Here is a 56,779-nt window from a genome sequence, read left to right on the forward strand (position 1 = left end):
GTCGACCGGTTCGTCGCACACCCAGCACCGCCAGCCGTCGCGCTCGGCCACATCATCGAGGAGACTCACCCGAGCAAACTAGCCTGCCCGGCCGCCGCCCCGCGCACCGCACCCAGGCGAGCGCCACCAGCCTCCGTGGTCACCAGGCGACGACATCCTCGTCGTCGAAACCTGCCCGCGGGCCGTCGTCGGACAGTGGACCGCGGGCATCCGGCGCTCAGGTAGGCAGCGCTTGGGGACGCGCTCGCCTCCTGGTACGACAATGATGGGTGCAGGTATGCCGGTGACATGCCCGGCTTGGCCGTGCAACTGGTCCAAGCCCACATCGCACCTCGGCGCTGCCGCGAGCTGTTGTTCATCGACTTCGTCACCCAGTACGACGCATCGGTGGGCGTAGGCGAGTACTACAACTATCCCAACCTCACGACACAAAGAAAAAATCACCGTCGCCGAATTCGCCACGGTGATATCGGCGCCGTCCGTCCACGTTGACGAAATAAATCGTGAAATCGCGGATCGAGCGGCGCCCTGCCCCCAGTGCGCATTATCTGTCGATATCCTGCTGTTTCTCTCCGCCCGCTGCCATCCGGGTCTGAACCGGATGGCAGCGGCGCCGGATCGGTGTCCTGCGATCAAGCTTTCCAGGCTCCCGAGGCTGCGGCGGTCTTCACGAATTCCCGGAAGTCACGGGCCGGGCGGCCGAGTGCGCGTTGCACGCCGTCCGAGAGGTGACTGTCCATGTCCCGGCGGATCGGGCCGACGGCGTCGGCGTAGTCCTCGGCGTCGGCCGCCGTCCAGCCTTGGGCGACGAGTTCGGCGACGAACTCGTCGTTGGGTACCGAGACGTAGCGGACCGGGCGGCCGATCGCTTCGGAGATCTCCGCGACGGCTTCGCCGATCGTCACGGCGGTGGGACCGGACAGTTCATAGGTCTGTCCGGTGTGCCCGTCCTCGGTGAGGGCCGCGACCGCCACCGCGGCGATGTCCTCGGCATCGACGAAGCTGGCCGCGCCGTCGCCCGCGGGGAGTCGGAGTTCGCCTCCCAGGACCGCCTCCAGGAAGAAGCCTTCGCTGAAGTTCTGCGCGAACCACGCGGGACGGATGATCGTCCATTCGAGGCGGCAGTTGTGTACCGCGTCTTCGCCGTCGATGTGGGTCTTGCCGGCGATGCTGTTTTCGCCTGCGTACCCGGGTGTGTCCACCCCGCGTCCTGACAGGAGGACGATCCGTTCCACGCCGAGGTCCTCGGCGCGGTGAATGAACGGTCGGGTGAGCTGTTCGCCGTCGCAGGGCACGATGTAGACGGTCTTGACCCCGTCGAAAACGACGTCCCAGGTGTCGCGGTCCGTCCAGTCGAAGCGTGGCTCGCTGGAGCGTGAGCCCACTCGGACCGGGACACCTTTCTTCTCGAGCAGGGACACGACCCGTGCACCGGATTTGCCCGTACCACCAGTAATCAGAATGGGATGCTGAGTCATACGGCCAGTCAAGCTGCCCGGCGCGAGACGATCCATGGTTAGGGCGCTCGGTTCGATGTCTGTGCGTCTATATTGACGGGGTGGACACACTCGCGGATCTGCTGGACGGAGTTCGGGCCAAGGGAGCCTTGATCACGCAGTCGATCCTGAGTTCGCCGTGGTCGCTGCGGTTCGCGAGCGGGGCGCAGTTGACGCTCGTGACGATGTTGCGGGGCCGGGCGTGGATCGTTCCCGCCGCCGGGGAAGCGGTGCTGCTGGGGGCCGGGGACATCGCGATCGTCCGCGGTCCCGCGCCCTACACTGTCTCCAACGACCCGACCATCGCGCCGCAGCGCGTCATCACCAGCGCGGACTACTGCACTCGGACGGTCCGCGCGGTGCAAGACGACGGGCCGGCGCTGTCGGCACGGACCTGCGGCGTGGCCGAGGACGGGTCCGCTTTGCTGCTCAGCGGCGCCTACGACGGCAAAGCGGGGATCAGCGGCAGACTGCTCGACGTGCTGCCCGAGGCGCTGGTCGTCCGGGACGGCGACAACCATTTCCCGATGCTGGACCTGGTGGCGGCGGAAATCGCCCGCGATCGCCCAGGCCAGCAAGCGGTCCTCGACAGGCTGCTCGACCTGATCCTCATCTCCACCTTGCGGGCGTGGTTCGACCGTCCCCAGTCACGCGCGCCGGTCTGGTACCGCGAACTGGATGACGCTGTCGTCGGCCACGCCTTACGGCTGGTCCACGACAATCCGGCGCACCCCTGGACGGTTGCGACGTTGGCGGCCGAGGTCGGGGTGTCCCGCGCCGCGTTCGCTCGCCGGTTCGTCGCCCAGGTGGGAGAGCCGCCGATGTCGTACCTCGCGGGCTGGCGGATCGCCTTGGCTTCCGATCTCCTTCGCGAGACGAACACCACCGTCGGTTCGATCGCCCGCAAAGTCGGCTACGCCAACACTTTCGCCTTGAGTGTCGCGTTCAAACGCCGCCGCGGCATCACCCCTACAGAGCACCGGTCGGAGGTCGCTCCGCGAGTTCGCGCCGGATGAAGGGTGTTCGGGCGCAGACGTGTGTGAGGGGCGGTTCCTGGGTGGCCGCCCGCCGTTTGGGTATCGGCTGATTGACGGTGGTGCGCATCCGAATCGCACGCATGCCCACTGGGGCCGACGGGTGCACCGGCTGGATCCTGATCCGGTCACCGCGGTGTGGGTTCGTTGGATGTTCGAGCAACGGGCGACCGGCCGAAGTGCCGCGGGTATCGCGCGGGAGCTCAACGATCGTGCGGTGTCCGTCAGGTGTGGATCGGGAGCGTAACGCGCATCGGTCGGGGTGGGCCTGGGTGGTGATGTGCGGTACGGGATCTCTTGCCGATCCGTGTAACCACGGGTTACTCTCGGCTGGTCCTGTTGCACGGGTGTTCGATCGGACACCCGCGAGAGAGGCCGTTCGGGATACGCCCGCACGGCGTATTCGGGGACGGAACAGCTTTTCCCGCCTTGCCGGCCCGGCTTCGCGAGGGGAGTCAGTTATCCACGTCATCCGCGTTGATCGCGGCTGCCCACATTCTCGACTCGGAGGGTTTCCGATGCGATTCCTGCTCATGCACGGCGGTTGGCAGGGTGGTTGGTGCTGGGACGGTGTGAAGGCCGTGCTCGAGGAACAGGGCCACGACGTGTACGCCCCCACCCTGCCGGGATTCGTGGACGACGACGTCGACCGAGCCGCGGTCACGCTGGCCGAGATGACCGCACCGGTGATCGCCGAGCTGGCCCGGCGGGACCTGCGCGACATCGTCGCGGTCGGACACAGCGGCGGCGGGCCGATCATCCAACTGCTGCGGGAGGCCGAGCCCACCCGGTTCGCCCGGCTGGTGTTCGTCGACGCCTGGGTGCTCAACGACGGTGAGCGGATCTACGACGTGCTGCCCGAGGAACTGTCGACGGCGCTGCGGGCCGCGGCCGAGTCCACACCGGACCGCAGCGTCCCGCTGGCACCGGAGATGTGGTGCGCGGGGCTGATGAACGACGTCCCGGCGGAAGAGGCGCTGCGGTGGTACCAGCGGGTTACGCCCAGCCCCGAGATCTCGATGTCCGAACCCCTGCGGCTGCCCACATTCGCGACGTCCGGCGTGCCGACCTCGTATGTCTACCTGGACGCCGACGTGACCGTGCCGAGGGAGAAGTACGAGGCGAACGCCGCGCGACTCACCGATCCCAAGGTGACGAGCAGCCCCGGCGCGCACGAAGCGATGCTGTCCCGCCCCCGCGAACTCGCCGAGGCGATCCTTCGAGTGTCCTGACACTCGACGAGAGGAGAGCGAACGATGTCCGATCCCGCCACCAAGACCGTACACATCCCGCTGCCCAGCCGTCCGCCGCGCTGCCCCGACTACCGTGACGTGACGAGCGCCGAGGAGCTGTTGCCGTTCTTCGAGTCGGTCGCGCGCCGGCCGTTCAGCAACGGGCTGTGGGCGGCCTGGGACCTACAGCCCGGCGAGCGCGTGCTGCTGCGGGTGGACTCCTGGCACGACCCGATCTGCGTCGAGGCCGCCGTGCGGACGCTGGAGAAGTTCGGCTGCCAATACGAGGTGGTCAACGTCCAGCGGCCCGGCCCGCCGGTGTGGTTCGAGGGCCACGACGAGATCGAGGTGATGAAGGACATCACCAAGGAGCTCGCGGAGTCGTTCGCGGAGTGGGAGCGCCTCGACGACGAGGGCACCTACGACAAGGTGATCTGGGGCTACGGCGGCCCGATCCTGTCCGAGCGGCGGATCAAGGTGCAGCGGTTCCCGTTCATCACGCCGGAGATGACGGCGTCGGCCGCGCACACTTTCCCGGCCGAGCTGCTGACCGCCATCGACCGCTGGACATGGGACCGCATGCGTGAGGGCCGCGCGGTCCACATCACCGACCCGGAGGGCACCGATCTCCGCTACACCAGCCGGTCGGAGTACTGGGACAAGGATCGGCAGTACTTCAACGCCGAGCACATCGCCCGGTTCTATCCGCAGAACACGGCGTACGGCCGTACCTACCTCCCCGGGCACATCTGGGGAAAGCCCAACTTCCTGCTGCCGGAAGGGCTTGAGGACGGGCACGGCGTCGTCGCCGGCACGATGAACCACATCGGACCGTTCCCGTGGATGAAGCTCACCATCGAGAACAGTTCGGTCACCGACATCGAGGGCGGCGGTCTGTTCGGCGAGAAGCTGCGCAGGATCGCCGAGGAGACCGCCCATGTCCAGTATCCCGGCATGCCCGGCAAGGGTTTGCTGAAATGGTGGGAGGCGTCGATCGGGACCAACCCGAAGATCCATCGGCCCCGCAAGGACTATCTGCTGGGCTGGAACTGTGCCCTCTACGAACGCATGCGCTCGGGCATCGTGCACATCGGGTACGGCTCGGTCATCTCCAGCGCACCCGAGACCGAGGCCACCCTGGCCGGGCTGCCCAACATCGGGCACTGGCATGTCCACCTCAACTATCCGACGGTGACCCTGGAAGGCGCGGGTGGTGCCAAGGAGAACCTGATCGAGGACGGGCGGCTGAAGGCGCTCGACGATCCGGACATCCGCCGCCTGGCCGAGAAGTACGGCGACCCCGACCTGCTGCTGGCGGAGGACTGGATTCCGGCTGTGCCCGGGATCAACATCGACGGCGACTACTGGCGGGACTACGCCCAAGACCCGGCCGCCTGGACCAGGGCCGAACTCGAGGTGTGTCGCCGCTGGCACCACCTCTACATGAAGATGATCAACCCTGCCGGCGCTGCCGACACCGACTGCCGCCACTGATCCACCCACACCGCGGCGAGTAGATCCAGAAAGGTTTGGGCGCACACCTACGTCGTGCAGCGGGACACCCAGAAAGAGGCGGACGCGTACCTGCACCGGTTCGCGTCGAGTACGAGGACGTCGAGAGTGTCGACGTGTGGATGAAGCTCCAGGCCGAGCAGGCACAACTCCTGCCGCCCGAGGCACTCGCCACCTTCCGCCTCCGGTTCACCGCGGGCGCGGGCGGATTCTCGCTCGTCGGCACCGCCGAACACATCACGGACCGGCTGGCGTTGCTCGCCGAGGAAGGCATCGACGGCGTGCTGCTCACCTGGGTCGACTACTACGACGGGATCGAGCGCTTCAACGCCGACGTGCTGCCGGCCCTGGAGAAACTCGGACTCCGGGACCCGTTCACTCCGGCGAACGGTTTGCTCGGCTGAGCATCGCGGGCCTGCGGGCGGCCGGTATGCTGGCGGGATCGTGCGGCCTCAGGCTGGCTGTCCACTCCCCAAGGACGTGCGACGTCGATCGAGCGTCGAGAGGCCACGGATTGAACGAGCCGCCGGATGCGCACGGCACGCCGGATTCGTCCGACAAGCAGGCGTCAACTCAGAAGCAGGGGCGGGCCGAGGCGACGCAGCGCATCCTGGCGGCCGCGCGGGCATTGTTTGTCGAGCAGGACCCGGAATCCGTGCCGATTCGACGCATCGCCGAAATGGCGAACGTCAACCACGCCCTTGTGCACCGCTACTTCGGAACCAAGGACAAACTGCTGGCCGCCGTCCTGGAACAGGAGGCGGAGTTCTTCGCGGGGGTGGTGGACCAGTGCAAGGATGCGGACCCTGCCGCCCGCGCGTTGTTCGACGCGCTCCTCGACCGGGGCGACTTCGTGACAATGCTGACCCGCGCCACACTCAGCGGGCGTTCCGCTACCCGCCGCAGCTTCGAGTCGGGTGCGCTGCACCGACTGGTCGCGAAGGTCGGTGACGCGGAGCCAGTCGGCCCGGTGGGTGCGGGTGATCCCCGGCATGCGGTGGCCGCCTACGCGGCCCTCATACTGGGCTGGTCGGTGTTCCGGGAATTCCTCGCCGCCGCGGTGTTCCTCGACGAGGAGGAGATGGACGGCGTCACCGAGCACGTCCGCGCCGCGGCCACTTCGCTCCTGAAACAGTTCCCCGCCGCGACCTAGGGAGTGGAGCCATTAGTTGCTGTGGCGCAATTCGGCTGTTGTCGTAGCAGATTGCGGTACGCCCGACGGATTGCCGGATTGTGAGTGATGTCAGCGTCTCCCCGAACCGCGCTGATGTGTAATTGGCGGATTCAACTGGTCGTCGCAACACCTCCGTCATGGAGGATGTTGTGGCGCAAGGAAAGGCACGTGCGGCGATTGCGGCTGGTCGCCCACCGCTTCAGTCTCCGGGACGACCGCCGGTCAATCGCCGGCAGGACGGCAGCGCTTCTGGCGGAAGATCGCCGAAGGGCTGCGGGACCGGTCGAAACGGCCGCGGACCAGCCTGAACGCCACCCGCGGCGAGGTTGTCGAGAAGATCGTCCACCTGTGCAGCTGGTGAGAAGTTTCGACAAACTCCGTGTCGAGGGCGACAGCCCGTTCCCCCAGCCGCCGCGAAATTGGTTGCGAACACCCCGGGCAGGTGCTGTTCGAGGAGCACCTGTGGCCTACGGATTAAAAGTCAGAGGTTTCATTTTCATCTACTGTCGCGCAGTATCGTTCCGTGCACTATTAGTGCGGGGCGGAATGCGGCTGGCCGGTATTTGTGTGTCGGCAACGGAGCCCGGATGGAGCCCCGGGTGGGCCCTATGTGGACGGTTGTCAGGGTTGCTTCTGGGGCGTGACCGTGTCGGTCAAAACGTGGCCGTCCGGGACCCGGGTTTGCCGACTGGTGGGTCACTATGGCAGAGGCGGTCACACTGTGACGATCGGAGTGCCTGACGGTTCCTTGTTCGGACCAGACGCCTTGGTTTGCGCGGTTCAGGATCGGTGCGGGCCGGGGAGGTGGATAGTGATGTCCAGCCCGCCGGTCGGGCGGGTGGCGGTGGAGATTCTCCGTGGTGGGCGAGGACGATGGCGCGCACGATGGACAGGCCGAGGCCGGCGCCGTCGTCGGTGCGGGTGCCCTCGCCGCGGACGAACGGTTCCAGCAGCCTGTCGGCCTCGCCGGGCACGATCGGCGGGCCGGTGTTCGCGATGCGCAGGAAGGCCTGTGCGGCCGTCGTTCCCGTGGTGACCGTGACGTGACCGCGGCGTGGTTGTACCGGATGGTGTTGTCGATCAGGTGTGCCCGGCACCAACGGCAGGGCGTCGTCCCGGCCGATCACGACCGGGTACTCGTGCGGCGTCATTCCGGCCAGCACGCCGGCAGCGATGCCGTTGTCGATGGGGTTAGGCCGGCGGCCTTGACCTTGATGAGGATGGTGCCGTCGGTGACCTCGGGGGTGGGCAACTCGGAGATCTCGGGCTGCTGCCCGGCGGGGGAGGCCCTATTTGTCCGTGATGAACGGGGTGAGTCAGCCGGATATGCTCGCGTGGCGCGGCTTTGCTCTGCTCCGCCCGGCGGGCACCGTCGGGTCGTGGAGGTATAGTGGTGTTCGAAGACCCCAGTACCGTCACGGTAGCCCTTGAGGTAGGCCACGCGGCTGGGGTTTCGTCTTTCTCGCATTCGGGGGCCGGGAGACACACGGGTCCAGTCGTTACTCCGAAAGGCAGCCAGTGCCGGATCAAAGCCCAGTCGATGGCGCTAGTTCGACCCGCTCGGCCTCCGGCGTGCATTCCATCAAACGCACTTTCGAGCTGCTCGAGGCCATGGCCGACGCCGGTGGCCGGGTCGGGTTGTCGGAGCTGGCCGACAGGGTCGCCCTGCCGAAACCGACGGTCCACCGGCTGGTGCGCACGCTGGTCACCCTGGGATATGTCCGGCAGGAACCATCCCGCGACTACGCACTCGGCCCGCGGCTGGTGCGCCTCGTCGACGCCTCCAGCCGGCTGCTCGGACTCTGGGCCACCCCGCATCTGCAGCAGGTCGTCGATGAGCTGGGAGAAAGCGCCAACCTGTCGATGCTCGATGGTGACCACGTCGTCGACGTTTCCCAGGTGGCCGGGCGCCACGCGATGCGCATGGTCAGCGAGGTCGGCGGGCGCAATCTGCCGCACTGCACCGCCGCGGGAAAGGCGATGCTGGCCGAGCTCCCGCCGGACCACGCGGAGGCGATCGTCCGGCGAGCGGGGATGCCCCGGTACACGCCGGCCACCATCACCGACCCGATGGCCTTCTCCGCCGAGTTGGACCTGGTCCGTGAACAAGGCTATGCGACCGACAACGAAGAGCAGGAGCTCGGAGTACGGTGCGTGGCCGTCGCGGTGCCGGGTAAGCCGATGCGCGCCGCCGTGTCGATCTCGGCGCCACTGACCCGCATGACCGACGACCTGATCCAGCGCGCGGTGCCCATCCTGTCGCTGGCGGCAGGCAAGCTGGCCGGAGAGCTCCACCTGGTCCGGTCGGCCGTCGTCGACTGACCTGGTCCACGGCTGCGGGCCGGGTCCAAACGCGACAAAGCGTCCGAGTACATGACGCTCATGTTTCCCTGCGTGGCAACGAAGTTGGCAGCCGGGCAGCCGGACAGTCGCGTCTCCGGTCCTGGTTTAAAGACTCGTTACTTCGAGGTAAATCCGGCCATGAAGCCTTGACTGGTCGACGCGCGCTTTCTTAGCCTGTTCCGCATCGAGAACCGAGCGTTCCGCTATGCGGACCGAGAGGCATGGTGGCCACGTCACGGGTAGCGGGACGTTCGAAGTTGATTCAGCCGGGTTTGTGGATCGGGGTCTTCGATTCATTTCTGATCCGCATGACCGAATAGTGGAGAAATTGATGTCCACAGTCGCATTTGTCGGGCTCGGAATCATGGGTGCGCCCATGGCCGAAAACCTGGTTGCCGCCGGGTATGACGTGGTCGGTTTCAATCGAAGCCGTCCGCCCGTCGACCGATTGATCAAGCGCGGCGGACGCGGTGCCGACAGCGTCGCCGACGCCGCGGCCAACGCTGACGTCGTCGTCACCATGCTTCCGGACAGCGCGGACGTGGTAGGTGTCGCACTCGGTGAGGAGGGCATCTACGCGACCGCCAAGGCCGGGACGCTGCACATCGACTGCTCCACCATCGCGCCGGAGACCAGTCGCAGGCTCGCCGAGGCGGGTGCCGAACGGGGCGTGCGCGTCCTGGACGCCCCGGTCAGCGGAGGCGAGTCGGGAGCCATCGAAGGAATCCTGTCGATCATGGTCGGCGGTGTCGCCGACGACGTCGAGGAAGCCAGGCCGATTCTGGCGGCGATGGGCACAACGGTGGTCCACGTCGGGCCGGCCGGTGCCGGTCAGACGGTCAAGGCCGCGAACCAGCTGATCGTCGCCGGGACGGTCCAACTGGTCGCGGAAGCGCTGGTGTTCCTGCAGGCGCACGGCGTTGACCAGGAAGCGGCGGTCCGGGTGCTCGCCGGTGGTCTCGCCGGGAGCACAGTCCTGGACCGCAAGGCACCAGGCATGATCGCCCGGAACTTCACCCCGGGATTCCGGGTCGATCTGCACCACAAAGACCTCGGCATCGTCACCGCCGCGGCTCGTCAGATGGGCGTCGCCATCCCCCTCGGCGCACATGCCGCCCAGCTGATGGGTGCGGTGCGCGCACAGGGGCACGGCGATCTCGACCACACCGCGTTGCTGCTGCTCGTCGAAGAGCTGGCCGGCCGGTCGCCCGCTCGAATCAAGGCCTGACCCCGAAATTCCCCATCGCCCGAAACAGCGCGGGCCGAATCCGCCGCCGGTACGCCCGAAAGTCGGTCAGCCGGGTCACGCATAGGAGTGAGTAGAAATGCCAGGTAAAGCCACCAGCGGCCCGAGAGACCCCCAGCGAGCCCTCGGCGGGCTGTCGCGGCGCCGATTCATCCAGGTGCTCGGCGGCGGTGCCGCGGCCGTCGCGGGGGGCTCGTTGCTGGCCGCGTGCGGCGCCTCCTCCGGCAGTGCGGGCGCGGACACGAGCAGCGGAAAGGTCGCGCTGCAGTTGGTCTTCATCAAGAACGTGCAGTTCGCGGGTAGCTATTTCGCGGACTCGAAGGGGTACTGGAAACAGCGCGGGCTAGAGGTCGACCTGCTGCCCGGTGGCCCGAACCTGACCGTCGAGCCGGTCGTGGTGTCCGGTCGCGCGCTGGTCGGCATCACGCACACCGCGCAGGCGGTCAAGGCCATCCTCAGCGGGGCCGCCCTGAAGATCATCGGCGCGGGCTTCCAGAAGAACCCGTTCGTGCTGATCTCGCGGGCGGTCAAGCCGATCAAGACGCCGCAGGAGCTCGCGGGCAAGAAGATCGGTGTGCAGGCCCTCGACCTTCCGGTCTTCACCGCCTTTTTGAAGGCGGTCAACGTGGACAAGTCGACCTTCACCATTGTGCCGCTGCAATCCGATCCGACACCGCTGGCCACCGGCGAGCTCGACGGGATCATGGGTTTCTACAGCAACGAGCCGAACTTCCTGCGTATCAAGAATGTCGAGCCCTACACGATGTTGCTCGACGACTTCGGGTACCCGCTCATGGAGGAGTGCTACATCGTCAAGCAGTCGAGCCTCGATGACCAGGCCAAGCGCAAGCAGGTCGTCGCGCTGATGCAGGGCGAGTCGCTCGGCTGGAGCGACGCGCTGGCAAACCCGCAGGCCGCCGCGGACCTCGCGGTGAACACCTACGGCAAGGACCTCAAGCTCGACCTGGCCCAGCAGAACATGGCGATGAAGTCCGAAATCGACGTCGCACAGACCGCGGACACCAAGGCGCACGGGCTGTTCTGGATGAGTGACGAGCTGATCGCGGGCACCGTGAACTCGCTCAAGCTCGGCGGAGTCGAGGCTACCCCGGCCATGTTCACCCGGGACATTCTCAACGAGGTCTACCAGGGCAAGGCGACGGTGTAACGGATGTCCGCGGACACGATGAGTTCAGTGCCCTACACCGACCAAGCCCCCGACGCGGGCCTGCTGGTCCGTGACGTGACCAAGGAGTTCGTGCTCGCCCGGGAGAAGGTCGTCGCCCTGTCCGAGGTGAATCTGCGGATGCCTCAAGGCGGTTTCCTGTCCCTGCTCGGGCCGAGCGGCTGCGGGAAGTCGACGATGCTGCGCATCCTGGCCGACCTGGAGCAGCCGTCGAGCGGGACAGTGCTGGTGCACGGCGAAAAGCCTTCGGTGGCACGGCGAAACCACCACCTCGGGATCGCCTTCCAGGACTCCGCGTTGCTGCCCTGGCGCAGCGTCGTCGACAACCTCAAGCTCCCCTTGCAAGCCGCCGGCCGCCAGCTGCCGGACAGTGCGCTACGGGATCTGGTCGCGCTGGTCGGGCTGACCGGATTCGAGAAAGCCAAACCCGCGCAGCTCTCCGGTGGCATGCGGCAGCGGGTGGCGATCGCCCGCTCGCTCGTGCACTCACCGCAGTTCCTGCTGCTCGACGAACCGTTCGGCGCGCTGGACGAGATGACCCGGCGGCGGCTGAACCTCGAGCTGCTGCGGGTGTGGGCGGAGCGGCAGACGACCACGCTGATGGTCACCCACTCGGTGGCCGAAGCGGTCTTCCTCTCCGACGAGGTCGCGGTGATGGCACCCCGGCCCGGTCACGTCGTGGAGACCGTCCGGATCGACCTGCCGCGACCGCGGACACCGGAAATGCTGCGCTCGCCGGAGTTCCACGGCTACACCGACCGGCTCAGCGCGGTGCTCTTCGAGGGCCGGACGGCGCAGGCACCGGCCGAACCGGACGGCATCTCGTGAGTGCCGTGGAGGTCGCGCGCCCGGTAGGCCGGCCGGGCGTGGTGCAGCTCGCCGGGTTGTCGCGGAAATGGCTCTCCCCGGTCGCCGGCATCGTGATCCTCCTCGCGGTCTGGCAGCTGATCGCGGTGACGGTCGCCGCGGGCCGGCACGTCGTGCCCACCATCCCCGACGTCGTCGATGCCTTGGTCTCCGACGGGTTCTACGTGGTGCACGTCCAGACCACGCTGTGGGAGGCGACGCAGGGATTCTTCTGGGGCAACCTCGTCGCCTTCGCGGTCGCGGGTGTCTGCCTCGTCGCGCCGCCGCTGCGGATCATCCTGACCAGGGTGGCGATGGCGACCTACTCGACGCCGACGATCGCGGTCGCACCGCTGCTCATCGTGCTCTTCGACCCGGACCAGACCAAGGTGGTGATGGCCGGGCTGTCGGTCTTCTTCCCGACCTTGCTGGGCACGCTGCTGGGATTGGAGAGCGCACCGAAGGGTGCGATGGAGATCGCCCACGTCAGCGGAGCGTCGCGTCGCTTCACCGTGCTGCGGGTCCAGCTGCGCGCCGCGGTGGTGCCGATCGCGGGCGCGCTCAGCCTCGCCGCTCCGGCGGCCATGGTGGGCGCGATGATCGGCGAGTATCTCGGCGGTGACACGGGTCTGGGCGCGCAGCTGGTGCAAGCCCAACAGGCGCTCAACGTCGAGCGGGCGTGGGCGGTGGCGATCGAGGCCACCGCACTGTCCACATTGGCGTATCTGGCCATCGGCGCCGTCGCCCGGCGACTGTCCTATACGGACACTTCCACCGAGTTCAACGGCGCGGCTCCGGTGCGTGCCCGCGGCGCCGGCGGGTGGTGGTGGAGCCCGGTGCGGGCGGTCGTTTCGCTCACCGTCGTCATCCTGCTGTGGTTCGGACTGGTCAAAGGAATGGGCCTGAACCCCTACCTGGCGAAAACGCCGGACCAGGTCTGGACCTATCTCGTCTCCGGCACGGACGGCAGCGGCGGTCAACTCGGCGAGATCGTCGGCCAGCTCCTCGGGACACTGCGCGACGCCGGGATCGGCTACCTCGCGGGAACCGCCGCCGCGGTGATCACGGCGGCACTGTTCCTGAGCTCGCCGGTGCTCGAAGGAATGTTCCTGCCACTGGTGATGACACTGCGCGCGGTCCCACTGGTGGCGATGACCCCGATCATCGCGCTGATCTTCGGCCGGGGGCTGCTCACCGTCGCGGTACTGGCCGGTGCGGTGACCTTCGTGCCGACGTTGGTCATCGTGCTCGCCGCGCTGAGGGCGGTGCCCAAGCCGGCGATCGAGCTCGCGCACGTGTATGGCCTCGGCTGGTTCCGGTCGATGTTCGGAGTTCGGATGATCTACGCCGTTCCAGCGCTCGCCGCGAGTGCCAGGGTGGCGCTGCCGGGCTCGATCCTCGGTGCGGTGCTGGTGGAGATCCTGGCCACCGGATCCGGGATCGGCAACGTCGTCGCGGTGAGCATCGGCAGTTCGGAGTACCTGACGCTCTGGTCGGCGCTGGCCGTGCTGACCATGGTCACCGCGTTGTTCTATGCACTGCTGTCGACATTGGAGTCGGCAGCGCTGGCACGGCTCGCACAATGAGCGGCGCCGTCGAAAACACAGAAAACACAGGAGAAGCATGGTGATGAACGAGTGGGGCGGCAGCCGGATCAGCGAAGAGCAGGCCAACGCGTGGGTGGCGAAGGCACAGCGGCACACCGCCCCCCTGCTCGAGCTGGCAGGCCCGGTCGCCGACCAGGCCACCGTGCTGCCCGGCCGGGTGGATTCCACTGAGGACTGGCTCTACGGCAACTTCATGCTCGCGTGGCTGGATCCCGCCGCCGAACCGCGCCGCGTGCGGCACCTGCCGTCCGGGTCCTTCTTCCTGGAGTTGCTGCGGGCGGCGTACGCGCCGGTCCTGAGCCGCCGGCCGGAACTGGCCGCGCTGCTGGAGGACGAGAGCCGGCTGGAGATGTCGCTCACGAACGACGTACTGCAGATCCAGCTCCGCGGCCGGGAGCTGGGATACAGCATGATCCGCCATCACGCACTCATGCTGTTCGTCGCCGCGCTCTGGCTCGACGAACCGCGACGCTCCCAATGGCTGGACCTCTACGACGAGCTCGTGACCTACGTCGACGAGCGCCCAGCAGGCCGGCCGTCCCTCGACGAGATAGCCGAAGTGGAGACCGCCGCCTTCGCCGACTTCACGGCCCTGGCGGCGCGCACCCTTGTCCACACCGAGGCACGAACCCTGCTGGAGAGCCAGGAGCTTTCTCACATCCTCGACTACCAGTTGTACGCGGGAGTCGCGATCGGCCTGCTGTGGCGGGAGTACCGCGCGGTGCCCGAGGCGGAACGTGAGGCGTGGCAACGTGAACAGCTGTCCGATCGATACCTCCGATCGGACTACCTCGAACAGAATTGGACGGATCACTCGTGACATCGACAGTGCGCAGCCAACTCCCCGGTACCGACGGGGGAGACCCGGCCGGCCTGCAACTGGTCATCAAGAACGCGCGGCTTTCGACCGATGACAACGAACTGCACAACATCGCCGTCCGCGCCGGCACCATTGTGGCGCTGGCCAACCGGAACGAGGACCTCGGTCCGGCCGAGACGACAGTGGACGCCGAGGGCAGGTGGGTCATCCCCGGCGCCATCGACACGCATTCGCACATCAACCAGCGGGCCCCGGAGTTCAACCACGTCCCAGGACTGGGGCCGGACGACAACTTCGCGGTGGAGAGCCGGGGCGCGCTGGCCGGCGGCTGCACCACCGCGCTGAACTACGTGCAATTCGGTCCGCCGTCGCTGCTGGACTCCTACCGTTCCAGCCTGGCCACCGCCACCGGCCAGTCGATGATGAACGTGTGCTTCCACGGCTGCCTGATGGACATGGACCAGGTCGCCGAGATCCCGCAGGCGGTCGTCGAGGGCCTGCGGACCTTCAAGATCTTCATGCCCTACCGGGGTGAAGAGGCCCGCAACCTCGGCGGCATCGGGAGCCTCAACCACGCTCAGATGCGGATCGCGTTCAGCGAGATCGCCGCACACGGCGCCCAGGCACTGGTACATGCCGAGGACGGCGACATCGTCGACCACTGCATGCGGCACGAGTCCTCCGCCGGCCTTGACTCACTAGCCGGATGGGAACGGTCGCGCCCGACCATCGCCGAAGGGGACGCGGCGTGGACGGCGATGTACCTCGCCGAGGAAGCCGGCTGCCCGGTCTCCATCGTGCACGTGTCCAGCCTCGAGGCGATCAGGGCGCGGCGGGCGCTCGGCTACTCCGGCGCCGGGCTGGAGTCGTGTGTGCACTACATGTTGCTGACCACGGCGTCGGACATCGGGCCGGAGGGCAAGGTCGCGCCGCCGCTGCGGGACCCGGACCTCGCCGAGGCGATCACGGAGGCGGTACTGGCCGGGGAGATCGACTTCTTCGGCTCCGATCACAACGTCTGGCCGAGCGCGGCCAAGCAGGAGTGGGAGAGCGCGAAGCCCGGCCTGCCCGGCATCGGCCTGATGCTGCCGCTGCTGCTCACCCACCTGGTGTACGAGCGCGGGATGACCATGGAGCGGGCGATCGCCCTCACCTCGCGCAACGCCGCCGTCCGGTTCGGCCTGCCCGGCAAGGGCCGCGTCGCCCTGGGCGCGGATGCCGACCTGGTGATCCTCGAGGAGGGGCGGCGCGAGATCCGCGCGGATGAGCTGCACTCAGCGGTCGACTATTCGCCGTACGAGGGCATGACGCTGCGGGCTTGGCCGCATACCACCGTGTGCGGCGGAACCGTGGTGTACCAGGACGGCAAGTTCCCCAACCCCGACTTCCGGGGCGAGATGCTGAACAACCGGTTCCGTGGCGCCGCGGTGGGTGTGTTCTGACGTGGGCGACGGAATCTTCGTCGGCCCCCGGCCGGCGGCAGAACTGGTCGGGGCCGTACGCGAGGCCGGCGGGCGGATAACCTCGGTGGCGGATGCGGCGGCGGTGATCTGGTATGGGGGATCGCCGAAGGAGTTCGCCGCGATGGCCCACCCCGGGATCCGCTGGGTGCAACTGCCCAACGCCGGTGTCGAGCCGTGGCTGGATGCCGGGATCGTCAACGGCGACAGGGTGTTCAGCTCGGCGGCGGGCTGTTACGCGCCTTCGGTCGCCGAGCACACCCTGGCCTTGATGCTGACCGGGGCGCGGCGGCTGCACGAGCAGGCCAGGGCACGGACCTGGACCCACTCGTCACCGGCGACCCTGCGCGGGGCGACGGTGGCGATCATCGGCTCCGGTGGCATCGGCCAGGCGCTCATCGGCATGCTGGCGCCCCTCGGGACGACGGTGCTGGCGGTGACCCGCTCCGGCCGCCAGGTCCCCGGTGCGCACGCTTCGGTCGACCCCAGCGGCGTGCCCGACGCACTGCGCTACGCGGATTACGTCGTGCTCGCGGCCCCTGCCACGGACAAGACCCGGTCGATGATCGGCGCTGCCGAACTGGCGCTGATGAAGCCCACCAGCTGGCTGATCAACGTCGGCCGGGGCACCCTGGTCGACACCGACGCGCTGGTCGCAGCCCTGCAAGCAGGCCGGATCGGCGGCGCCGCGCTGGACGTCACCGACCCCGAACCGCTGCCGGACGGCCATCCACTGTGGACGGAGCCGCAGGTCGTCATCACCTCGCACACCGCCAACAGCGAGAGCCTGCTGTTGCCCGAACTGGCCAAGCGGGTTCGTGAGAACACCGAGCGTTTCCTGGCTGGCAGGCCCTTGGAAGGAGTGATCGACACCGGCATCGGTTACTAGGGCGTGCGCCCGTTGGTCCGGCGGCGACGCGGCAGAGGTCGCGCTGCCGCCGAACCGGCGCTTCGGCTGCGGCCTTTGACAGGCTGGCGGCGATTGTGCGCAGATGCCGGTGCATTCCGCCGCAGGCTCGCACTGCGGCAACAGATCCTCGACCAAAGACGAGGTGCGACAGCGGTATCGGGCCCGATGCGGAGCCGGACGCCGATACCGCTCAGGTCAGGCCGGTGACGTGTCGACCCGGCCGAGATGGCGGGCTAGGAATCCGTTGTCGAGTCCGTACCAGCGTATGTTGCGGTGATCGCCCGGGTTGGCGTGCAACGTCTTCTCCTTCGAGGAGAAGGCGTCGAACAACGCGAGAGCGGATTGGCGGTCGACGTGCTCGTCGTCCCACGGGAGCAGGAACTGGACCGGAACGGTGATTCGCCTCGCCGCCTCGATCAGGGCCTCGTGCACGACGAACCCACCGCCGAAGATCGCGGCGGTGATCCGGGGTTCGATCGCCGTCAGCGGTATCCCGATCCCAGTACCCAACGTGATGCCACCGCCGTAGCCGATCGGCGCTTCGGTGCCGATTTCCGGCAGTTGCTGGAGGGCATCCAGGGTCGCTTGCCATTCCGGCACGGCACGCTGCGCCAGTGCGGTGCCGTACCGGACGGTGATCGACTCGACGCGCTGGGTTTCGCCCGCCGCCATGGCCTGCTTGAGGTCGGCGCGGACCTGCTCGTCCTCCACCGTGCGCGGGCGGTCGCCGTGTCCGGGCGCGTCGATGGCGGCCACGGTGAAACCGTGGGTGGTCACGTAGTGGCGTGCGCGGGCCAGGAGCTCCGGTGTCTTCTTGTGCAGGCCGCCGCCGTGACCCATCAGCACCAGGGGCGCGTGCTCGGAGCCGGATGTGGGCGACCAGAGCACGCCGGTGACTTCACCCAGGGTGAAGTCACACTCGACGACACCATGCGACGATGTCTCCAGAGTGAAACGTAACGAATGCACAGGTTATTGCCTTTCGGGAGTGTCAATGGTCAGTTTTTCCTCCCCGTAGGCGGCCAGATGTTCTCCCCGCTGGCGGCCACGTGGTTCTCCCCAACGGCGGCCAGTTAATTCCCCGCCTTGGTTGGGTTTGATCAGTGCAACGGCCTCACCCCTTGTCCTGAGGTGGCTTGAGCGAGCCGGAAGCTGTCACCTTGAGTGACAACGACGTGCGCGTGGTGCAGCAGCCGATCGACCGTCGCGGTCGCCAAGGTCTTCGGCATGATCTCGTCGAACCCTGACGGATGAAGGTTCGAGCTCACGGCCAGCGCCCGCCGTTCGTAGGCCGCGTCGACCAGCCGGTAGAACCCTTCAGCCGCGTCCGGGCTGACCGGCAGCAGCCCGATATCGTCGATGATGATCAGGTCGGTGCGGATCAGCCGCGCGAGCGCGCGGGTGATGGAGTCGTCGACCCGATGTCGGCGGACCAGCGCGCCGAGGTCTTCGATGGTGAACCAGGCGACGGTCAACCCCGCCTCGATCGCGGCCTGCCCCAGCGCCTCACAGAAGTGCGATTTCCCGGTGCCGGATGGGCCGCAGATGCAGAGGTTTTCCTTGTTCCGAACCCATTCCAGAGTCTTCAACGAGTCTTGCGTCGGCCGCGCGATCGAGGACGCCTGCTCGTCCCAGTCGCCGAATGTTTTGCCCGCGGGGAACGCGGCCCGCTTGCGGCGGGTCCGCAGGTTCGCCGCGTCCCGCCCGGCGGCTTCCTCCGCGAGCAGCACCCGCACGACCTCGGCCGGGTCCCAGCGTTGCGCCTTCGCGGTCGGGATCAGGTCGGTCAGCGCGCGTCGCAGGTGCGGCAGTTTCAGCCGTTTCGTCAGCGCGACGGCTTCGGCGAGAGGGTCGCCGGCGGAGCCGGCGATGCGCAGTCCAGAGGTCATGACAGGTCGCTTTCAGAGTCGTTGTCGCTGGTGGAGACGTCGCGGGCGGGGAGGCCGAAGTTCGACCAGGCCGAGGTGCCCGGCTGCAGGCTGTGGTTCTCACTGGCCCGTGACGGCTCGCCTGCGTCACGGCCGGTGTTGTGGGTCAGGATGCGGAGCAGGTCGTTCTCGGCGAACCGGCCGGCGATCGCGGCGATCCCGAGCGCCTGGTCGACCTCGGCGGCCGGGTGCAGTTTGGCGAGGGTGACTGCCTCGGCCATCTTCGGGCGGATCCGGCGGGCGCCGGTGGCCGCGGCCTCGGTCAACCACGCCGCGGCGCCGCTGCCCAGCGCCAGGAACGCGGCCTCCTCCGGTGAGGTGGCCCGCGGAGTGCGGTCACCGTGGTGATCCGGGCGGGGTGGGTAGTGCTCGTCCTGGATCGACGGGTTGCCGGGAGTTGAGCGGGCGTGCCGGGCGACCTCGGCCGGGCCGTTCTCGTCGATCGCGGTGACGATGAGGTCGTCGCCGTGGAACCGGACCCAGACCCGGGTGTCGACCAGCGGATGCGGCACCGAATACCGCACTCCCTCAACGGAAACGGTGCCGTCCCAGTTGACTCGCCGGGTGGTGCCGAACGCGACCGTAAAAGGCTTACGGGTCAACGGATGCAGCCGCTGGCGTTCCTCCGCGAGTGCCTCGATCGGGCGGCGGTGGGTCTCGCGGTGAGGGCGTTCGTTGACCTGCTCACAGAACTCGCGGCAGGCTGTTTCCAGGTCACCGAAGCTGCGGTAGTCGTCGAGCAGGTTGGTGTCGGTGGGTACCAGGTCTGCCTTCGCGATCCGCACCGTCGCCTCTGACCCACCCTTGGATTGCGGGTCCGCCGGCACGCAGGTGCGGATCGTCATGCCGTAGTGGCGGCCGACTTCGACGATGTCGGGGTTGCGGACCGCGATCGACGCGACATGGTCCACCGACACCGTCTTCTCGTTGTCGGTCAACGCATACGTCGGAACACCACCGATCCGCCGCAGCGTGGTGTCCAGGCACGCGACGATCGTCGGCAAGGTCTTGTCCATCACCGGGATCACCACCCGAAACCGCGACCACGCCAGCCACGCGCACCACAATTGCGTCTGCCGTCCGGCGATCTTCGGGCCGTGGCCCCAATCCCACTGCAACCACAGACCCGGTTCCACGATCCACGGCCGAAACACCCGCCGCTGCCCAGCCCGCAGGCGTTGCTTGACCTGCGCGACCACACGGCGGGTGGTGCGTTCGCCGCCGGTGAAACCCATCGCGGTGATCCGCCGATGCACCACATCCGCACGCACCTTGCCGTTGGAGCGCACCACCAGCTCCTCGATCTTCGGCAAGTACTCGTCGACCGGGCGAACCCGATGTTCCCGCGCGACCGGCGCTTCGCCGGCCTCCCGCAAGGCCACGTACCGCGCGACGGTGTGGTGGTCACACCCGGCCAGCTCGGCCGCGGCGCGGTAACTCCCCGTGAGGTCATACGCCTCGAGGATCTCCATGATCTCCCTGCTGCTCTTCACGTCACGCAGCCTTGCCGCACGACATCCCGGATGATCTACCGGGGAGATATCTGGCCGTCCCCGGGGAACCCGGTGGCCATCAGCGGGGCCTTATCTGGCCGCCTATGGGGAGTATTCACTGGCCACGGACACGGGAGGGCCATGTTGTCGAAGCGCTCCCGGCGACACCTAGGTCAATCGCCGAACCGTGACAAAAGGGGGAGCACCCACATCGATACAGCGTTCATGGGGCTCACCTCCTCTCGCGGTCTCACGGTCTCCGGCACGTTATCAGCTCGAACGTCGCCCCACCCAACCATTTATCCTGCCAACCAACTTGGCAGGCCGTGCACGACCGGTCGGCGAGGAGGCTTGGGCGGCGTGGGGACAGCGGTCTTCGGCGCGTGATCTGCGGAGTCCGGTGGTTGTCCAGAATGCTCTGCTGGCAACAGTTTCCGGCTTCGGTGGCCGTACTGGACCGCACAGAAACGTCGATATAGGCCCATTCCGCAAGCGCCTGTCGCGGCGGATCGTGGTATTCGACGATGCGACAGACCTCGCAGAGGATACCGTGCAGGCGGTAGAGATGGTGGTAGGTGACGGTCATCCCGCCGAGGTCGGCGAGGGGCCAGCGAGATGGAGCGTGCGCAACCGGCGAAACACCACACGATTCTGGTAATCGATGTCGAGGGCTTCGGAGATCATCGCCGAACGAATTCACCTCAAATCGCCGTTCGTGACGGGCTGTACCGCGTCGTGCAGACAGCGTTCGACGTGGCTGGCGTGCACTGGGCTGCCTGCTGCCACGAGGACCGCGGCGACGCGGTGTTCGTCCTTGTCCCCGCCAGCGTACCTAAAGCGGTGTTCATGGCTATGGCTCTGTAGGTGTCATCGGATCGAACGCCAGAATCCGCAGCGGTGCTCGTGTGCCAAGTCCGCCGGGCCGGTCTCGCCGATGGCCAGTGACAGCACAGTTGCCGTACCACAAGTCTGCACGTCAAAGAGGTGAGCGCGGTTCCATGCCGGATGGGTGTTTTCGCTGCCGCAAACCTCGGAAATGTTATGCGTGGAGCGAAAGTATCCATCCCGACCGCCTGAAACCCGACCAACCCAACCACCCACTCAGCCCGCCAGTCGAGAGCAGGCATAGTGCGCATGGTTCCAGTCCGGCGGACACGCCCGGGACCAGCAGGTCACCAAACCGAGACGGTCGGCGAAGGCGCGGTGTCCCATGACCGTTCCTCGCTGGGTTGGGGCGATGTGGGTTATGCGGTGCCCCGTCGTCGAGAGGTGGCTGATCGCCGCCATCGCGATACCGGTGGTGGGGGCCGGGTGGCCGACCCGGTGCCGTTCGCCGTCGCGCTGTACTCGGCCGCCGTCGAAGGGCGCCGGCTCGGCCACCCTGGTCGTGCTGGCCCGCGGGGAACCTCCGCCCTCAGTCAGCGAGTCGACGGCTGAGCGCGACGACTTTGTCGTACGCGCGAACCAATCCCGAGCCTGACGCCCGGCGGGCCGGACCCGGCGAAGACTGGCGTCCATGAACACGCCTCATCGCGGGCCGGTCGCCTGAGCCAAGGCGCTTGCCTGATCCTGGGCCGGCGTTGTTCGCCGCCTCGACCTTCTACTGGCTTTCCGGCAGCGCGGGCGGTTCCACGTTCGCCGTCGAGGGATCTTCGGCGAGGTGTTCGGCCACACACGGAACGCGTCGGCCGTGGCAATCACCGGTTTCCCGCTCGCGGCGAACCTGGTGGGTGCCCAGGATCGGTTGACTGGCACACCTGGCCGTCTTCGGCTACCTCGGCTTCCTGAGGCTGGACCAGCTCAGGCGATCGAGAGCGAGTCTGCCGGCATCCGGGTGAGAGTGGTCAGAGGTTCGGCCTTAGCACCTCGGCCTCCGCATGAAGCCGCTCGGCGGGTTCGGTCCGGCCGAGTCGCTCGTACCCCTCCGCCGCGGCCAGGCGCTCCCGTGCCTCGCCTTCGACGATCGACCGCAGATCGGCCTCGGTGAGGTGGCGCGTTCCGCTTCCGCCGCACCCAGGCCGGCCGCCGCTCCCCGGAGATGGCGAGGCGGTCGCGGGCTTTGAGGGCCGCTTTCAGGTCGTCACGCTGGCTGGGTGCGCACAGGTCGGGAACCCCTCGGAGTGAGGAAGCAGGACGGACGCAGGATACCGGCTTCCACGGGGGTACCGAAAACGATTTGCTCACATCGTCCTCAGTGGACGGTCGATCGGGTCCGGCACCTCCGGCGCGGCCGTCGGTGAAGGTGGTACCTCCCAGCCTGGGCCGATTGTCGGAAACGCGCGGCAAATGCGGCTCGGCCAATGAGGTGACAAAGCGGTAATTTTCCGAAATCCCTTAGGCCACTCCGGTGAAGTATGTCCGTGTGGATCAGAACGGTTTGACAGTCGGCCGCCGAAGTGGGAGCGTCGAAATGAAGCTGCCAGGGGAGTGCGCTTAGAGGAAGGCTGCGGGGGAATTCATTCGAAAATTACGGTGAACAGCAACTTGGATTAATCTGCGGTCTCGCAGGACGTCCTTATGATCAACGGGGCTCGGTTCGTCATGCCTGAGCCCGTAGTGCACTCTTTGTCGCGCCATCGACGCCGCGACCTGGTCGTAGCTCGTATTATGCCCAGCCGGAGCTGGCTGATCACAGTTGATGTGAACCCGGTTCCCATGAGCGGCTGATGGCGATTGGACATCAAAGATGTGTCTTTGGTCGATGTGAAAGAGGACATCTTGGAAACGAAAGAAGATGGTGAGTACAAGCGCGGGTTATTTCGGGAAAAATCCCTCCCGGAGCTGCTTTCCGAGCAGGTCAGGGCATATCCGGGCAATATCGCCGTCGTACAGGACGATAAAGAACTCACCTACCGTGAACTCGCGGACAACAGTGCGGAACTCGCGGTTTACCTCCGTCATCTCGGCGTCGGCCGGGACGACTGTGTGGGCCTGTTCGTCGAACCCTCGCTCCAGCTGATGATCGGCGCCTGGGGGATCCTCCTGTCGGGTGGGGCCTACCTCCCGCTGTCGCCCGAGTACCCCGAAGACCGGCTGCGCTACATGATCGAGGACGCGGGGGTCGAAGTAGTCGTCTCCCAGGCAAAACTCCGGGACCAGGTGACCGCCCTGGCGCCACTGGGAACCACGATCGTGACCGTCGAGGAGGTCGTGGAGTTCGCGCGACAGGCCGCTTCGGCGCCGGGTGACGAAGTGAGCCCCGACAGCCTCGCGTACGTCATCTACACCTCCGGGAGCACCGGAAAGCCCAAGGGCGTGATGATCGAGCACCGCAGTGTGGTCAACCAGCTCGGCTGGTTGAAGAACGCCTACCGCCTGGGCACGCGAACCGTCATCCTGCAGAAGACACCGATGAGCTTCGACGCGGCACAGTGGGAGATCCTCGCCCCCGCCACCGGCGCCAAAGTCGTCATGGGCGCCCCCGGCGTCTACCGGGACCCCGCGGGTCTGCTCGAAACCGTCGAACGACACGGCGTGACCACGCTGCAGTGCGTACCCACGCTGCTGGAAGCGTTGCTGGACACCGACGAGCTGCATCTGCGAGAGTCGCTCACCCAGATCTTCAGCGGCGGCGAAGCACTCACCAAGACCCTCGCGCTGCGCTGTCTCGAAGCACTGCCGGACTGTGAACTGGTCAACCTCTACGGGCCCACCGAGTGCACCATCAACTCGTCGGCGTTCACCGTCGAGCGCGAATCCGTCGCGGAGGGCCCGGGCATCGTCTCGATCGGCGCCCCGGTGGACGGCATGTGCTTCCACATCCTCGACCAGGACCGTTCCCCGGTGGCGGTGGGGGAGATCGGCGAGTTGTACATCGGCGGGATCCAGCTCGCGCGGGGATACCTGCACCGGCCGGACCTGACCGAGGACAGGTTCGTCGCCGATCCCTTCGGCCGGGAACGCCGTCACGGCAGGCTGTTCCGGACCGGCGACCTCGCGTACGGGAACGCCGACGGCACCGTCCAGTTCGCCGGCCGGACCGACAACCAGATCAAGCTCCGCGGCTTTCGCATCGAACTCGACGAGATCAAGCTGGGCATAGAGACCCACGACTGGGTCAAGAACGCCGCCGTCGTCGTCAAGAACGAACCGGGCACGGGATTCCAGCATCTGATCGCCTTCGTCGAGCTGAACCCGAAGGAAGCCGCCCTGATGGACCAGGGGAACCACGGCGCCCATCACCAGTCGAAGGAGAGCAAGCTCCAGGTCAAGGCACAGCTGTCGAACCTCGGCTGCCGCAGCCGCGCGAAGCTCGACGGCAAGCCGGTGATCGCCCTGCCCGACGAACCCGCGGACCAGCGGCGACAGGCGTTCGAGCGGAAGACCTACCGTTTCTTCGACGGCGTCGGAACCAGCAAGGCCGATCTTCTGCGCATGCTCGCCCGACGCGCGGAGGGTGGCCCTCCACGCACGCTCGACGAGCTGACCTTGGCCGGATTCGGTGAGATCCTCCGGTATTTCGGGCAGCATCTCAGTGCGCAGCGGCTGCTGCCGAAGTACGGCTACGCCTCACCTGGTTCGTTGTACGCCACCCAGATGTACTTCGAGCTCGACGGCGTCTGCGGCCTGGCTCCCGGCTATTACTATTACCATCCGGTGCGGCACGAAATCGTCCTGATCACGGAGAAGCCCGGTTCGGGGAACCCTCGGATCAAGATCCACTTCCTCGGCAAGAAGCGGGCGATCGAGCCGGTCTACCAGACCAACATCCAAGAGGTGCTGGAGATCGAGACCGGCCACATGGTCGGGCTCTTCGAGGAGATCCTCCCCGCCCGTGGCCTGAGCATCACCGGCCTGGAGTACTCCGCCGCGCAGAAGGCTTACCTGGAGTGTGCCGACGAGGACTTCTACCTCGGCACGTTCGAAGTACTCCCGCACACGGCGGCGCGGCCGGACGATTCGGTCGAGATCTACGTGCAGGCCCACCCAGGCAGGATCGCCGACCTCCCGGCAGGCCAGTACCACTACCGCGCCGGCGAGCTGGACCGGATTTCCGACGAGCTCGTGCTGAAGAGGCACGTCATCGCGATCAACCAGCAGGTCTACGACCGCGCCGGGTTCGGGATCACGGCCCTGAGCCGGAACACCGCGGACTGGCTGCGCTACATCGACCTCGGCCGGACACTCCAGCGGCTGTCGATGAACGAGGAGCACCTCGGCTTCATGTCCGCCGGGTACAGCTCCCGCTCCGGCGCGGATCTCCCGTCGGCGCGGCGGATGCGGGCCGTCCTCGAAGCCCACGACCGGGAATCCGGGCCGTCGTACTTCTTCGTCGGCGGCCGGGTCACCGACGCGCAACGGCGCAGCGAGGGGATGAACGAGGACCTCGTCCACATGAAGGGCCCGGCGGAGATGATCAGGGACGACCTGAGCACCTTCCTGCCGGACTACATGATCCCGAACCGGGTCACCGTGCTCGACTCACTGCCGTTCACCGCCAACGGCAAGATCGACACCTTGGCCCTCGAAGCGTTGGCGGAGGCCAAACTGCTCACCTCCGAGCATCCGTTCGTCGCGCCGCGGACACCGACCGAGGAGCGGATCGCCGCCATCTGGGCGAAGAAGATGAAACGCGACTCCGTCTCGGTACACGACAACTTCTTCGAATCAGGCGGGAACTCGCTGATCGCGGTCGGGATGATCACCGAGATCAACCGCGGGCTGGGCGCTTCGCTGGCACTGCAGGTCCTGTTCGAATCGCCGACCGTCGAGCAGCTCGCGCTCAAGGTCGACGATGAAAGCGGCGGCAGCTCTTCACGCCTGGTTCCGTTGCAGGCCAGGGGAACGGGAGAACCCGTCTACTGCTGGCCGGGGCTGGGCGGCTACCCGATGAACCTGCGGTCACTCGCCGAGAAGACGGGCACTGACCGGCCGTTCTACGGCGTGCAGACGCGCGGTGTCAACGAGGGCGAAGTCCCGTTCGCGACCATCAAGGAGATGGCGGCGGAGGACGTCAAGGCGATCAAACGCCGTCAACCCGTCGGGCCCTACACACTCTGGGGATACTCCTTCGGTGCGCGGATCGCCTTCGAGGCCGCCTACCAGCTCGAACAGGTCGGCGAGCCGGTCGAGCGCCTGCTCCTGATCGCACCGGGATCACCGCGGGTCCGGGTCGGCGGCGTGCTCGCGACCGGGGCCGAGCCCACCTTCGCCAACAAGGCGTACGTGACGATCCTGTTCTCGGTGTTCGCCGGAACCATCACCGGCGACGTACTCGGGGAGTGCTTGGCTGTCGCCGAAGACGAGGAGAGCTTCACCTCGTTTCTCTGCGATCGGTTCCCCGACCTCGACCCGGCAATGGTGAAACGTGTCGCCGGGATCGTCGCGCTCACCTACCAGTTCAGCTACACCTTCCGCGAACTCGCGGAGCGGCGGATCACCGCACCCATCACGATCTTCAAAGCCCGTGGTGACGACTACTCCTTCATCGACGCCAGCGCCGGGTATTCGGCGTTCGCACCGGAGGTAGTCGAACTCGAGGCAGACCACTACGGCTTGCTCAGGGAGCCCGGCGTCGGCGAACTGGTGGAGAAGATCGGCGTCTACAGCAGAAAGGGAATCACCGTGCCACACGTCAACATCAAGCACTTCCCGGCTTCGCTCAGCGAGGAGAAGCAAGCCGAACTGGTCGCGAACGTGACCAGCGCGATCAAGAACGCCTTCGCGTGCGACGAAGGCGCCATTTCGATCGCCCTCGAACCCGTCGGGAAGGACTCCTGGAACGAGCGTGTCTACGTTCCGGAGATCGTCGACCGCAAGGACCTGCTGTGCAAGGTCCCCAACTACTGAACCGAGGATATGGCACCCCATGAATTCCGCTGTCCCGTTGGTCTTCAGTGAAGAGATTTCGGACGCTCTCGCCACCGGCAAACCGGTCGTGGCGCTGGAATCGAACGTCATCACCCACGGCCTGCCCTACCCGGACAACGCGGCCACCGCCCGGAAGGTCGAAGCCGCCGTCCGGTCGGGCGGCGCCGTCCCGGCGACCATCTGCGTCGACGACGGCCGGATCAGGGTCGGGATGACCGACGCCGACATCGAACGATTCGCCTCCACACCGGGCATCCCCAAGGTCAGCAGCCGGGACCTGCCCGTCGTACTGGCGCGTGGCGGGATGGGGGCCACCACGGTCGCTTCCTCGCTGGTGGCCGCCGAGCTGGCGGGGATCCCGTTCTTCGCCTCGGCCGGTATCGGCGGGGTCCACCGCGGCGCCGAACGGACCATGGACATCTCGTCGGACCTCGTGCAGTTCACGCGGTCGAAGGTCGCCGTGGTGTGCGCGGGGGCGAAGAAGATCCTCGACCTCGGGCTGACCATGGAGTACCTCGAAACGCAGTGCGTGCCGATCATCTCCTGCGGATCCGACGACTTCCCCGCGTTCTACTGTGTCTCCAGTGGGTTGCGGAGCCCGCACCGCATCGACGACGTCGCCTTGATCGCGGCGGCGATCGAGACGCATTGGGCACTGGGCAACGAGAATTCGATCCTGATCACCGCACCGATCGGGCAAGCTGACGCGATCGGCGACGACGAGGTCGAATCCGTGATCGCCGGGGCGATGGCCGCGGCGGACGCCGAAGGTGTGCGGGGCAACGCGATCACGAAGTACCTGATGCGCGCTGTCGACGAGGCGACCGAAGGCAGGTCCGCCAAGGCGAACATGTCGGTGCTGATCAGCACGGCCGAACTGGCGGGCCGCCTCGCGGCGGCGCACGCCGAACTACGCACGAAGGACCTCTCATGACCTACGTTGTCCTGTTCGACCTGGACGGGACGCTCGTCGACTCACCACGCGCGATCGTCGAGACGTTCACCGCGGCCTTCGAGTCAATGGGGATCGGCGCCAAGGACCCCGCGGCGATCCGCGCCACGATCGGGCTCCCGCTCGAACAGGCCTTCGCCAAGCTGCTGGGCGTGGCGCCGGACGACGTCATGGTGAGCCTGGGTGTCCAGCGTTATCTGGCCCTGTTCAAGGAAATCATCTTGCCCAGGGCGGCGGAGCTGCTGTTCCCCGGTGTCGTGGCGGGCTTGGAAACCCTGCGGGCACAGGGTTTCACCCTCACGATCGCGACCAGCAAGTTCCACGCGAGCGCCGACGCGCTGCTCACCGCCGCGGGGATTCGGGATCAGTTCGCCATGGTCGTCGGCGCTGATCAGGTGACCCACCCGAAACCGCACCCCGAGACCGGACTGGTGATCCTGGCGGAGTTCGGTGTCCCGGCCGGTGACGCGGTGATGGTCGGCGACACGACCCACGACCTGCTCATGGCCAAGGCCGCCGGCGTGCACGCGATCGCCGTCACCTACGGCGTGCACAGCGCGGCGGAGCTGGCGTCGGCCGAACCGGCACGGACGGCAGGCACCTTCGGCGACGTCGTGAAGCACATCAAGGAATTGGCTCAGGACAAGGAGATCGCCCGATGACCGAATCCACCGTCGTCCATCAGCTGCTGGGCGACAAGACCTACCACATCGAATTCAACGGACACCTCACCAACCACGCCAAGCACGCCGTGGTGGCGCTGGCCGGGCTCGGGGTGGATCCACTGAAGATCAAGGCCTACTACGACGGCTACGCGAAGATGACCTCCTACGGCTACGGCTTGGAGGCGCCGAGGCCGTCGAAGCACGAGATCACCGAGGACAACTGGCAGGACTTCCTGGGGAAGCGGACCAGTTTCTCCGCCTACTGCGACTTCTTCGACCAGCGGCTGACCGAACTCGGACTCGACGGGCTCCTTGAGCGGTACCTGCCGGTGCTGCTGCCCGGCTGGGTCGGTTCGTTCACCCACGCGACCATCCACCTGGGCTGGGCACTGGACGCGAACAGCTCGTGGATGACCGTCGAAGGGCTCGCCTATCTGGCCTTCTCCTCGGTCTCGTGCCACCCGGAGCGCTCGGCGCCCGCGCGGAGCGGCGAACTGTCCGTCATGGACTCCCTGCTGCACGTCGCGGGTGTCTGGGAGGACGATCACGACGCGCTCGAGCACTGGGTCCAGGAACTCCTCGCGGACACCGAGTCGGGGTTCGCCGCGGGCATCCATCCCGAGCTCGCCAGGTCCGGGCTCCAGTACCGGATCGCCAGGCTGCTCGAAGAAGGTCACCCGCTGATCTACGCGACGCCGTCATGGGTCGAGGATCAGGACGCCTCGGTGAGTTTCGAGCAGCTCTACTACGCCGTCACCTTGCTCTACCTGGCCACGCCAGGGGATTTCGTGCTGCTGCACCTGATCACCGCGCTGCACGCGATGGAGCAGATCGCCGAACACCTGCCGGCGGACCAACGGAAGGACGTGGTGAACGCCTTCTGGATCGGCACCCTCTGCATCGTGTTCTCCGGGGCTGATTTCCCGACGCGGACGAAGCTCGCCGCGTTGCACGCCGCTTTCCACGACGCGACCGACACCGGGAACCCGGCTGTGGCCCAGGACTGGAAGCACCTCGTCGCCCGGGCCGTCGAAGAGGACGAAGAACACAACCCGAAGCTCGTGTACGTGCTGCGGCGAGTCTGGGAGCGGACCGGGTACCGGTCGATCTACCGCTGCGCGGCGGGCCAGTTCACCGCTACGCCGGAGCTGCCCAAGTCCTTCGAAGAGCCACCCACCGACTGACAGCGAGCAAGGGGAAACCATGTCGACCGCACCAACAGCCACGCTCGACGAGCTCCTCGTCACCAACGTCCACCAGTTGCCGCAGACGAACCAGCTCCGCGCGCTGCACACGATCATCCGCGCCAAGGACGCGCGCCACGAGGACTTCGTCTTCACCTCGCGCCGGATCATGCGGCTGCTCATCGAGTCGGCGCTGGACCTCTTCCCGTTCGAGGAGCGCGGCGTCGAAACACCCATCGGGGAGATCTACCCCGGCCTGCGCGCGAGCTCGCGGGTCTGCGGCGTTTCGGTCGTCCGCGCGGGGGACAGCATGGAAGCCGAGCTGCGCGCGGTTTCGCCGTCGTCCCCGATCGGCAAGATCCTGATCCAGCGCGACAAGGTGACCAAGCTGCCGCGCCTCTACTATTCGGCCCTGCCCAAGGACATCGCCCGGCAACACGTCCTGCTGCTCGACCCGATGCTCGCCACCGGGGGCTCCGCGCTGATGGCCATCCGGGTCCTGCTCGACGCGGGCGTGGCGGAGGAGAACATCGTCTTCGTCAACCTGCTCAGCGCGCCCGAGGGGATCGCGGCCGTGTGCGAGCGCCACCCCGCGCTGAAGATCGTCACGTCCTCGGTCGAGCACCGCTTGAACGAAAACGCGTTCATGATTCCCGGCATCGGGGACTTCGGCGACCGCTTCTTCGGTACCGACAAGTAGCCCGAGAGCCGAGCGGTGATGCCATCAACGACGCGTTCGTGTCACTCAACGACAGCAACGCGTCGTTCACGGCAACTCACGACCCCACACGGCGGGGCCTAGAGGTAACGCGGGCGTCCGGCGAGCGCGCCGAAGCCCATCTGCACCACCAGCACGCCGATCAGCATGATGAACGGCACCGTCCAGCCGCCGCTGACGTCGTGCAGGAAGCCGAAGAGGAACGGGCCCACGGCAGCCAGGAGATAGCCGAAGCCTTGCGCCATCCCGGAGAGTTTCGCGGTGTCCTCGCCGCCGCGGGCGCGCAGCGCGATCGTGGTCAGCGCCACCGAGAAGACACTCATCCCGATGCCCAGCAGGACGGTCCACAGGATCGGGATCGCTCCCGGCGCTAACAGCAGGCCGAGCAGCCCGGCCATCGCGCAGGCACCCAGGGCGAGGATCCAGCCGGTCTGGGTGCCGCTGCGCGCCGCGAGCGGGGGCAGCACGAAGCTGAACGGCACCGACAACACGGTCAGCAGGCCGAGCAGCAGGCCGGCGGTGTCGCGGCTGACCCCGGCGTCGATCAGGACCTGCGGCAGCCAGCCCATCACCACGAAGGCGATGAAGGCCTGGAGACCGAAGAACAGCGTGATGGTCCAGGCGAGTTTATTGCGCATCAGGGAACGGCCGGGGCCGCCCGGCTGCTTGACCTCGACCGTGCGGAGTTTGCCGCGGAGCACGGCGACCAGCCAGACCACCAGCGCCACCCCGGCGAGTACGGCCCAGCTGGCAAGGGACGGCCTCCAGTCGCCGAACGCGGAGTCCAGTGGCGCCGTCAGTACGAAGCCCAGTGTGGCGCCCGTTTGCAGGCTGGCGGTGTAGAAGCCGGTCATCATCCCGATTTTCGCCGGGTAGGAGGCCTTGATGACCACGGGGATCAACACGGCGGTGATCGCGATGCCGATGGCGCCGACCAGTGTGCCGGCGAGCACCGTGAACTGGCCGCTCGCCACCCGCAGGACAAGCCCTCCGGCCAGCAGGACGAGCGCGATGGCGACAGCGGCGCCGATTCCCACGCGACGCGCCAGCGCCGGTGCGGCCAGGCCGGCGAAGGCGAAGCACAGAACCGGGACGGTGGTGAGCAGCCCCGCCCAGGCCGATGAAGCGCCGAGCGACGTGCGCATCTCGTCGAGCAGCGGTCCGACAGTGGTGATCGCCGGGCGCAGGTTCGCCGCGACCAGGATCACCGCGACCGCCAGCAGCACCCCGTTGTTCAGGGGCACGCCGGGCCCGGGTCCACCGGTTTCGGTCTGCTCGAGGTCGGGACTTCCGGCGTGGTCCTGGCCGGGAATACGGCTTTGGGCAGACATGATTGCCATTATGACAGACAGGTTCGGAGCGGGCTGACGAATGAACGGAAAGTGCTCCCGGTATCGTGGCGCAATAGTCCATTCAGGGGAGGAAGTCAGTGCTCATCGACAAAATCGCCTGGATCAGGGTCGAGCGGGGCGCTGTCCTCTGCGCGCGTTCGGCGGGTAAGGACCTCTACTACCTTCCCGGTGGTAAACGGGAATCGGGTGAAAGCGACATCGAAACCCTTATCCGCGAAATTGACGAGGAACTCGGCGTGACCATCGCGGCGGGTACGGCCAGGGAGGCTGGGGTTTTCGAAGCTCAGGCGGACGGCCGCGCGGACGATGTCACGGTTCGGCTGACTTGCTATACCGCCGATTATTCCGGGGTGCTGGAATCGAATAGCGAAATCGAAGAATTCGCTTGGCTCACTTATGCCGACCGCGACCGTGTTTCCTTGGCTGGGCGGGTGGTTTTCGGAGATCTCCACGAGCGAGGTCTGCTCGGCTGAATGATTGGCTTCTGTGGCCGCTCTCGTCGGCGGAACGCTGTGAAGGCCGTCTTAGGGAACTCAGGGTCCCTCAGGATTCCCTTCACGACATCGACGACAAGCGAGCGAGAACGGCGGAAGCCGGCAGCCAGCCTTAGTCCAGCTGGTCACTGCGCGGACCAGCACGGCGGAGCGGTAGACGATGGCGAGCTTGTCGTAGCGGGTCGCCAAGCCGCGCCATTGCCTGACCCGGTTGAAGCCTCGTTCCACAACGTTGCGTCCGCGGTAGTCAACCGGATCACATTGCGGCGGGCGGCCGCCGCGGGAGCCACGGCGTGCGCGGTGCCCGATTTCGGTCACTGGTTCGATCGTCATTCCCGCCCCGCCCTTCCGGCACTGCCGCAGTAAATCCGGCATTTACCGCGACAGGCCGTGGGGTGGTGCGGATGCCAGTCGTGCCGCTGGTGGTAGTGGCGTGTGCCGAGGGTGGGCTTCGAACGCCTGGATCACCAGCTCTGAAAAGCGTCGGGAGGCCTTGAACTGGCTGGCGGTCGATGTGGCGTGGATCCCCTTGTTGGCCGTGAGTATGAGAATCAGGTCGTCCAGGACGAAGTCTGACCGTAGGTGCCCCGCTTCCTTGGCTCGCTGAGCTAGTTCGGCGACTGCTTTCACCGTGTACTCACGGGCTGCGGCGACATCCTTCACCCCCGGGTAGGTCGACAGGAAGGCTTCGGTGAAGCCCCGATCGCGTGCGTGCAGCTCACAGAATCTCTCGATCACCAGGCACAGGCCACGCCACGGATCAGGATCGGCGCACCCCTCGTCGACAATGGCGCGACATGCATTCAGCTGGTCCGCGAAGGCCTCGGCGACCAGCATCTGCTTGGTCGGGAAGCGACGGTACAAGGTGGCAGGTCCCACCCCGGCACGCCGCGCGACCTCCCGCATCGGCACGTCCAGGCCGTCGGTGGAGATCAGCGCTCGGGCCGCGTCGAGGATGCGTTCGCGGTTGTCCAGCGCGTCGGAGCGCAACGTATGAGGCAAATGGTCGGTCACCACTCTCACTTTACCTAAACGGACGGGGGTGTCCGTTATCGTCCGAGACGTAGAAGCTTTCGCGCTTGAGCTGTCCGCGAACCTGGAGACCATATTGAAGGCAATCTCGATCAAGACGTTCGGAAGTCCTGACGGTCTGGCTGTTGTCGACCTGCCGGTACCCGCACCTGCTGCCGGGCAGGTACTGATAGCCACCGAGGCGGTGGGCATCGGTGGTTCCGACACCATGGTCCGAAGCGGGGCTCGGCCCGACTTCGGCTTCAAGGAGGGCCATATCCCGGGTAGCGAGGTGGCGGGCACCGTGACCGCGGTCGGTGACGGCGTCGACGCGTCATGGATCGGCCTGCGGGTGTGGGGCTTCACCGGCCTCGGCGGAGGCTACGCCGAACAGGCCGTCGCGCCGGTAGAGCAGGTTCTTCCCCTGCCCAGCAGCCTGTCCGCCGCTGCCGCGGTGACGCTCGGTATTTCCGGTGCGGTGGCCCACTTCGGGCTTCGCCACGCCCATTTCGCTCCCGGGGAGACGGTCTTGGTGCGTGGCGCGGCCGGCGGTATCGGGATCATGGCGGTGCAGCTCGCGGCTCACGGTGGTGCCGCCGCGGTGGCGGTCACGACATCGTCATCCGAGCGCGGCGAGCGGCTGCGCAGTCTCGGCGCGACCCACGTGCTGGACCGTTCCGGCGATGGAGGGGAAGAGGCTCCCGCGGGCTATGACGTCATCATCGACGTGGTGGCCGGTGAGGACATGCCGTCGTTCTTCGACAGGCTCAACCCGAACGGCCGCATGGTGGTCGTGGGTGCTCTCGCAGGTCAGCCGCCCGCGGACTTCGGCACGAAGATCATGGCGGCGTTCGAGAAGTCGATGTCCTTCGCCACTTTCAGCGCAGGTACCCTCACCCCAGCCGACCTGAGTGCCGCATGCAGCAAGCAGTTCGGCGCAGCCAGCCGTGGCGAGATCGAAGCGGTGGTGCACGAGGTGCTGCCGCTGGAGGCAGCGGTGCTGGCGCACCAGAAGATGGACGCGGGTGAAGTCTTCGGCAGGATCGTGCTGACACCGTAGCCTCGCGCTCTCTCCTCCGTGGGGGGCCTGGGGTATCCCCGGGCCGGGGTCCCGCCATGCGAGACCCCGGCGCGGCCTCTCGCGGTGTTGTACAGGCGCAGGTTCATTCGTTTTCTACGGTGGATCGTGCCGCCCGTTCGGCCGGGGCCCGGGGGCCGGTACGGAGGCCGCAGTGAGGTTGAGGCGGGCGCCCATGTCGAGGTTCACCTCCCCGTACGGGCGGATGTGGGACCAGAACAGCGGGGTCAGGCCGCGCCGGCCGGCGGGCGTGAGGAAGACCGCCCACTGCGGTTCGCCGAGGATGTCCTGGAGCATCAGGGTGTCGACCAGGGCCGATTGCAGAATCCGCAGGCACAGCATGAACATCTCCTGCTGGTCGCGCCGGTTCGAGGCGATCTCCCCGCCTTTGCCGTGGGCGATCACGGGGTTGGCGCCGTTGGAGGACTCCATGACGTTCAGGCCCTCCTCGATCTCCCGCTGAAGGTCCCGAAGCCGCAGGTAGCGGGCCACGAAGATGGTTTTCTGGGCGCGGCCACCTCCAGCATCGCCGCGTCGGTGGGGTGGGCTGCGTTGCCCGTACAGCTGGGCGATGAGTTCCGAACCCGATTTCCGACTGACCATGCGAGTCCGTGTAGTTAGCCTCGACGTCGCGGCCAGAAGCGCGCGGGTTCGCGAATTCCTGGACGTCGATCTGTTCGAACCTGCGCGGGGTAACGGGCATGAACGTCCGTTGTGGAGCGTGTTCGCGGAGACTATCGCGGGATGGTGGCTCTGCGCTCGGGATGGGCGGCGTAGACGTAGTCCATCGCGGTGCTGACGCTGATGCCGAAGACCCGCATGAGGTGGACAGGGGCGGCGGTGTGCCGGGCCTCGTCGAGAATGCGGTCCTGCCGCAGTGCAGATGGAACCCACGCCGAGCGGCCAGAACACGCCGTTGACGACCATGCTGGAGACCGGAGGTTGGGTGGTCATGTCGGCGGTCTGCTAGCTGACCAGGAGGTATGGGTTGGCTGTCACTGGCCATCGGCGTTGTCGCTCTCGCAGCCAGGCCAGGGCGAGCGTGAGGGTGAGCTCGTCGAGATGGACGATGTGACGGCCACTGGGACGCCGGACGACGAGCTTGCCTCGCGCCGGGTCGAGATCGGCGAGCAGCAGCGTGGTGACCTCCCGTTTGCCTAGACCGTGGATCGCAATGAGGGCGACCATGAGTTTGGCAAGTGGACCTTGAGCCCGATCGATCAGGCCACGTAGCCGGTCGGTGGGGATCGACGTGGGCAGTCGCACGATGGCGGCGAGGGCGAAACGATGCGCAGGCTGCGGGCCACCAGGACGCGCAGCGGGTCCTCCCAGTGTCGGGCGCGCGCGTACCGGTTGAACTCGATCATCAGCGACTCGGCTGAGGAAGCTAGCGTAGGCAACCGGTCCAACGAGCCGACGGTGATGCAACTCCAGTCCCGGCGCGCGTCGAACAACATTCGCTGGGCGGGGTCGACCACATGTGGCGAGATTGGAGCCTTGGGCGGCCGGTGGCCTGCGGCGCGCTGGCGTGCTGGCGTGCTGGCGTGCACGATGGTGGGGGACTTCGTAGCCAAGGTGGCCGGCGCGACGGTGGAGTTTGAGCGCGAACTCGCCGCCGAGCCATAGCTGGGTCGCGGCATCCCGGGCGGCATCAGGACCCCACTCGGTGATCTGCACCGAACATGCCCGGCAGAGGCCGTCGGCGCGAATTGGGGACGTGGCTCGTCGGCACCGCGAGCAAGGCCCGATCGGGTGTCCGAGGGTGTATTTCCAGCCGCGGCAGGGGCTGCAGCGTGGATAGGCATGGATACCCCAGCAGCCGCAGTCGACACAGTCACGTGCCACTGAGGTGTCGCGGATCGTGATCGGGAGGAAAACGCGACGCGGCCCTAACATCCCGGCACGTCACAGGATCTCGGCCATGTGCTTGTCGAACCGTGGCAGATCGTCGAGCACGTCCGCCGGGACAAAGTCCTCGCCGTCCGCGTCGCGCACGGCGAGCGCAATGCGGCCGATGCGCGCCAGACAGTATTTCGTGGCTTTGGAGAATCCTCGCACCGTCGCGAAGGCGACTGCAACGGTGCATACCTCGTCCTGGCCGCGCAGAACGCGGTCCCGGATACGTGCCTCGTACTCCTCAAGGATTCGTCGCCGCCGGGTGCGGTCAGGCACCTTTCCTCGTATCGGCCGGTCCAGCGGCTGGGCCCGCGGCAAGCGGCTCCCCGGCAGGATCAGCCCCAGCTGGCACGCCCTGCCCGATCGTTGGTCGGTGATCCAGCCTGGATCGTCAGTGCGGATGGCCAGCAGGCACAGGCGGCACAGGCCGTCGGTGTTGATGTGACTGCAGTGCCCGCACCGCCTGCAGTCGGCATGTCGATCGGCACCGCCCATGCCTACACCACCGCGGTGATCGACCTCCTCGCCGCCCGGTCTGCTCAAGGTCCTGCGTGAGCACCAACCGGAGTACGTCCTGCTCGACGGGACGCTCGCCGAGTGCGACCGCGTGGGCGATGGCCGGGCCGACTACTCGCACAAGCACCGTCGCCATGGCGTGAACGTGCAGGTTGTGACCGATCTGGCCGGGCAAGTGCTGTGGATCTCGCCGGCCTTGCCGGGCCGGTGCCACGATCTGACCGCGGCCCGTGCCCACCGGCTCATCCGGATCTGCGAACGCCAAGGCGTCCCCGTCCTCGCGGACCGTGCCCATCAGGGCGCCGGCCCCTGGGTCACCACCGGCCGCAGACGACCGCCCAGCGGTCGGTCGACCGGGCACTCGCCGCGCACCGGGCAGCCGTCGAACGAGGCCTGGCTTTGCTGAAGTCCTGGTGGATCTTCCGCAGGTCCCGGATCAGCCCCAACCGCACGACGTCAGTCGCCAACGCCGTCCTCACCCTGGAGAGGCAACCCTGAAAGGGCTCAATGGTTACGAATCGGCCGCCAATCGAAGCTGACAGCCAATCACGAAAGGTCGAGAATAACGGAGTCCTATTTGGCGTGTTTCGCTGGGAGAGCGTCAAGCAGTTTCGCGGTCCGTGCCTGAATCGGGGCATCGAGCGAATCATCTGTCAAGATGTACGGGCTCTTATTGTCCAAAATCGCTGCGACAACCATGTCGCCAACCGCGAGGGGCGAGACACCTTCGCTTATCCCTGTAGAAATGGCACTCCGCCAGGTCGCCGCGGCATCCCCGCCATCCGCCACGTCAGAGGGCGCGAGCGCTTCCGAATTGGCGATAATCCCGGTTGCTACCGCGCCCGGCAGCAAAATACTCATGCCGACTTGGAGCGGCGCCAATTCCTCACGAAGCGACTCAGACAGGCCAACCACGGCAAACTTCGAGCCGTGGTAGAGGTAGCCGGCACCCCCTGAAACCACGCCGGCACCTGACGAGGTATTGACGATGTGCGATTCACCCTCTCGGGCAAGCATGCGTGGGAGGAACGTCTGGAGTCCGTTGATCACACCCCCGAGATTGACCTCCATAACCCAGTCCCATGATTCGTATGACATTGCCTCCACAGTGACTCGTGTGGCAAGCCCTGCGTTATTGAACAAAAGCGACACTGGGCCAAGCTTGGCTTCAATATCGTCGGCAACGTCTGCGAACGCAGCACGGTCGCGAACGTCCAGGACCCTCGCCTCGACGGTTGTGACGTCCGACAGTTGCGCCACGGCGGCTTCGAGCGCCTTTTCGTTGACGTCGACGATCGCGATTTTCACGCCGGCCCTGCCGAGTGCATGGGCGATCCCAAGGCCGATGCCCTGCGCGCCACCGGTGATGAAGGCGGTGCGTCCCGAAAGGTCTTTCATCTTGAATCTCCTCGCGTTATGATGATCCTGAAACTCGCATCTGGATTGCGCCCAACAGTCAAGTCGCGTCGCAACAGAGAACGCGGCGCATCCGGTTTGCGGACTTCTCGAACGTTGGACTGGACACTCAAATTCTCTCAGTCACGACTTGGCTCGCGAAATTCGTGTCATTCGGATGCTACAACACGCTCCGTAATTGCCGATAGGAGCCACAGGTCCGATACCGGAGAAATAGCGCTCGAAATCTTCAGCTTGCCGCCTACGAGCGCGGCCTGGAGGCGATCCTGGGCCGATTCGAGTTCCCCGTCCTCAATTTCGTAGATTGCAAGGTACCGATGAGGAGCGCCCGGAGATGTACCGTCCACGACTCGGAATCGCTGCGCGGCAACGAACCCGTCGATGGCGAGCACTTCCCCCAGGTGCGTGTCGGAATACCACGAGTTGTACTCATCGTCTTCACCCTCGACCGGATCGGTAAGCGTGACAACAATTTCCCTCATCAGGTGTTCTCCTCCATCGGTGGTATCTTCGTCGAATATCCTACAAATAGCTACGTCGACACCGAGACAATCCGAGCTGATGGCGACATTCACATGACCTGAAAATGAAAACGACGAACGGGCACAGCGACCGGCGACCGCCGAGGCGACCTCTCGCCTCATCCGCCATCCAGCGTGTACCGCTCTACGGCGCGGAGTTATCCATGAAGATTCGGCACAGTCTGATCTTGTCGTCCGAGTCTAGGTGGAAGAAGTTCACCCCTGAACGAACAACAATGCGTCCGTCCGCGAACTCATACGTTCCAGACCACTCCGCGATGACTCTGTCGGGCGCCTGCCATGCGCCGATGACTTGATGACTGATGCTTTTGATCGGACCTCCCTGCATCGTCATCGACGCCCGCACACTGGCATGCCCCTGTATAGGCGGGTTGTTGCCGTGGATAACTGTCACGTCGTCCGTCATGCGTTTCAGCAAATCATCAGGTACGCCCCTGTCCAGGAGCGCGAAATACTCCGTGGCCCAACGCAAGGGCTCCTCGTCGCCATGCGAATTCATAATCATTCCATTTCAGATCTCTGTCAGTAATTTCGCCTATCTGGATTGTTATGGGCGTAGCAACTAGGCAACACCGCCGGTTCGAGCTACTGACCTCGACCCCGGCTAGGCCTGACGCCAGAACCAAGCGATCGCATCCTGGAAGCGCATCGCGTTCATCTTGGCGTCACGATACATAGGCCGGCTCAGTCAGTGTTGCCGGTCTCTGCCAGTCGTAGCGCTCATTCACTTTTCGCCGCGGGGAAGCGCGGAGTAAGCCAATCGGCGAGGAGCTGAAAGATCTCCGCCCGCGCCGAAGGATTGCTGGCGATGTGATCGGCATCCACGAAGTGCATTGTCTTGTCTTCGGCCGGGACACTGTCGAACTGTTCTTTGTTGTCGTCGGGGAAGCAGAGGCTGTCCGCCGTGTAGTTGATCATGAGGAGCGGCTCGTGAATCGACTTCAGCGACTCGGCGAGCTTCGCCCGGGTCGAGATCCCCGACCAGGTACTCAGCCACGCTCGCGGCGTGACGATCCGGCCGAACCCAGAGGCAGCGAAGTTGACCTGCTCCGGGCGGGCTCCCATGATCGAACCGGGCTTCCGTGTGGACTTCCAGGAGTGCAGGCTCATGTCCAGGAACGCCGGGTCAGCCTCGGTTCGGTGGATAATCATGAAGTGGCCCACCAAAGCACGGCGGGCGATGTAGTTCTGCTCCTCCAGCGTGAGGTCCTCGAAATCGGGCTTCTCCATCTGCTGCTTGTAGCGCCGCTGCTCGACGATCAGCGCGCGGGCCCAGGCGTCCAGCCGGGCCGTCCGGGCGTACTGCGCCGCCCGGTACCGCTCAAGGAACTCTTTCGAGTACTCGCTGGGCTCGGGGGGCTCGCGGAACCCGTTCGCCGGGTTGTACATGTCCAGCTCCGGGTCCACCACCAGGGGCTCGCCCTCGTCGATCACGGACGGATCGATGGAGGTCAGCATGAACGATCCCTGACCGGGATGCGCGGCGAGCACGACGACCCCGTCCGCGGCGGGCAAGTCCACCGCGTTGAGATCCAGCGGGTCTCCCGACGCGGTGTCCGTCAGACGTGCCGGCGGAGGCGTCGTGGCTTGCCGCTGGTAGAAGGTGAGGAGTGATCCGCCGCCGCTATTGCCGAGCAGCACAACCTTCTCGTAGCCCCGCTCATTCTTCAGGTAGCTCAACCCGGCCGCGACATCGAGCACCAGCCTCTCGTGTTCGATGTCGATGTCGTTGTTCAGGCTCCGGGGCGAATGGACGTAAAACGCGTAACCGGCCTCCAGGAACGCCGGAGCGGCATAGTGTCGGGTCATGTCGCCCCGGGGATGCGACACCACCACCACGGTTCGCTCGCCGCCCCGGGTGTAAAGGACGCCGCGTGAGGCGGCACCATCGGACGCGACGACAGAGGTCAGTGTCGTCTCGGTCCCGGCCGGCAACTTGTCAAAATCGATGAGGCCAACAACATTGGCACCGTGTCGCTTCTTTTCACTCAATTTCTCGTCATCTTTCTGTGTTGGTCCAACTTGGCCGAAGGCTCTCCCCGACGCGGATGCGTCATCGTGAGGCTCCCTGGAAAGGCGACCCCGAATCAGCCTCGGAACAACGCGCCTGATTCGGGAACCGGGGCGTAAGCCCCAAGTGAGGACAGCACCTGCCAGGACGTAGCGGTCGCGGCGGTGACGACTGGCAGGTTGACGATGGCTTCGGCGGCGGGGATCGCGTCCAGGGACGGCATCTGCACGCAAGCGCTCAGCACCACAGCGTCAGCCCCCCGCGTGTCGAGACGGCGCGCGATCTCGGGCAACCCTCTCGGGTCCAGACGTCCGACGGCGAGGTTGTCGTCCACTTCCAAGCTGATCGCGTCTTGGACCTCGATGCCCTCTCCCTCGATGTAGTCGACCACACGTGCGGTGAGCGGCTTGAGGTACGGGGTCACGATGGATACCTTGCGAGCCCCGAGGTGGTGCAGGCCGGCAATGAGCGCGCCCGCGCTCGACAGCACGTCCACCGGCGAGCCCGCCTCCGCCGACGTCTGGGTGAGCTGCTTCTCGATGTCACGATGCGCGCCCCGGCCCTGGGACATGATGGCGACCAGGCAGGCGTAGGCGATCACGTCCACGTCGGCGTCGGCCAACTCGACCGTCGCCCGACTGGCATCCGCGTTCATCGCGGCGAGCGCTTCCGCGCTGACGGTCCGCATCCGCATCCGACTGGAGTGGAACGTGAACCGGTCACCGGTCACCGCCGCCACCCGCCGCAGCACCTCGGGGACTTCTGTCTCCATCGTCGTGTTGGAACTCGGCACCAACATGCCCACGCGGTGAGAACTCATCACACTTCACCTTCGATTGAAATTTCGAGTCGGCCGGCGGCGGCGACCTTCCGAGCGAACGTGGCGCCGCACACCGGACTCGTGCCGACAAGGTCGACAACCTCCCCAGGCCCTGCCCAGGCGCTGAGCAAGGGCCAAGCGGTGACTCCACACGCACTCAAAGAGCGACGCCGATCTATTGCCCTGTCTGGATCGCGTTGGCGTTCCACTCGGCCCGAAGCCGGCAGCCAGGGCACAGGTTTTCGTAGTTTCAAGTACGGGAAATTCCTCATACGAGACTCCGTTCGGGCCAGCGATGCAGCTATCACATGCGGCATTAAGCAGATTTCCCACGGCGGCGCTTCCGTACACCAGTTGACCAAGTTCCGGCGCGATTCCGTCCAGGTCCCCCCGGATCTAGGTGAGCCGCCGTCTCACTCATTGCATGGAAGGGAAGGGATCGACAATGGCTTCGGCCGGCGGCAGGATCTCGGTCGGCGTCACCATAAGCCAATCCATCACCATCCGCAGGTAACGCATCCAGCCGTCGCTGCCCCGGTTAAGCGTGGGCACGATGCTCAAGAGCATGAGGAGGATCCGCAACATGTCCTTCTCCGGGTCCAGATCGGCTCGCATGAGGCCCTGCTTCTGCGCCCTGCGGACCATCCGGCACACCGGATCAATAAACGACGTCTGGATGATTTCCAGGGTTATCCCGACCGGGATTCCGTTCCGACTTGCTGCCCTCAAACCCTCCTCGAAGGCGATGCGCATCCCATCCCGCGGGTCCTCCGCATCCTCTGCCCTGGCCAACGCCGGAGCCATATCGGTCTCGAAAATGTCCCAGACAACCCCTCGAAGCAAATCGTCACGAGTGGGGAAGCGACGATAGAGAGTCGCCACGCCGAGACCTGCCGCTCGAGCGACATCCTCTACCGATGCCTGAGGGTTCTCCCGGAGTACCTCGCGTCCTGCGTCAAGAATACGTCGGACATTTAGGGCCGCGTCGCTGCGAAGCCGTGAGGGACTCTTAGTGGAAGGAATTGACATATTCGCTTTCCTTGACATCTTCAAGAGGTTAGCAGAGGAACGACGCCGACATTGGCACTTACCCGGGGAAGTTGCTCTGGATGGTGCTCTTGCCGTTTAGCGTCTCGTCGTCGGTGGAGCCGACCGCATGAGCGGCCTGGTCGGTGAGGACGATCGGCCACTGCGTTTCCACAGTGAACAATAGACCGTCCCGCTTCATCGGGGACTGGAGGTCGTCGTTGGTGGCGAATTGCCAGATATCTGCTGCGGGGCCATGCGGAGTAAGCATGTTGGTCAGCGCCGAAATACCCTGCAGGAAACCGCCGGCAAATTCTGGTTCCTCAATAGCACCGGCAAATTCGGTGCTCACGTTGCGGTGGAAATACTGTGGGCGCATGGTGTCCTCCTGGACAAACCACTCCGGGACCGCCACGCCGAAGTCGATATTGTTCAGGCCGGGCGTGGCGGTCAGCGAGCTGAGCGCCGTGTAACGCGAGGGATCCGGGTGATCGAAATTGACGCTGCCCATGAGCTGGAAGTGTCGCAAGTTGTACACGTAGGCGGCGCTGGTGCCGTGCCAGGCGACCACATCCAGCGGCGAATGATCGTACGTTGCACTCCAGAGGTTTCCAGCGACTTTGTGGATCACCTCGACTGCTTGTTCGCGTTCGTCGTAGGCGGCGACCGGCGACCGGAAGTCGCGGGGATTGGCCATTCCGCTCTGGCCGATGTAGCCCAGCTCCGGAAGGACAAAGGACGCACCGAAGTTCTCGAATACGTATCCGCGGACGAACCTGGGCTCGTCCTTGCCGTCGGCTGCACCCAGAATCTCGACCCGGAACTTGATCGCCCGGGGGATCAGCGCGAGCTCGCCCGGCTCCACAGCCAGTATGCCCAGTTCTGTATGGATGAGCAGGCCACCCAGCTCGGGCACGATGAGCAGTTCACCATCGGCATTGCCGAACACTCGATCGGTCATCGAGGTGTCGGCGGTGTACAGGTGGATGGCCATGCCGCTGCGCTGGGACGGATTGCCGTTGCCCCCCAGGGTCCATAGACCGGAGAGGAAGTCAGTACCCACGGCCGGCGCCGGCCTAGGGTCCCAGTAGAGCAGGTTCGGCTCTACCGGAGTCGTGAATGGCGGCGCCAGCAGCGTCGGGTGCTGGATGCGTTCGAAAGGCGGACTCACGACTGACGGGCGGATGCGGTACAGCCAGCTGCGGCGAGTGTTGGCCCGAAGCTCGGTGAACGCCGTCTCGGAGAAGAGCTCGGTGTACAGGCCGTAGGCAGGACGCTGTGGCATGTTGCGCCCCACGGGCAGCGCCCCCGTCAGCGCCTCAGTGCTGTGTTCGTTGCCGAAACCGGTGGTGTAGGTCAGCGAAGCCGCCGCCTTACGGGCCTGTTCGCGCACGGCCGACTCATCCTTGGCCTTCTCAGGAGCAATTGTCATGATCCAGAACCTCCCGTAGTGAACTTGCGAGATACTGATAGGACGCTATCAGTATCTGATGCTTTGAGCAATGAAGATCTTGATAAGCGACTTCCGACTGCTCCCACGTACGGATCTCGCGACTCAATCTGGCCAGGTCACGCCACGCTTCTTTACGTTCCACTCGCGTCTCCGCGCGGCAGAGTTGATAGGTCTCTATCGGTTGCAGCCGTTGCGTCCGTACCGGCTTGGGGTACGCCATCGAAATCGGGTGGTCCCACCGAAGTACTAGGTGACGGGTCTGCTGCGCCGTTAGGTGACAACTGATCACTGCAGTCCGGCGTGGCCTGGGTCAATAGGACCAGCCATCGGATTTGTTGGTCCACTCCATCAGGTTGCGGAGCGTCCATGCTCCGGCCGCGACCCGACCAAGCGACACTCGCCGAGGTTGAGGTGTGGCGAGCCGGTCGGCCTTTGACAACGGCCGTCCACTCGGCGGCCGGCAACTGAACACCGCTGGTGGTCACCATGGAGGAGCAACACCTCTCACTGGACCGACACTTGCGCGAACTGGAGTCATCGGTCTAACGCTGGGCCGACACCGACACCGACTCCGCCGCGGACCGCGACTCCGTGGTCGACGCGGCCGAGCTACTGCTCCCGCCGCTGCACGAGCATCTCGACCTTGAAGAGGAGAAGGTTCTCCCGCTGATCGGCGCCTATCTCTCCCAGAAGTAGTGGGGCGGACGCCGGTCGTACGCCTCGTACGGCACCGCCACACCTCCGCATTACGCCGGATGAGGTTTCCGGGCTGCCGCCGGCGCGGCTCAGGGACGGCGCACCCAGGACTAATCATTGGTGATTTACAAAACATATATGCTGCACATAGGATCCCCTCATCGCAAGGCGGCCGTGTCTCTCTCGGCGCTGTCCGGAGAGGAGGACCGCCCGTTCGGAGACGTGAGAGAGGTTTTTCCTATGTGCAGTGCCGAGATCGGACGACCCATCCACCCGCCCTTCGACCCCGAGGTCCTGTCGGCCCTGGAGCAGATCCGCGCTGTCTACCCCGCGTTCACTCTTGAGGGGATCCCGGACGCGCGTGCGGCGGTCGCCGAAATCCTTTCCGGGTCGCAGCCGTTCGACCTCACCATGGGCGGGAAGGTGCGCAAGCGGGAGATGACCGTACCCGCCGAGGGTGATCGTCCTGAGATGCGCGTCGTCGTGCTGTCGCCGACCGAGCCAACGGGACCGTGGCCGGGCATCTACCACACGCACGGCGGCGGAATGATCGTCGGAGCCGCGGAGGACGGCCTGGAGGAGTTCGCACCGCTCGTCGCCGAGTTCGGCGCCGTCGTCGTCTCCCCCGACTACCGTCTCGCTCCTGAGAACCCCGACCCCGCGCCGGTCGAAGACTGCTACGCCGGTCTGGTGTGGACCGCACGCAACACCGCTGAGCTGGGCATCGATCCCGAGCATCTCATGATCGCGGGCATGAGCGCGGGCGGTGGCCTTGCCGCCGGTACCGCGCTGCTGGCCCGGGACCGGGGCTTTCCGGCGCTGACCCACCAGATCCTGATGAGTCCCATGCTGGACGACCGTTTCATCACGCCGTCGAGCAAGGAACTCGACGGTGAGGGCATGTGGGACAGCAACGACAACAACGTCGGCTGGACCGCGCTGCTCGGCGAGAGACGTGGCGGGCCGGACGTATCGGCCTACGCGGCGCCGGCCAGGGCCACCGATCTCTCGGGCCTGCCGCGGACGTTCGTGGCCTGCGGTTCGGCCGAGACGTTCCGTGACGAGGCCATTGACTACGCGCAGCGCCTGTTACAGGCAGGTGTGTCCGTCGATCTCCACATCTGGGGTGGCGGCTTCCACGGGTTCGATCTCAGGGAGTTGGAGGCGGCGATCGTCAAGGCCTCCCGCGCCACTCGCCGTGAGTTCCTGGTCCGCGCCCTGTGCGACAAGCCGGTCCAGTGAGGGTCGTCTTGCACCCTTGCACGCTGACGTGGAACCCACGGTGCCAAGCTGGAGGGTCGGGAGCCGACAGCGACGGACACCGTGCGGCAAGCCTCGCGACGCTCGGTCGACACGCCTCGCCGCCGCTGCAGGACGGCAGCATTTCCTCCGAGTACATGTCGGACGAGTGCGAGATCCTCACGGACGGTCTCGATCGAGCCGTAGTCGAGGCGGAACTCGGTGCGCTGCTGGGCCGTACCGTGAACTCTGGCGTGCGGTTCGATCCGTATCTGGATTTCGAGGCTCGCACCACGTTTCACCACACGCTCGGTCTGCTGCTGGCCTGATGGCCGACTCGGACGGCCTGGCGGAGCATCCTGCGATGTACCGCAATCTCGGCCGCCTGGTGATGTCGGGGCTCCTGCTCAGCCAGCCCCACCCCTGGTCCGAAGAATTCTGGCGGTCGACCGGCATCGAACGCCTGGGGGAGGCCGGTTTTTAAACGGCACGTCGGCGTGAGCCCCATGGCCTATCTCCATCGCGTACGCATGGCTCGTGCGCACGAGGTTCTCGAGAACGCGGATCGGGACATCACCACCGCGACCGTGAGGGCCGCGACGACTGCAAAGCGCGGGAGGAGTCCGACGCGAAGGCCGCTGTCGGCAAGACCACGACCATCGCCGACGGGGGTTGTCCAGGCACCGGACTCCTGGTGCCCCACCCCTGCCGCAAAGGCGAAGACCCCCTACTGGAACAGGCCCACAACAAGTTCCACAAACAGGTCCGCGCCCGCGTCGAGCACGCCTTCGCCCGCATGAAGACCTGGAAGATCTTCCGCGACTGCCGCCTCAAAGGACAAGCCTGAGAAACACGTACTCCCGCATCGACAGCCCATAATCGCCGTCACCAGTCCGATTCCCGAACGGCTTCGGATCGGTCGGCGTGAATCGCAACCATCACTGGATGCCGGGCTAGGACGAGGTTTCTCGATCCCGTCCGTTCACACCTCGGTGACTCACACGACGATGACGCGGAGCCTGGCGTGTGCTTCGTAGCGGCGGTTCACGGAGATCAGGTCGGCGACGAGCGACTCGGCCTGGTGCGCGTTCACATGCCGGCCCGCGAAGACGTCGCGAAGCCGGGGGATGCGGTCGGCAAGCGCCGGCACGGTTGTGCGGGACCAGGGATTGGCGTATGGAATGTCTTTGCCCGGGTCAGTCCTGCGTGTTGTCGCCGGGGACCTCGCAACTGAGCGCCGTCGTACCGATCGCGCGTTGCAGCAGCTCGTAGAGAGTCGTTCGCTCGTCGGCATCCAGGGCGGCGAAGAGCCGGTCCTCGACGACGATCGCGCGCTCGTCGGACAGAACGACCTCCTCCGCGCCGGACGGCGAGAGCTCGACGATGTGGCGACGTCGGTCGGCCGGGTCGCGTCGTCGAACGATCAAACCGCGTTCCTCCAGGTCATTGAGCAGGCCCACGACATTGCTCGGATCAAGGCTCAGCGCTTCGCCGAGACCCTGTTGACTCAGCGGCCCGCGATCGGCGAGGAGTCGGAGCGTGATGAGGTGCCGAGGACGAAGACCACCGGGAGTCATTTCGCTGATGTAGACACGCTTGCCAAGCCGGGTCAGGTGCTCGAGGAGCGGCAGCACACCTTGTCGGGCGGAATCAGCGGCGGCGGGCATTTTCTTGGCCATAGACAAAGGATACCTAGACCACCTGGTATGCACCCTGCGTCGATGGGCTGATCTTCGTCGGGTTCCGGAGCGCCGGAAACTCGTCGTCCACCGGCCTTGGCTCGCCGGAATTCCGCGGCATCGGTCCGCCATCCGCAGGTTCCGCCGTAGGCCCCTTCACGCGCCCGTCGTGGAAGGTGGAGCGGCCGACGCTCGTGTACATGGACATCGATCACTCGCCCGCCCAGGGGTCAACCTGTCAGCGCTCATGAAATTCCCCAGGTCTGGGCACAAGGCAGCCGAAGGGTTCCGGTTGCGGGTGCTGGTGACCGAGGACGAGTCAGCCGACGTGGTGCTGCGGATCTTCGCCGAGTACCTGGAAGGCAACGGTGATCGAGCGATCGCGAAGGGGCTCAATCAGGACAGGGTTCCGTGTCCGTCCGAACGGCGGCCGGACCAGAATCGGCATCGGCTCGCCGACGGATGGCAAGGCAGCACCGTGCGATCGATTCTGGAAAACCCGCGCTACACCGGTACGCCATCTTCGGGCGATGGACCTCGCACTCGTTGCGTACGAGGAGCACCCGGCCCGCGCGGACGAGCGCACCCTTTGCCAGCGCCGGGTACGCGACTTTTCCACTGCTTGAGCCTTCCACCAGACAAGCTGGGACGTTTCCTGCACGACAGCACAAGACGGTGATGATGATCTCTCAGTCAGGGCATGTAGCTGAGTCCAAGGCGGAAGGAGCTCGAGTCCCAAGGGCGCTGAAGCCGGCGTGTGCGGTGCGCATTGTGTGCGCGCCAGGGCGCCCGATAGGTTATGTCAACCTTGCAGTCGGCTGGGTATGTTCACGGCATATGGCCCTCATAACGGATTCCAGTAGCCACTGTCCGGAAACTTCGGGGCGCATCAATTCTGCTACGAGATGAGTTGTCTGATGGCGGTGCGGGTGATGTGGAACGCGGTGTCGGGGTTGTCCCAGTACACCATGTGCTCGGCGCCGGGAATTGACTGTTGCACTGCGGCGGGGTTGGTTTGGGCAGCTTCGTTGGCTCCGGCGGCCGTGACGACGGGGCTGTCGGCGCCGTACAGGAAGATGGCTGGTTCGGGGACGTGCGGCCAGGTGTGGAAGAAGTCTTCGGTATCGAATCGGTGATGGGTCGCGGCGACAGCGTCGTGGTCGCAGCTGGAGAGCCAGCGTGCCCGGATTTCTTGCTCGCGGCGGGGCCAGCGGGGCCAGGATTGGGCGACTTCGTCGGCTGTGGTGCCACGCTTGGCCTCGGTGAGCTGCTTTTCAAAGGCGGACAACGGGGTGGGGTACGGGCCGCGTCCTTCTCCGCTGAGCGGTGGGTCGACGATGATAGTGCCGCGAAGGCAGCGGCGGCCTCGTGCGGCGGTGACGGCAGCAATCCGGGCTCCCATCGAGTGTCCGAGGACAAGAGGCCGGTCGAGGCCGAGGTCTGTGATGACAGCTTCAGCATCGGCGGCGTAGTCGTTCAGGGTGTAGCTGGGGGCGGAGTCGGAGAGACCGCGTCCTCGGATGTCGAGGACGACGGTGCGGACGAGGTCGGTGAGCCGGCGTGCGACGAAGTCCATGGTGATGGCGGGGCTGGTGATGCCGGGAAGGATGAGCAGTGGGGGGTTGTCGCCGCCGTAGTCCAGTACGTGCAGGCGTAGGCCGTCAGTGCGGATCCAGCGGCTCTGTGCGGGAATGTCAGCGAGGTCCGCGAGCGCGGTCTGGGTGAGGTAGCGGTCGGCCATCGGGTCCGCTTTCTGTGTCAGTGTGCGGCGGTGGTGTGGTCGGGTAGGTGGTGGAGGTAGCCGAGGGCGTCCTCGAACTCGACGACATCTCCGTATTTGGTGTGGATGTCGAACAGGTTCGCGTCGTGCGGGCCGGGTGCGCGGTCTCCGACGCAGTCGCGCGGGACGAGGACTGGGAACCCGGATTGCACGGCGTCGACCGCGGTTGCACGGACGCATCCGCTGGTGGTGGCGCCGCAGATGAGCAGGGTGTCGCGCTGCAACCCGGTGAGCAAGGAAGCCAGGCCGGTCCCGAAGAAGGCGGATGCGCTCTTCTTGATGATGAGGTGGTCGTTGGTGCGGTCATACGGTAGCCGGGGGTCAAGGGCGACGGCCTCACTGCCATCACGCAGGGCTCGCATTCCGGTGGCTTTGTGGAGCCAGGCGATCGAGGTGCCGTCTGCCTCGGCGGGGGTGTAGGAAATCGCGGTAAACACGACGGGTACGGCGTGGTCCCGGGCGACGTGGATGAGGCGCGAGGTGTGGGTGACGACGTCGGTGAGGTCCGCGCCCGAGGGAAAGCTGGGCTCGGTGAAGCCGCGGGTGAGGTCGACGACGACCAGGGCGGGTCGGCTGCCGCGGGGCACGGTAGCGCCGAAACCGGCGCGTTGATACGTGCGGTCGGTTTCGAGTCCGTGATGGCTGCTGACTGCCTGTTCAGCCACGGCGCGCCGCCTTGAGTTGTTTGGCTTGGCTGTGAACTCTGCCCAGTAGCCAGCCTTCGAATAGTCCGAAAACGAATACGCCGGCCAACGCGAGGTATTTTTTCCCAGCGGGGCCGAGCAGCATGGCGAGCCCGTCAAGCTCGGCGTCAGAGTGTGCGGCGGTCGGTGGTGGTGTGCCATTGTTTGCGGTGGGGACCGTGGCTGACAGCGAGGTGGGTGCCGCGGGGCCAGTACCGGGAGCGTCGAGCAGACCGGCGAGGTTCGCGGCGAACTGACCGAGCAGTCTTGTGGAAACAGTGCTAATCGCGCCTTTGCCGAACTGCGCGATCTTGCCGCGGACGAGCATGTCGGTGCGCAGGCGCAGGAGTGCACCGTCGGGAGCAGGTTCCACTGAGAGGTCGATCAGTGCTTCGGCGTCACCGCTGCCGCGGCCTTCGGTACCCTCTGCCTGCAGGCGCAGGGTGCGCTGCTCGTCGTTGACGTCGAAGAACTTCACGGTGCCGCTGTATTCGGCGGTGATGGGGCCGACCTTGACCTTGACGCTACCTCGGTACGTGTCCCCGTCGCGGCCGGCCAAGGACGCGCCGGGCAGGCAGGTCACCACGCGTTCGACGTCGTTGATGAGAGTGAACACAACGTCGGGGTGAGCATGGATGGTGATGTCGTTGTCCAGGATCACGCGCGGCGTCCTTTCGTCCAGATCATGATTCGGGTGGGGATCCGGTGTCGGTCGCGGGGGCGGCTTCTCGTCGTCCGGCCGCGCAGGCAGCGATCGCGTCCACAATGGTCTGGTAACCGGTGCAGCGGCACAGGTTGGCGGAGACGACCTCGCGCACGTCCTCCCGGCTCGGGTTGGGATTGCCGGCGAGGAACCCTTCCGCCAGCATGAGGAATCCGGGTGTGCAGAATCCGCACTGCAGCGCGTGATGGGCGGTGAAACATCGTTGCAGATCGTTGAGTTGCCCTTGGGGCGCAAGCGATTCGACGGTGCGGATGTCGTACCCCTCGGCCTGCGCGGCGAAGATAAGGCACGCCCGGACGGGTGCGCCGTCGACGAGTACGGTGCAGGCCCCGCAGATACCGTGCTCGCACCCGACGTGCGTGCCGGTGAGGCCAAGGTTGTGGCGCAGCACGTCGACGAGGGTGTAGCGGCCCTCGACGAGAACCTCGTGTTCGTCGCCGTTGACGGTCAGCGTGATCAGATAGCGCTCGTTCACAGGTTCACCTCGGCGCACATGCGGTGGTGGAGTGCCCGTTGCACGGTCTCGGGAGCGATGGGAGTGTCGTCCAGTTCGATCCCGGTGTCGCGCAGTGCGTCGTTGACGGCGTTGAGGATCGCCGCCGGAGCGCCGATGGTGCCGCCCTCTCCTACGCCTTTGGCGCCGCTGCGGGTGAACGCGCTCGGGGTCTCGAGGTGATGAACCGAGATGTCGGGCATTTCCATCGCGGTGGGCACCTTGTAGTCCATGAAGCTGGCGCAGGAGGGCTCACCGTTGGTGTCGTAGGTGACTTCCTCGAACAACACTCCGGCGATGCCCTGGGCGATGCCGCCACGGGCCTGTCCTTCGACGACCTGGGGGTTGATCGCGACACCACAGTCCTCCACACAGACGTAGCGCAGGATCTGCACCTGGCCGCTGCCGGGGTGTAGCTCGACGACCGCACCGTGGGTGGCATTGGAGAAGGTGCCGTCCCCGGTGGCGTCGAAGGACGCCGTTGCCCGTAGACCGGGCTCTGCTTCTTTAGGCAGCAAATGGGCCTTGAGGTAGGCCACCTCGGCGATCTCGGAAAAGGGGAGCCACCGGTTGTGGTCGTCGATCCGCCGCACGCCGGCATTGTGGAGTTCGACGTCGTCAGGCGACGTTTCGAGCAGGTGCGCACCGATCAGGAGGAGTTTGTCGCCGAGTTTGGTGGCGGCGAGGTCGATCGAGCTGCCCCCGATGGCGATGGACCGGCTGGCGAAGGACCCCCATCCGTAGGTGATCCTGGCGGTGTCTCCCTGGGAGATCTTGACCTTGTCCACATCGATGCCGAGTTGATCGGCCACGATCTGAGCCATGGTGGTTTCGTGGCTCTGCCCGTGGCTTAGCGTGCCGGTAGTAACGATGACGCTGCCGTTAGTGTCCATGGTGGCTTCGGCGATATCGTAGCCGGGGACGACCTTCATTTTGCGTTTGGCGAAGGCGTCGGATCCGTAGCCGGTGCGTTCGCTGAAGCAGGAGTAGCCGATTCCCAGCACTCTGCCCTGGGCGGCGTAGTGGTCGCGGCGGTCGTACCAGCCTTCGCCGGTCAGCACCTGCTGGCACAGGTTGAGCGACTCCAGGTATGAACCCGGGTCGTAGGTGATGTCGTTGACGCCAGTGTACGGAAATACGGTGATCAGGTTGCGCCGCCGGATTTCGACGGGGTCCAGGCCGATGTCCCGGGCGGCGCGTTCGAAGAGTCGTTCCATCACCATGACGTACTGGGGACGGCTTACCCCCCGGTAGGGCGCGGTGGGCGCCTTGTTCGTGACCACCGCGCGGCCCCGGACCCGGTAGGCGGGCACCCGGTACACACCGGGCATTTCGGCGGAGGCCATCAGCGGTTCGATCCCCACGGTGAACGGGTAGCAGGAATACGCACCCATGTCACAGACGATGTCGACGTCCAAGCCGAGGATGCGACCATCGTCGCTGAACGCGGCGCGGGCGTCGTAACGCTGCTCACGAGCCAGAAACGACGCGGTCAGCGCGTCTTTGCGATCCTCGATCCACTTCACCGGCCTCCGCAGTTGCAGGCTGGCTGCGGCGGTGGCGATCTCTTCGCGCCCGACCACACACTTCTGGCCGAACCCACCGCCCATGTCAGGCACGATCACCCGCACGGCCCGTTCATCGCACCTCAGGCACTGGGACGCCACCGTGCGGACCTGGTGCGGAACCTGTGTGCAGGTATGCAGGACGAGTTGCTCCTCCCGGTCGTCCCAGTGCGCGACCACACCGCGGGTTTCCAGCGGCAAGGCGTTCTGACGTCCGGTCTTGGCCCGCACCCGCACCACGTGATCCGCTCTGGCGAAGACCTCGTCGATGTCCTCGGTCGCGAACATCGACACGTCGAGCAGGGTGTTGGTGCCGGCGTACCCGTGCACCAGGGGTGCGTCGGGGGCGAGGGCCTGCCAATCGGACACGACAGCCGTATTCGGTAAGTAGGTCACCCGCGCTGCCTCGATGCCGTCCTCGGCGGCGTAGGGATTCTCGGCAATCACGATGGCCAGTGGTTCGCCGACGTAGCGCACCACGTCGCGGGCCAGCACCGGCATGCTGGTGGGAATGAACTCCTCCCGAGGCCGCTCGAGGACGGCCACGATGTCGGTCAGGTCCAAATCGCTGCCCGAGTACGCGGCTACCACGCCTGGCACAGCCGTGACGGCGGACAGATCCAGGTCGGCGACGACGCCCGAGGCGACGGTCGCGCGCACGAACTGGGCGTGCAGCATCCCGGGCAGATGGATGTCATCGACGAACTTCGCTCTACCGGTCAGCAGCCGGGGATCTTCGCGGCGGGGGACCGAGGCGCCGATCCAGGCGCCGGACGGGGTAAATGTCGGTTCGCGTGCCCCTGCGGATGGTGCGGTCATCGATTCATCGCCTCCTGGCAGGCCGTGGCGACAAGATGGCGCGTCAGCCTTCGCCGGTAGTCACTGCTGCCGTTGGGGTCATCTGGTGGGTCGATCGCGGTGGCGGCGGCCTCAGCGCAGTCGGCGAACAAGTTCATGTCTCCGGCGCGGCCTTGCGCTAGCAGCGCTTCGACCTCGGGGATGCGCTGGGGAGTCCCCGCGACTCCGCCGAGGACCAGCCGGCCTCCGTGCACCGCGCCTTGACCGACATCGAGGGTCACGGCGGCGGCGACCGTGGCGAAATCGCCCCGCCGCTGCGCGAACTCTGTGATCGCCGCGTGGTGGGCGTGGCGGGGGAACACGACCTCGATGACGATTTCCTCGGGTTTCAGTGTGGTGGCGAAGAATCCGAGGAACAATTCCTCGGCCGGAATACACCGCCGCCGTCCTTGGTGGCCCTGCGCGACGATGACGGCGTCGAAAAGGATCGCCAGCAGGCACCATTCGGCGGTCGAGTCCCCGTGCGCGAGACTGCCACCGATGGTGCCACGGGTACGGATCGGGAGGTGCCCGACCCAGCCCATCGCCTGGCGCAGGATGTCGAATCCGGGCCCGGTCACGTCGGCCGGCGCGGTCTCCACCAGGTGGTGGGTGACCAGCGCACCAATGTGCAGGCCCTGGTCATCGGTGTGGAGAAAGGACAATTCCCGTAGCCGGCCGATATCCACCAGGTGCTGCGGGGTGGCGAGACGGAAGTTCATCATCGGCACCAGGCTCTGCCCGCCGGCGATGATCTTGGCGTCCTCGCCGTGATCCGCGAGCAACTCGGGGACCTGTGCGACGGTGCGGGCGCGGTGATACGTGAATGGTGCAGGTTTCATACGCGCTGGGCCTCCCCGGAAACTCCGGCCGGCACCATGATCGTTCCGGCAGTCGACCGCTTACGGCATTCGTCGGCGCCGTCCGCGGACGTCTTAATTTTGGTAATCATCGTCGGCACCGCAACCTCTGTGTAAGGAAAACGCCAGCGCGTTCGCACTATCGGCCGAACTGGTACGAGAATGCCTCTAGATCGGGGTCGTGCAGCGGGGTGCCGCTCCACAGCCAGTCGTAGGAAACCTCGGATTCGCCGTCGAACTTCTTCAGTTTCTCGTCCCGTGCTCGCTGCTCGGGTCCGTCGGGAAGGTGGTAGAAGTCCTTGTTGCGCAACGACGCGTCCTGAACTATGCCCGCATGCTTGGCACGCCGGGACACATACCGGGTCAGCGCTTCCCGGATACCGTCGGCGGGGACCGCGCCCAGTTCCTCGGCGAGCACGGCGGCATCCTCCATGGCCTGGGAGGCACCTTGGGCTTGATAGGGCAGCATTGCGTGGCAGGCATCGCCCAGCAGGGCGACGTGTCCGTCGGTCCAGACCGGATCACGGCGACGGTAATACATGGCCCACACGGTCGCGTCACCCTCCGATTTGGCCAGCATCGCCCCTACCCGGTCGTCCCACCCGGGAAACGCTTCCACGAGTTCGTCCGCCGACGCCGGGCCGGACCATTTCTCGGCGATCTCGGCCGAGCAGGGCACGATGGCGACTACGTTCAGGTACTGTCCACCGCGGATCAGGTAATGCACCAGGTGTCGGTCCGGCCCGTACCAGATCGTGCTCTGGAATCGGTCCACCAGCCATCGGGTCGCGGGGTCTGCGGCGATCTTGTCCCCGGGAATCAGCGCCCGGTAGGCCATTTCTCCGGAAAACTCCAGGGTGTCGGGCAGGCCCAGCGCGTCACGCACCTGGGAGCGGATTCCGTCCGCACCGATTATCACGTCCGCGTCGTAGCGCTCCCCGGTGGCGGTCACCGCCACCGGACGCGCTGAATCGGCGCGATCGACGTCGACGACTTTGCTGGCGGTATGGAACTGCACCACTGGCCCGGGCCCGAGGCGGTCCAGGCAGGCGTCGTGCAGCACGCGGTGCAGATCCGCACGGTGGTAGTGCCAATAGGGTGCGTTGTACTCGCGCTTGCAGCGCTCACCCAGTGCGGTCATCGCGAGGACCCTGCCGTCCTTCCAGCGGCGCCGCACCTGATCCTGCGGCTCGGTGTGGATCGCCGCCATTTGTGGCCGCAACCCCAGTCCGATCAGGATCCGGCTAGCGTTGGGGGCGGTCTGAATCCCCGCACCCACTTCGCCCAGATGCGGCGCCTGCTCCAGCACTGTGACCCGGAAACCCTTGTGCCGCAGGGACAACGCTGCGGTCAACCCGCCAAGGCCGCCGCCGACGATCACCACACCGTAGGTCTGGCTCACAGATACCGCTCCTCCCTCTCCGTTATCCGGGTCGCAACTGGGACCGAACCGGAAACGGCTGTGGCGCGACACCGTCCGGCGGAAACTAATCCGAACACGGACTATCTCAAAATGCAAGAGGGTGAACCGATATGCCACCCGAGTGACGTCAGGGGACCGGTGACCGCCTCAGGACGGTGGCGCGATCGCTTCCCAATGCTCGGCCAGTTCCTGCATTACCTCGAGCAGGCGCCGACGATCCCCCGGGGACCGACCTGCGAGCAGGCGCTCGTCGAGCATGCGGGCGCGGGCATTGACCTGCTGGTACGTCGCGTGTCCTTCCTCGGTGAGGTAGAGCAGTTTGCGGCGTCCGTCGCTGGGTGGCGTCTCGCGGACGATGAGGCCACGTTCTTCGAGGCGGCGGGCCAGATCGCCCATGGTCGACCGGTCCAGCGCCACCGACGCCGCGAGCGAGCCCTGGTCGACCCCGGGGGAGCATGCCACCGCAGTGAGCACGGCGAATTGCGGACCGGTGAGGGTGGCGTCCACGGTGCGTACCCATGCCGCAAGGTACGCCTGATACATGCGACGCGCCTGATAGCCGGGGGCGG

At 66.1% G+C, this 56,779-nt stretch carries 54 protein-coding genes and 2 pseudogenes (1 of these 56 cut by a window edge); 28 read left to right on the forward strand and 28 right to left on the reverse strand.

All coding sequences use genetic code 11. From position 1 onward, the window contains the following. The first annotated feature begins 288 nt into the window (after positions 1–288). On the forward strand, positions 289–492 hold the full coding sequence (locus VGP60_RS16000; protein ID WP_327548794.1) for a hypothetical protein: 204 nt from the start codon (positions 289–291) through the stop codon (positions 490–492). Positions 493–632: 140 nt separating this feature from the next. Here the strand turns inward: VGP60_RS16000 and VGP60_RS16005 are convergent, their stop codons facing one another. Further along, positions 633–1,514, reverse strand: a complete 882-nt coding sequence (locus VGP60_RS16005; protein ID WP_327548795.1) for an NAD(P)H-binding protein — start codon at positions 1,512–1,514, stop codon at positions 633–635. Between the two features lie 44 nt (positions 1,515–1,558). Here VGP60_RS16005 and VGP60_RS16010 point away from each other — a divergent pair, with 44 nt between their 5' ends. The 5 genes from VGP60_RS16010 to VGP60_RS16030 all read left to right on the forward strand — a co-directional run bounded on the left by VGP60_RS16010 (position 1,559) and on the right by VGP60_RS16030 (position 6,427). Beyond that, positions 1,559–2,512 (forward strand): AraC family transcriptional regulator, encoded by a 954-nt coding sequence (locus tag VGP60_RS16010; RefSeq protein ID WP_327548796.1) that lies wholly within the window; start codon positions 1,559–1,561, stop codon positions 2,510–2,512. Positions 2,513–3,048: 536 nt separating this feature from the next. Then, positions 3,049–3,762, forward strand: a complete 714-nt coding sequence (locus VGP60_RS16015) for an alpha/beta fold hydrolase (protein WP_327548797.1) — start codon at positions 3,049–3,051, stop codon at positions 3,760–3,762. Between the two features lie 24 nt (positions 3,763–3,786). Beyond that, positions 3,787–5,256: a hypothetical protein gene (locus VGP60_RS16020; protein WP_327548798.1), complete on the forward strand. Its 1,470-nt coding sequence runs from the start codon at positions 3,787–3,789 to the stop codon at positions 5,254–5,256. A gap of 134 nt (positions 5,257–5,390) precedes the next feature. After that, positions 5,391–5,678: a hypothetical protein gene (locus VGP60_RS16025; RefSeq protein WP_327548799.1), complete on the forward strand. Its 288-nt coding sequence runs from the start codon at positions 5,391–5,393 to the stop codon at positions 5,676–5,678. Between the two features lie 110 nt (positions 5,679–5,788). After that, positions 5,789–6,427, forward strand: coding sequence for a helix-turn-helix domain-containing protein (locus VGP60_RS16030; protein WP_327548800.1), 639 nt, complete (start codon positions 5,789–5,791; stop codon positions 6,425–6,427). Positions 6,428–7,101: 674 nt separating this feature from the next. Here VGP60_RS16030 and VGP60_RS16035 read toward each other — a convergent pair. Continuing rightward, the gene (locus VGP60_RS16035; protein ID WP_327548848.1) at positions 7,102–7,599 is read right to left on the reverse strand and encodes an ATP-binding protein; all 498 of its coding nucleotides are present in this window, start codon (positions 7,597–7,599) and stop codon (positions 7,102–7,104) included. A gap of 421 nt (positions 7,600–8,020) precedes the next feature. On the opposite strand from VGP60_RS16035, the gene VGP60_RS16040 reads away from it, so the two are divergent. The 8 genes from VGP60_RS16040 to VGP60_RS16075 all read left to right on the forward strand — a co-directional run bounded on the left by VGP60_RS16040 (position 8,021) and on the right by VGP60_RS16075 (position 16,845). After that, a complete protein-coding gene (locus tag VGP60_RS16040) occupies positions 8,021–8,770 on the forward strand; it encodes an IclR family transcriptional regulator (protein ID WP_327548801.1) in 750 nt (249 codons plus the stop codon). A gap of 352 nt (positions 8,771–9,122) precedes the next feature. Continuing rightward, positions 9,123–10,019: a 2-hydroxy-3-oxopropionate reductase gene (locus VGP60_RS16045; protein ID WP_327548802.1), complete on the forward strand. Its 897-nt coding sequence runs from the start codon at positions 9,123–9,125 to the stop codon at positions 10,017–10,019. 97 nt (positions 10,020–10,116) lie between these two features. Then, positions 10,117–11,205, forward strand: a complete 1,089-nt coding sequence (locus VGP60_RS16050) for an ABC transporter substrate-binding protein (RefSeq protein ID WP_327548803.1) — start codon at positions 10,117–10,119, stop codon at positions 11,203–11,205. 18 nt (positions 11,206–11,223) lie between these two features. Continuing rightward, positions 11,224–12,051, forward strand: coding sequence for an ABC transporter ATP-binding protein (locus tag VGP60_RS16055; protein ID WP_414640360.1), 828 nt, complete (start codon positions 11,224–11,226; stop codon positions 12,049–12,051). After that, positions 12,048–13,655 (forward strand): ABC transporter permease, encoded by a 1,608-nt coding sequence (locus VGP60_RS16060; RefSeq protein ID WP_327548805.1) that lies wholly within the window; start codon positions 12,048–12,050, stop codon positions 13,653–13,655. Before VGP60_RS16055 ends, VGP60_RS16060 begins: the two co-directional genes overlap by 4 nt. A 37-nt stretch (positions 13,656–13,692) precedes the next feature. Beyond that, positions 13,693–14,496, forward strand: a complete 804-nt coding sequence (locus tag VGP60_RS16065; RefSeq protein ID WP_327548806.1) for a hypothetical protein — start codon at positions 13,693–13,695, stop codon at positions 14,494–14,496. Then, complete coding sequence (locus VGP60_RS16070) at positions 14,493–15,938, forward strand: dihydroorotase (protein ID WP_327548807.1); 1,446 nt, start codon at positions 14,493–14,495, stop codon at positions 15,936–15,938. Before VGP60_RS16065 ends, VGP60_RS16070 begins: the two co-directional genes overlap by 4 nt. 1 nt (position 15,939) lies before the next feature. Continuing rightward, positions 15,940–16,845, forward strand: a complete 906-nt coding sequence (locus VGP60_RS16075; protein ID WP_327548808.1) for a D-isomer specific 2-hydroxyacid dehydrogenase family protein — start codon at positions 15,940–15,942, stop codon at positions 16,843–16,845. 216 nt (positions 16,846–17,061) lie between these two features. On the opposite strand, the gene VGP60_RS16080 is transcribed toward VGP60_RS16075, so the two are convergent. The 3 genes from VGP60_RS16080 to istA form a co-directional block, all read right to left on the reverse strand. After that, the gene (locus tag VGP60_RS16080) at positions 17,062–17,835 is read right to left on the reverse strand and encodes an alpha/beta hydrolase (protein WP_327548809.1); all 774 of its coding nucleotides are present in this window, start codon (positions 17,833–17,835) and stop codon (positions 17,062–17,064) included. A gap of 131 nt (positions 17,836–17,966) precedes the next feature. Then, positions 17,967–18,755 (reverse strand): IS21-like element helper ATPase IstB, encoded by a 789-nt coding sequence (gene istB, locus VGP60_RS16085; RefSeq protein WP_037347384.1) that lies wholly within the window; start codon positions 18,753–18,755, stop codon positions 17,967–17,969. After that, positions 18,752–20,287: an IS21 family transposase gene (istA, locus tag VGP60_RS16090; RefSeq protein WP_327548810.1), complete on the reverse strand. Its 1,536-nt coding sequence runs from the start codon at positions 20,285–20,287 to the stop codon at positions 18,752–18,754. The genes istB and istA overlap by 4 nt, the downstream gene beginning before the upstream one ends. Positions 20,288–20,902: 615 nt before the next feature. Here istA and VGP60_RS16095 point away from each other — a divergent pair. After that, positions 20,903–21,151, forward strand: coding sequence for a hypothetical protein (locus VGP60_RS16095; RefSeq protein WP_327548811.1), 249 nt, complete (start codon positions 20,903–20,905; stop codon positions 21,149–21,151). Between the two features lie 237 nt (positions 21,152–21,388). Here the strand turns inward: VGP60_RS16095 and VGP60_RS16100 are convergent, their stop codons facing one another. Then, the gene (locus tag VGP60_RS16100; RefSeq protein WP_327548812.1) at positions 21,389–21,805 is read right to left on the reverse strand and encodes a hypothetical protein; all 417 of its coding nucleotides are present in this window, start codon (positions 21,803–21,805) and stop codon (positions 21,389–21,391) included. 1,200 nt (positions 21,806–23,005) lie between these two features. Between VGP60_RS16100 and VGP60_RS16105 the strand changes: the two genes are divergently transcribed. From VGP60_RS16105 to upp, 5 genes are read left to right on the forward strand one after another with little or no spacing between them, the layout of a single operon-like run. Continuing rightward, positions 23,006–27,076 carry an amino acid adenylation domain-containing protein gene (locus VGP60_RS16105; RefSeq protein ID WP_327548813.1) on the forward strand — a complete coding sequence of 1,357 codons (4,071 nt, stop codon included), beginning with the start codon at positions 23,006–23,008 and terminating at the stop codon, positions 27,074–27,076. 19 nt (positions 27,077–27,095) lie between these two features. Continuing rightward, on the forward strand, positions 27,096–28,031 hold the full coding sequence (locus tag VGP60_RS16110) for a pseudouridine-5'-phosphate glycosidase (protein WP_327548814.1): 936 nt from the start codon (positions 27,096–27,098) through the stop codon (positions 28,029–28,031). Then, a complete protein-coding gene (locus tag VGP60_RS16115) occupies positions 28,028–28,711 on the forward strand; it encodes an HAD family hydrolase (protein ID WP_327548815.1) in 684 nt (227 codons plus the stop codon). The genes VGP60_RS16110 and VGP60_RS16115 overlap by 4 nt, the downstream gene beginning before the upstream one ends. Continuing rightward, positions 28,708–29,898 carry a questin oxidase family protein gene (locus VGP60_RS16120; RefSeq protein WP_327548816.1) on the forward strand — a complete coding sequence of 397 codons (1,191 nt, stop codon included), beginning with the start codon at positions 28,708–28,710 and terminating at the stop codon, positions 29,896–29,898. The genes VGP60_RS16115 and VGP60_RS16120 overlap by 4 nt, the downstream gene beginning before the upstream one ends. Positions 29,899–29,917: 19 nt before the next feature. Next, entirely contained in the window at positions 29,918–30,598 is a 681-nt protein-coding gene (gene upp, locus VGP60_RS16125) for a uracil phosphoribosyltransferase (protein WP_327548817.1), read from the forward strand. A 98-nt stretch (positions 30,599–30,696) separates the two neighbouring features. Here the strand turns inward: upp and VGP60_RS16130 are convergent, their stop codons facing one another. Further along, entirely contained in the window at positions 30,697–31,947 is a 1,251-nt protein-coding gene (locus VGP60_RS16130; protein WP_327548818.1) for an MFS transporter, read from the reverse strand. A gap of 98 nt (positions 31,948–32,045) precedes the next feature. Between VGP60_RS16130 and VGP60_RS16135 the strand changes: the two genes are divergently transcribed. Beyond that, a complete protein-coding gene (locus tag VGP60_RS16135; protein WP_327548819.1) occupies positions 32,046–32,441 on the forward strand; it encodes an NUDIX domain-containing protein in 396 nt (131 codons plus the stop codon). A gap of 396 nt (positions 32,442–32,837) precedes the next feature. On the opposite strand, the gene VGP60_RS16145 is transcribed toward VGP60_RS16135, so the two are convergent. Beyond that, positions 32,838–33,476 (reverse strand): helix-turn-helix domain-containing protein, encoded by a 639-nt coding sequence (locus VGP60_RS16145; RefSeq protein ID WP_327548820.1) that lies wholly within the window; start codon positions 33,474–33,476, stop codon positions 32,838–32,840. 94 nt (positions 33,477–33,570) lie between these two features. Between VGP60_RS16145 and VGP60_RS16150 the strand changes: the two genes are divergently transcribed. Beyond that, positions 33,571–34,533, forward strand: a complete 963-nt coding sequence (locus VGP60_RS16150) for a zinc-binding dehydrogenase (protein ID WP_327548821.1) — start codon at positions 33,571–33,573, stop codon at positions 34,531–34,533. A gap of 114 nt (positions 34,534–34,647) precedes the next feature. Here VGP60_RS16150 and VGP60_RS16155 read toward each other — a convergent pair whose 3' ends face one another. From VGP60_RS16155 to VGP60_RS16165, 3 genes are all read right to left on the reverse strand, one after another. Then, positions 34,648–35,154, reverse strand: a complete 507-nt coding sequence (locus VGP60_RS16155; RefSeq protein WP_327548822.1) for a Tn3 family transposase — start codon at positions 35,152–35,154, stop codon at positions 34,648–34,650. 363 nt (positions 35,155–35,517) lie between these two features. Continuing rightward, positions 35,518–35,739, reverse strand: coding sequence for a hypothetical protein (locus VGP60_RS16160; protein WP_327548823.1), 222 nt, complete (start codon positions 35,737–35,739; stop codon positions 35,518–35,520). A gap of 717 nt (positions 35,740–36,456) precedes the next feature. Then, complete coding sequence (locus VGP60_RS16165) at positions 36,457–36,942, reverse strand: hypothetical protein (RefSeq protein WP_327548849.1); 486 nt, start codon at positions 36,940–36,942, stop codon at positions 36,457–36,459. Between VGP60_RS16165 and VGP60_RS16170 the strand changes: the two are divergent. Further along, positions 36,919–37,461 (forward strand): annotated as a pseudogene (locus VGP60_RS16170) (transposase family protein); the annotation flags it as partial. The gene VGP60_RS16165 and the pseudogene VGP60_RS16170 overlap by 24 nt on opposite strands. A gap of 75 nt (positions 37,462–37,536) precedes the next feature. Here the strand turns inward: VGP60_RS16170 and VGP60_RS16175 are convergent. The 7 genes from VGP60_RS16175 to VGP60_RS16205 form a co-directional block, all read right to left on the reverse strand. Continuing rightward, complete coding sequence (locus tag VGP60_RS16175) at positions 37,537–38,361, reverse strand: SDR family oxidoreductase (protein WP_327548824.1); 825 nt, start codon at positions 38,359–38,361, stop codon at positions 37,537–37,539. 167 nt (positions 38,362–38,528) lie between these two features. Beyond that, positions 38,529–39,023, reverse strand: coding sequence for a hypothetical protein (locus tag VGP60_RS16180; protein WP_327548825.1), 495 nt, complete (start codon positions 39,021–39,023; stop codon positions 38,529–38,531). Positions 39,024–39,045: 22 nt separating this feature from the next. Next, positions 39,046–39,420, reverse strand: a complete 375-nt coding sequence (locus VGP60_RS16185) for a nuclear transport factor 2 family protein (protein ID WP_327548826.1) — start codon at positions 39,418–39,420, stop codon at positions 39,046–39,048. A 221-nt stretch (positions 39,421–39,641) separates the two neighbouring features. Further along, the gene (locus tag VGP60_RS16190) at positions 39,642–40,730 is read right to left on the reverse strand and encodes an alpha/beta hydrolase (RefSeq protein ID WP_327548827.1); all 1,089 of its coding nucleotides are present in this window, start codon (positions 40,728–40,730) and stop codon (positions 39,642–39,644) included. Between the two features lie 278 nt (positions 40,731–41,008). Further along, the gene (locus tag VGP60_RS16195; RefSeq protein WP_327548828.1) at positions 41,009–41,752 is read right to left on the reverse strand and encodes an Asp/Glu racemase; all 744 of its coding nucleotides are present in this window, start codon (positions 41,750–41,752) and stop codon (positions 41,009–41,011) included. Between the two features lie 417 nt (positions 41,753–42,169). Beyond that, a complete protein-coding gene (locus tag VGP60_RS16200) occupies positions 42,170–42,799 on the reverse strand; it encodes a helix-turn-helix domain-containing protein (RefSeq protein WP_327548829.1) in 630 nt (209 codons plus the stop codon). A gap of 40 nt (positions 42,800–42,839) precedes the next feature. Next, a complete protein-coding gene (locus VGP60_RS16205) occupies positions 42,840–44,210 on the reverse strand; it encodes a homogentisate 1,2-dioxygenase (RefSeq protein WP_327548830.1) in 1,371 nt (456 codons plus the stop codon). 957 nt (positions 44,211–45,167) lie between these two features. On the opposite strand from VGP60_RS16205, the gene VGP60_RS16210 reads away from it, so the two are divergent. The 4 genes and pseudogenes from VGP60_RS16210 to VGP60_RS16225 form a co-directional block, all read left to right on the forward strand. After that, a complete protein-coding gene (locus VGP60_RS16210; RefSeq protein ID WP_327548831.1) occupies positions 45,168–46,169 on the forward strand; it encodes an alpha/beta hydrolase in 1,002 nt (333 codons plus the stop codon). Positions 46,170–46,324: 155 nt separating this feature from the next. Beyond that, positions 46,325–46,495 carry a hypothetical protein gene (locus tag VGP60_RS16215; protein ID WP_327548832.1) on the forward strand — a complete coding sequence of 57 codons (171 nt, stop codon included), beginning with the start codon at positions 46,325–46,327 and terminating at the stop codon, positions 46,493–46,495. After that, positions 46,495–46,650, forward strand: coding sequence for a hypothetical protein (locus VGP60_RS16220; protein WP_327548833.1), 156 nt, complete (start codon positions 46,495–46,497; stop codon positions 46,648–46,650). The genes VGP60_RS16215 and VGP60_RS16220 overlap by 1 nt, the downstream gene beginning before the upstream one ends. Before the next feature lie 27 nt (positions 46,651–46,677). Further along, positions 46,678–47,013, forward strand: a pseudogene (locus VGP60_RS16225) (IS5/IS1182 family transposase); the annotation flags it as partial. A 150-nt stretch (positions 47,014–47,163) separates the two neighbouring features. On the opposite strand, the gene VGP60_RS16230 reads toward VGP60_RS16225, so the two are convergent. Then, complete coding sequence (locus tag VGP60_RS16230; protein ID WP_327548834.1) at positions 47,164–47,316, reverse strand: hypothetical protein; 153 nt, start codon at positions 47,314–47,316, stop codon at positions 47,164–47,166. 46 nt (positions 47,317–47,362) lie between these two features. After that, complete coding sequence (locus tag VGP60_RS16235; protein ID WP_327548835.1) at positions 47,363–47,845, reverse strand: MarR family winged helix-turn-helix transcriptional regulator; 483 nt, start codon at positions 47,843–47,845, stop codon at positions 47,363–47,365. A gap of 247 nt (positions 47,846–48,092) precedes the next feature. On the opposite strand from VGP60_RS16235, the gene VGP60_RS16240 reads away from it, so the two are divergent. Beyond that, complete coding sequence (locus tag VGP60_RS16240) at positions 48,093–48,524, forward strand: recombinase family protein (protein ID WP_327548836.1); 432 nt, start codon at positions 48,093–48,095, stop codon at positions 48,522–48,524. A gap of 219 nt (positions 48,525–48,743) precedes the next feature. Here the strand turns inward: VGP60_RS16240 and VGP60_RS16245 are convergent, their stop codons facing one another. The 8 genes from VGP60_RS16245 to VGP60_RS16280 form a co-directional block, all read right to left on the reverse strand. Then, positions 48,744–49,586, reverse strand: coding sequence for an alpha/beta hydrolase (locus VGP60_RS16245; RefSeq protein WP_327548837.1), 843 nt, complete (start codon positions 49,584–49,586; stop codon positions 48,744–48,746). A 17-nt stretch (positions 49,587–49,603) separates the two neighbouring features. Next, the gene (locus VGP60_RS16250) at positions 49,604–50,290 is read right to left on the reverse strand and encodes an isochorismatase family protein (protein ID WP_327548838.1); all 687 of its coding nucleotides are present in this window, start codon (positions 50,288–50,290) and stop codon (positions 49,604–49,606) included. After that, the gene (locus VGP60_RS16255; protein WP_327548839.1) at positions 50,283–50,969 is read right to left on the reverse strand and encodes an SRPBCC family protein; all 687 of its coding nucleotides are present in this window, start codon (positions 50,967–50,969) and stop codon (positions 50,283–50,285) included. The genes VGP60_RS16250 and VGP60_RS16255 overlap by 8 nt, the downstream gene beginning before the upstream one ends. Positions 50,970–50,991: 22 nt before the next feature. Beyond that, positions 50,992–51,507: a (2Fe-2S)-binding protein gene (locus tag VGP60_RS16260; protein WP_327548840.1), complete on the reverse strand. Its 516-nt coding sequence runs from the start codon at positions 51,505–51,507 to the stop codon at positions 50,992–50,994. Then, the gene (locus VGP60_RS16265; protein ID WP_327548841.1) at positions 51,504–53,909 is read right to left on the reverse strand and encodes a xanthine dehydrogenase family protein molybdopterin-binding subunit; all 2,406 of its coding nucleotides are present in this window, start codon (positions 53,907–53,909) and stop codon (positions 51,504–51,506) included. The genes VGP60_RS16260 and VGP60_RS16265 overlap by 4 nt, the downstream gene beginning before the upstream one ends. Then, positions 53,906–54,769 (reverse strand): FAD binding domain-containing protein, encoded by an 864-nt coding sequence (locus VGP60_RS16270; protein ID WP_327548842.1) that lies wholly within the window; start codon positions 54,767–54,769, stop codon positions 53,906–53,908. The genes VGP60_RS16265 and VGP60_RS16270 overlap by 4 nt, the downstream gene beginning before the upstream one ends. 157 nt (positions 54,770–54,926) lie before the next feature. Then, positions 54,927–56,189 (reverse strand): FAD-dependent monooxygenase, encoded by a 1,263-nt coding sequence (locus VGP60_RS16275; RefSeq protein ID WP_327548843.1) that lies wholly within the window; start codon positions 56,187–56,189, stop codon positions 54,927–54,929. A 168-nt stretch (positions 56,190–56,357) separates the two neighbouring features. Further along, positions 56,358–56,779: the 3' portion of a MarR family winged helix-turn-helix transcriptional regulator gene (locus tag VGP60_RS16280; RefSeq protein WP_327548844.1), read on the reverse strand. It continues 82 nt past the right edge of the window; 422 of the gene's 504 nt are visible here — the last part of the coding sequence; its start codon lies off the right edge, out of view; it ends in the stop codon at positions 56,358–56,360.

The sequence above is a fragment of the Amycolatopsis sp. genome (assembly GCF_036008905.1).
In the GTDB taxonomy this organism is placed as follows: domain Bacteria; phylum Actinomycetota; class Actinomycetes; order Mycobacteriales; family Pseudonocardiaceae; genus Amycolatopsis.

Excerpts from the sequence above, each read along its gene's own strand:
- VGP60_RS16000 (WP_327548794.1), top strand. The coding sequence starts at position 289 with ATGCCCGGCTTGGCCGTGCAACTGGTCCAAGCCCACATCGCACCTCGG.
- VGP60_RS16005 (WP_327548795.1), bottom strand. The coding sequence starts at position 1,514 with ATGGATCGTCTCGCGCCGGGCAGCTTGACTGGCCGTATGACTCAGCAT.
- VGP60_RS16015 (WP_327548797.1), top strand. The coding sequence starts at position 3,049 with ATGCGATTCCTGCTCATGCACGGCGGTTGGCAGGGTGGTTGGTGCTGG.
- VGP60_RS16020 (WP_327548798.1), top strand. The coding sequence starts at position 3,787 with ATGTCCGATCCCGCCACCAAGACCGTACACATCCCGCTGCCCAGCCGT.
- VGP60_RS16035 (WP_327548848.1), bottom strand. The coding sequence starts at position 7,599 with ATGACGCCGCACGAGTACCCGGTCGTGATCGGCCGGGACGACGCCCTG.
- VGP60_RS16045 (WP_327548802.1), top strand. The coding sequence starts at position 9,123 with ATGTCCACAGTCGCATTTGTCGGGCTCGGAATCATGGGTGCGCCCATG.
- VGP60_RS16050 (WP_327548803.1), top strand. The coding sequence starts at position 10,117 with ATGCCAGGTAAAGCCACCAGCGGCCCGAGAGACCCCCAGCGAGCCCTC.
- VGP60_RS16055 (WP_414640360.1), top strand. The coding sequence starts at position 11,224 with ATGAGTTCAGTGCCCTACACCGACCAAGCCCCCGACGCGGGCCTGCTG.
- VGP60_RS16065 (WP_327548806.1), top strand. The coding sequence starts at position 13,693 with ATGGTGATGAACGAGTGGGGCGGCAGCCGGATCAGCGAAGAGCAGGCC.
- istB (WP_037347384.1), bottom strand. The coding sequence starts at position 18,755 with ATGACCTCTGGACTGCGCATCGCCGGCTCCGCCGGCGACCCTCTCGCC.
- VGP60_RS16095 (WP_327548811.1), top strand. The coding sequence starts at position 20,903 with ATGGAGCGTGCGCAACCGGCGAAACACCACACGATTCTGGTAATCGAT.
- VGP60_RS16100 (WP_327548812.1), bottom strand. The coding sequence starts at position 21,805 with ATGGACGCCAGTCTTCGCCGGGTCCGGCCCGCCGGGCGTCAGGCTCGG.
- VGP60_RS16110 (WP_327548814.1), top strand. The coding sequence starts at position 27,096 with ATGAATTCCGCTGTCCCGTTGGTCTTCAGTGAAGAGATTTCGGACGCT.
- VGP60_RS16115 (WP_327548815.1), top strand. The coding sequence starts at position 28,028 with ATGACCTACGTTGTCCTGTTCGACCTGGACGGGACGCTCGTCGACTCA.
- VGP60_RS16120 (WP_327548816.1), top strand. The coding sequence starts at position 28,708 with ATGACCGAATCCACCGTCGTCCATCAGCTGCTGGGCGACAAGACCTAC.
- upp (WP_327548817.1), top strand. The coding sequence starts at position 29,918 with ATGTCGACCGCACCAACAGCCACGCTCGACGAGCTCCTCGTCACCAAC.
- VGP60_RS16130 (WP_327548818.1), bottom strand. The coding sequence starts at position 31,947 with ATGTCTGCCCAAAGCCGTATTCCCGGCCAGGACCACGCCGGAAGTCCC.
- VGP60_RS16155 (WP_327548822.1), bottom strand. The coding sequence starts at position 35,154 with ATGGTCAGTCGGAAATCGGGTTCGGAACTCATCGCCCAGCTGTACGGG.
- VGP60_RS16160 (WP_327548823.1), bottom strand. The coding sequence starts at position 35,739 with ATGGTCGCCCTCATTGCGATCCACGGTCTAGGCAAACGGGAGGTCACC.
- VGP60_RS16165 (WP_327548849.1), bottom strand. The coding sequence starts at position 36,942 with ATGGGCGGTGCCGATCGACATGCCGACTGCAGGCGGTGCGGGCACTGC.
- VGP60_RS16175 (WP_327548824.1), bottom strand. The coding sequence starts at position 38,361 with ATGAAAGACCTTTCGGGACGCACCGCCTTCATCACCGGTGGCGCGCAG.
- VGP60_RS16180 (WP_327548825.1), bottom strand. The coding sequence starts at position 39,023 with ATGAGGCGAGAGGTCGCCTCGGCGGTCGCCGGTCGCTGTGCCCGTTCG.
- VGP60_RS16185 (WP_327548826.1), bottom strand. The coding sequence starts at position 39,420 with ATGAATTCGCATGGCGACGAGGAGCCCTTGCGTTGGGCCACGGAGTAT.
- VGP60_RS16190 (WP_327548827.1), bottom strand. The coding sequence starts at position 40,730 with ATGACCCGACACTATGCCGCTCCGGCGTTCCTGGAGGCCGGTTACGCG.
- VGP60_RS16195 (WP_327548828.1), bottom strand. The coding sequence starts at position 41,752 with ATGAGTTCTCACCGCGTGGGCATGTTGGTGCCGAGTTCCAACACGACG.
- VGP60_RS16200 (WP_327548829.1), bottom strand. The coding sequence starts at position 42,799 with ATGTCAAGGAAAGCGAATATGTCAATTCCTTCCACTAAGAGTCCCTCA.
- VGP60_RS16205 (WP_327548830.1), bottom strand. The coding sequence starts at position 44,210 with ATGACAATTGCTCCTGAGAAGGCCAAGGATGAGTCGGCCGTGCGCGAA.
- VGP60_RS16210 (WP_327548831.1), top strand. The coding sequence starts at position 45,168 with ATGTGCAGTGCCGAGATCGGACGACCCATCCACCCGCCCTTCGACCCC.
- VGP60_RS16215 (WP_327548832.1), top strand. The coding sequence starts at position 46,325 with ATGTCGGACGAGTGCGAGATCCTCACGGACGGTCTCGATCGAGCCGTA.
- VGP60_RS16220 (WP_327548833.1), top strand. The coding sequence starts at position 46,495 with ATGGCCGACTCGGACGGCCTGGCGGAGCATCCTGCGATGTACCGCAAT.
- VGP60_RS16235 (WP_327548835.1), bottom strand. The coding sequence starts at position 47,845 with ATGGCCAAGAAAATGCCCGCCGCCGCTGATTCCGCCCGACAAGGTGTG.
- VGP60_RS16240 (WP_327548836.1), top strand. The coding sequence starts at position 48,093 with ATGAAATTCCCCAGGTCTGGGCACAAGGCAGCCGAAGGGTTCCGGTTG.
- VGP60_RS16245 (WP_327548837.1), bottom strand. The coding sequence starts at position 49,586 with ATGGCCGACCGCTACCTCACCCAGACCGCGCTCGCGGACCTCGCTGAC.
- VGP60_RS16265 (WP_327548841.1), bottom strand. The coding sequence starts at position 53,909 with ATGACCGCACCATCCGCAGGGGCACGCGAACCGACATTTACCCCGTCC.
- VGP60_RS16270 (WP_327548842.1), bottom strand. The coding sequence starts at position 54,769 with ATGAAACCTGCACCATTCACGTATCACCGCGCCCGCACCGTCGCACAG.